Source organism: Krasilnikoviella flava (assembly GCF_900167525.1).
GTDB classification, from domain to species: Bacteria; Actinomycetota; Actinomycetes; order Actinomycetales; family Cellulomonadaceae; genus Isoptericola; species Isoptericola flavus.
In genome coordinates, this window is sequence record NZ_FUZQ01000002.1 from 621,052 (window position 1) to 677,363 (window position 56,312).

General features: G+C 73.8%; 55 protein-coding genes (2 of these 55 only partly in view). 43 read left to right on the plus strand and 12 right to left on the minus strand.

The window, feature by feature from the left end:
* Nucleotides 1-725, plus strand: the 3' portion of a protein-coding gene (gene ychF / locus B5Y66_RS07490; RefSeq protein WP_079572979.1) for a redox-regulated ATPase YchF. It extends 361 nt beyond the left edge of the window; the window shows 725 of its 1,086 coding nt (coding positions 362-1,086); its start codon lies off the left edge, out of view; it ends in the stop codon at nt 723-725.
* Between the two features lie 115 nt (nt 726-840).
* On the opposite strand, the gene B5Y66_RS07495 is transcribed toward ychF, so the two are convergent.
* The 3 genes from B5Y66_RS07495 to B5Y66_RS07505 all read right to left on the minus strand — a co-directional run bounded on the left by B5Y66_RS07495 (nt 841) and on the right by B5Y66_RS07505 (nt 3,872).
* Complete coding sequence (locus tag B5Y66_RS07495) at nt 841-1,587, minus strand: alpha/beta hydrolase (protein WP_281251991.1); 747 nt, start codon at nt 1,585-1,587, stop codon at nt 841-843.
* A 383-nt stretch (nt 1,588-1,970) separates the two neighbouring features.
* Nucleotides 1,971-3,203 carry a N(5)-(carboxyethyl)ornithine synthase gene (locus tag B5Y66_RS07500; protein ID WP_079572981.1) on the minus strand — a complete coding sequence of 411 codons (1,233 nt, stop codon included), beginning with the start codon at nt 3,201-3,203 and terminating at the stop codon, nt 1,971-1,973.
* Between the two features lie 78 nt (nt 3,204-3,281).
* Nucleotides 3,282-3,872, minus strand: a complete 591-nt coding sequence (locus B5Y66_RS07505; RefSeq protein WP_079572983.1) for an ArsR/SmtB family transcription factor — start codon at nt 3,870-3,872, stop codon at nt 3,282-3,284.
* 57 nt (nt 3,873-3,929) lie between these two features.
* On the opposite strand from B5Y66_RS07505, the gene B5Y66_RS07510 reads away from it, so the two are divergent.
* From B5Y66_RS07510 to B5Y66_RS07535, 7 genes are all read left to right on the plus strand, one after another.
* Nucleotides 3,930-4,496 carry a dienelactone hydrolase family protein gene (locus B5Y66_RS07510; RefSeq protein WP_079572985.1) on the plus strand — a complete coding sequence of 189 codons (567 nt, stop codon included), beginning with the start codon at nt 3,930-3,932 and terminating at the stop codon, nt 4,494-4,496.
* Nucleotides 4,497-4,613: 117 nt separating this feature from the next.
* Nucleotides 4,614-4,856 (plus strand): hypothetical protein, encoded by a 243-nt coding sequence (locus tag B5Y66_RS22680; RefSeq protein WP_217700748.1) that lies wholly within the window; start codon nt 4,614-4,616, stop codon nt 4,854-4,856.
* Entirely contained in the window at nt 4,853-5,278 is a 426-nt protein-coding gene (locus B5Y66_RS07515; RefSeq protein ID WP_217700749.1) for a globin domain-containing protein, read from the plus strand. The genes B5Y66_RS22680 and B5Y66_RS07515 overlap by 4 nt, the downstream gene beginning before the upstream one ends.
* Nucleotides 5,279-5,330: 52 nt before the next feature.
* The gene (locus tag B5Y66_RS07520) at nt 5,331-5,786 is read left to right on the plus strand and encodes an SRPBCC family protein (protein WP_079572989.1); all 456 of its coding nucleotides are present in this window, start codon (nt 5,331-5,333) and stop codon (nt 5,784-5,786) included.
* Between the two features lie 190 nt (nt 5,787-5,976).
* Nucleotides 5,977-6,744 (plus strand): phosphatase PAP2 family protein, encoded by a 768-nt coding sequence (locus tag B5Y66_RS07525; protein WP_079572991.1) that lies wholly within the window; start codon nt 5,977-5,979, stop codon nt 6,742-6,744.
* A 140-nt stretch (nt 6,745-6,884) separates the two neighbouring features.
* A complete protein-coding gene (locus tag B5Y66_RS07530; RefSeq protein ID WP_079572993.1) occupies nt 6,885-7,358 on the plus strand; it encodes a GNAT family N-acetyltransferase in 474 nt (157 codons plus the stop codon).
* The gene (locus B5Y66_RS07535) at nt 7,355-7,948 is read left to right on the plus strand and encodes a hypothetical protein (protein ID WP_079572995.1); all 594 of its coding nucleotides are present in this window, start codon (nt 7,355-7,357) and stop codon (nt 7,946-7,948) included. Before B5Y66_RS07530 ends, B5Y66_RS07535 begins: the two co-directional genes overlap by 4 nt.
* 9 nt (nt 7,949-7,957) lie before the next feature.
* On the opposite strand, the gene B5Y66_RS07540 is transcribed toward B5Y66_RS07535, so the two are convergent.
* Nucleotides 7,958-8,446, minus strand: coding sequence for an NUDIX domain-containing protein (locus B5Y66_RS07540; RefSeq protein WP_176168808.1), 489 nt, complete (start codon nt 8,444-8,446; stop codon nt 7,958-7,960).
* A 98-nt stretch (nt 8,447-8,544) separates the two neighbouring features.
* Between B5Y66_RS07540 and B5Y66_RS07545 the strand changes: the two genes are divergently transcribed.
* The 18 genes from B5Y66_RS07545 (at nt 8,545) to B5Y66_RS07630 (ending at nt 33,397) form a co-directional block, all read left to right on the plus strand.
* Nucleotides 8,545-9,354 (plus strand): GNAT family N-acetyltransferase, encoded by an 810-nt coding sequence (locus B5Y66_RS07545; protein ID WP_245806972.1) that lies wholly within the window; start codon nt 8,545-8,547, stop codon nt 9,352-9,354.
* 10 nt (nt 9,355-9,364) lie between these two features.
* On the plus strand, nt 9,365-9,580 hold the full coding sequence (locus B5Y66_RS07550; RefSeq protein ID WP_079572999.1) for a hypothetical protein: 216 nt from the start codon (nt 9,365-9,367) through the stop codon (nt 9,578-9,580).
* A gap of 40 nt (nt 9,581-9,620) precedes the next feature.
* Nucleotides 9,621-12,599 carry an ABC transporter permease gene (locus tag B5Y66_RS07555; protein WP_079573001.1) on the plus strand — a complete coding sequence of 993 codons (2,979 nt, stop codon included), beginning with the start codon at nt 9,621-9,623 and terminating at the stop codon, nt 12,597-12,599.
* Nucleotides 12,599-15,337 (plus strand): FtsX-like permease family protein, encoded by a 2,739-nt coding sequence (locus tag B5Y66_RS23115; protein WP_079573003.1) that lies wholly within the window; start codon nt 12,599-12,601, stop codon nt 15,335-15,337. The genes B5Y66_RS07555 and B5Y66_RS23115 overlap by 1 nt, the downstream gene beginning before the upstream one ends.
* Nucleotides 15,338-15,395: 58 nt before the next feature.
* On the plus strand, nt 15,396-16,370 hold the full coding sequence (locus tag B5Y66_RS07565) for an ABC transporter ATP-binding protein (protein WP_079573307.1): 975 nt from the start codon (nt 15,396-15,398) through the stop codon (nt 16,368-16,370).
* Complete coding sequence (locus B5Y66_RS07570; protein WP_079573005.1) at nt 16,367-17,092, plus strand: ABC transporter ATP-binding protein; 726 nt, start codon at nt 16,367-16,369, stop codon at nt 17,090-17,092. The genes B5Y66_RS07565 and B5Y66_RS07570 overlap by 4 nt, the downstream gene beginning before the upstream one ends.
* Before the next feature lie 212 nt (nt 17,093-17,304).
* Nucleotides 17,305-18,984, plus strand: a complete 1,680-nt coding sequence (locus B5Y66_RS07575) for a peptide ABC transporter substrate-binding protein (RefSeq protein ID WP_079573007.1) — start codon at nt 17,305-17,307, stop codon at nt 18,982-18,984.
* Between the two features lie 189 nt (nt 18,985-19,173).
* Nucleotides 19,174-20,100, plus strand: a complete 927-nt coding sequence (locus B5Y66_RS07580; RefSeq protein WP_079573008.1) for an ABC transporter permease — start codon at nt 19,174-19,176, stop codon at nt 20,098-20,100.
* Entirely contained in the window at nt 20,093-21,070 is a 978-nt protein-coding gene (locus tag B5Y66_RS07585) for an ABC transporter permease (RefSeq protein WP_079573010.1), read from the plus strand. The genes B5Y66_RS07580 and B5Y66_RS07585 overlap by 8 nt, the downstream gene beginning before the upstream one ends.
* Complete coding sequence (locus B5Y66_RS07590) at nt 21,067-22,848, plus strand: dipeptide ABC transporter ATP-binding protein (RefSeq protein ID WP_079573011.1); 1,782 nt, start codon at nt 21,067-21,069, stop codon at nt 22,846-22,848. The genes B5Y66_RS07585 and B5Y66_RS07590 overlap by 4 nt, the downstream gene beginning before the upstream one ends.
* A 105-nt stretch (nt 22,849-22,953) precedes the next feature.
* Nucleotides 22,954-24,681, plus strand: a complete 1,728-nt coding sequence (locus B5Y66_RS07595; RefSeq protein WP_079573013.1) for a BCCT family transporter — start codon at nt 22,954-22,956, stop codon at nt 24,679-24,681.
* A gap of 51 nt (nt 24,682-24,732) precedes the next feature.
* Nucleotides 24,733-26,643 (plus strand): translational GTPase TypA, encoded by a 1,911-nt coding sequence (typA, locus tag B5Y66_RS07600; protein WP_079573015.1) that lies wholly within the window; start codon nt 24,733-24,735, stop codon nt 26,641-26,643.
* 12 nt (nt 26,644-26,655) lie between these two features.
* Nucleotides 26,656-27,681 (plus strand): PIG-L family deacetylase, encoded by a 1,026-nt coding sequence (locus tag B5Y66_RS07605; protein ID WP_079573017.1) that lies wholly within the window; start codon nt 26,656-26,658, stop codon nt 27,679-27,681.
* Nucleotides 27,682-27,691: 10 nt separating this feature from the next.
* Nucleotides 27,692-28,111 (plus strand): DUF6113 family protein, encoded by a 420-nt coding sequence (locus B5Y66_RS07610; protein ID WP_245806973.1) that lies wholly within the window; start codon nt 27,692-27,694, stop codon nt 28,109-28,111.
* 215 nt (nt 28,112-28,326) lie between these two features.
* Nucleotides 28,327-30,477: a VanW family protein gene (locus B5Y66_RS07615; protein ID WP_079573019.1), complete on the plus strand. Its 2,151-nt coding sequence runs from the start codon at nt 28,327-28,329 to the stop codon at nt 30,475-30,477.
* Nucleotides 30,477-31,379 (plus strand): ACT domain-containing protein, encoded by a 903-nt coding sequence (locus B5Y66_RS07620; RefSeq protein WP_079573021.1) that lies wholly within the window; start codon nt 30,477-30,479, stop codon nt 31,377-31,379. Before B5Y66_RS07615 ends, B5Y66_RS07620 begins: the two co-directional genes overlap by 1 nt.
* A 24-nt stretch (nt 31,380-31,403) precedes the next feature.
* Nucleotides 31,404-32,378, plus strand: a complete 975-nt coding sequence (locus tag B5Y66_RS07625) for a prephenate dehydratase (protein WP_079573023.1) — start codon at nt 31,404-31,406, stop codon at nt 32,376-32,378.
* Complete coding sequence (locus B5Y66_RS07630; protein ID WP_079573311.1) at nt 32,375-33,397, plus strand: prephenate dehydrogenase; 1,023 nt, start codon at nt 32,375-32,377, stop codon at nt 33,395-33,397. The genes B5Y66_RS07625 and B5Y66_RS07630 overlap by 4 nt, the downstream gene beginning before the upstream one ends.
* Nucleotides 33,398-33,410: 13 nt before the next feature.
* On the opposite strand, the gene B5Y66_RS07635 is transcribed toward B5Y66_RS07630, so the two are convergent.
* Complete coding sequence (locus tag B5Y66_RS07635; protein ID WP_139820781.1) at nt 33,411-33,644, minus strand: putative acetyltransferase; 234 nt, start codon at nt 33,642-33,644, stop codon at nt 33,411-33,413.
* Nucleotides 33,645-33,828: 184 nt separating this feature from the next.
* On the opposite strand from B5Y66_RS07635, the gene fdxA reads away from it, so the two are divergent.
* The 3 genes from fdxA to B5Y66_RS07650 all read left to right on the plus strand — a co-directional run bounded on the left by fdxA (nt 33,829) and on the right by B5Y66_RS07650 (nt 36,837).
* Nucleotides 33,829-34,146 carry a ferredoxin gene (gene fdxA, locus B5Y66_RS07640; protein WP_079573027.1) on the plus strand — a complete coding sequence of 106 codons (318 nt, stop codon included), beginning with the start codon at nt 33,829-33,831 and terminating at the stop codon, nt 34,144-34,146.
* Nucleotides 34,146-35,321 carry a succinyldiaminopimelate transaminase gene (gene dapC, locus B5Y66_RS07645; protein ID WP_079573029.1) on the plus strand — a complete coding sequence of 392 codons (1,176 nt, stop codon included), beginning with the start codon at nt 34,146-34,148 and terminating at the stop codon, nt 35,319-35,321. The genes fdxA and dapC overlap by 1 nt, the downstream gene beginning before the upstream one ends.
* Before the next feature lie 193 nt (nt 35,322-35,514).
* Nucleotides 35,515-36,837, plus strand: coding sequence for a citrate synthase (locus B5Y66_RS07650; protein WP_079573031.1), 1,323 nt, complete (start codon nt 35,515-35,517; stop codon nt 36,835-36,837).
* Nucleotides 36,838-36,889: 52 nt separating this feature from the next.
* Here the strand turns inward: B5Y66_RS07650 and B5Y66_RS07655 are convergent, their stop codons facing one another.
* A complete protein-coding gene (locus B5Y66_RS07655) occupies nt 36,890-37,795 on the minus strand; it encodes a hypothetical protein (protein WP_079573033.1) in 906 nt (301 codons plus the stop codon).
* Nucleotides 37,796-37,797: 2 nt separating this feature from the next.
* Nucleotides 37,798-38,766: a 2,3,4,5-tetrahydropyridine-2,6-dicarboxylate N-succinyltransferase gene (dapD, locus tag B5Y66_RS07660; RefSeq protein WP_079573035.1), complete on the minus strand. Its 969-nt coding sequence runs from the start codon at nt 38,764-38,766 to the stop codon at nt 37,798-37,800.
* A gap of 31 nt (nt 38,767-38,797) precedes the next feature.
* On the opposite strand from dapD, the gene dapE reads away from it, so the two are divergent.
* The 4 genes from dapE (at nt 38,798) to B5Y66_RS07680 (ending at nt 42,190) form a co-directional block, all read left to right on the plus strand.
* Nucleotides 38,798-40,003, plus strand: coding sequence for a succinyl-diaminopimelate desuccinylase (gene dapE / locus B5Y66_RS07665; protein ID WP_079573037.1), 1,206 nt, complete (start codon nt 38,798-38,800; stop codon nt 40,001-40,003).
* Between the two features lie 9 nt (nt 40,004-40,012).
* Nucleotides 40,013-40,888: an LOG family protein gene (locus B5Y66_RS07670; protein WP_079573039.1), complete on the plus strand. Its 876-nt coding sequence runs from the start codon at nt 40,013-40,015 to the stop codon at nt 40,886-40,888.
* Nucleotides 40,885-41,859, plus strand: a complete 975-nt coding sequence (gene folP / locus B5Y66_RS07675) for a dihydropteroate synthase (protein ID WP_079573041.1) — start codon at nt 40,885-40,887, stop codon at nt 41,857-41,859. Before B5Y66_RS07670 ends, folP begins: the two co-directional genes overlap by 4 nt.
* A gap of 163 nt (nt 41,860-42,022) precedes the next feature.
* Nucleotides 42,023-42,190, plus strand: coding sequence for a DUF3117 domain-containing protein (locus tag B5Y66_RS07680; RefSeq protein WP_079573043.1), 168 nt, complete (start codon nt 42,023-42,025; stop codon nt 42,188-42,190).
* A 73-nt stretch (nt 42,191-42,263) separates the two neighbouring features.
* Here B5Y66_RS07680 and B5Y66_RS07685 read toward each other — a convergent pair whose 3' ends face one another.
* Nucleotides 42,264-42,836 carry an O-methyltransferase gene (locus B5Y66_RS07685; RefSeq protein WP_281251992.1) on the minus strand — a complete coding sequence of 191 codons (573 nt, stop codon included), beginning with the start codon at nt 42,834-42,836 and terminating at the stop codon, nt 42,264-42,266.
* Between the two features lie 191 nt (nt 42,837-43,027).
* Here B5Y66_RS07685 and sigE point away from each other — a divergent pair, with 191 nt between their 5' ends.
* From sigE to B5Y66_RS07720, 7 genes are all read left to right on the plus strand, one after another.
* Nucleotides 43,028-43,657, plus strand: a complete 630-nt coding sequence (gene sigE, locus B5Y66_RS07690) for an RNA polymerase sigma factor SigE (RefSeq protein ID WP_079573314.1) — start codon at nt 43,028-43,030, stop codon at nt 43,655-43,657.
* A gap of 35 nt (nt 43,658-43,692) precedes the next feature.
* Nucleotides 43,693-44,637 carry a zf-HC2 domain-containing protein gene (locus B5Y66_RS07695; protein ID WP_176168809.1) on the plus strand — a complete coding sequence of 315 codons (945 nt, stop codon included), beginning with the start codon at nt 43,693-43,695 and terminating at the stop codon, nt 44,635-44,637.
* Nucleotides 44,634-46,010, plus strand: coding sequence for a S1C family serine protease (locus tag B5Y66_RS07700; RefSeq protein WP_079573049.1), 1,377 nt, complete (start codon nt 44,634-44,636; stop codon nt 46,008-46,010). The genes B5Y66_RS07695 and B5Y66_RS07700 overlap by 4 nt, the downstream gene beginning before the upstream one ends.
* Nucleotides 46,011-46,072: 62 nt before the next feature.
* Nucleotides 46,073-46,459: a Sec-independent protein translocase family protein gene (locus B5Y66_RS07705; RefSeq protein ID WP_079573051.1), complete on the plus strand. Its 387-nt coding sequence runs from the start codon at nt 46,073-46,075 to the stop codon at nt 46,457-46,459.
* A 59-nt stretch (nt 46,460-46,518) separates the two neighbouring features.
* Nucleotides 46,519-47,586 (plus strand): tryptophan--tRNA ligase, encoded by a 1,068-nt coding sequence (gene trpS / locus B5Y66_RS07710; RefSeq protein ID WP_079573053.1) that lies wholly within the window; start codon nt 46,519-46,521, stop codon nt 47,584-47,586.
* Nucleotides 47,583-48,137, plus strand: coding sequence for a 2'-5' RNA ligase family protein (locus B5Y66_RS07715; RefSeq protein ID WP_079573055.1), 555 nt, complete (start codon nt 47,583-47,585; stop codon nt 48,135-48,137). The genes trpS and B5Y66_RS07715 overlap by 4 nt, the downstream gene beginning before the upstream one ends.
* 10 nt (nt 48,138-48,147) lie before the next feature.
* On the plus strand, nt 48,148-49,221 hold the full coding sequence (locus B5Y66_RS07720; protein WP_079573057.1) for a YihY/virulence factor BrkB family protein: 1,074 nt from the start codon (nt 48,148-48,150) through the stop codon (nt 49,219-49,221).
* Here the strand turns inward: B5Y66_RS07720 and B5Y66_RS07725 are convergent.
* Genes B5Y66_RS07725 through sdhC form a run of 4 tightly spaced genes read right to left on the minus strand, consistent with a single transcriptional unit; the run spans nt 49,205 to nt 52,680 of the window.
* A complete protein-coding gene (locus B5Y66_RS07725; protein WP_079573059.1) occupies nt 49,205-49,981 on the minus strand; it encodes a succinate dehydrogenase iron-sulfur subunit in 777 nt (258 codons plus the stop codon). The genes B5Y66_RS07720 and B5Y66_RS07725 overlap by 17 nt on opposite strands.
* Nucleotides 49,981-51,816, minus strand: a complete 1,836-nt coding sequence (gene sdhA, locus B5Y66_RS07730) for a succinate dehydrogenase flavoprotein subunit (RefSeq protein WP_079573061.1) — start codon at nt 51,814-51,816, stop codon at nt 49,981-49,983. Before sdhA ends, B5Y66_RS07725 begins: the two co-directional genes overlap by 1 nt.
* Nucleotides 51,817-51,832: 16 nt before the next feature.
* A complete protein-coding gene (locus tag B5Y66_RS07735; protein WP_079573063.1) occupies nt 51,833-52,297 on the minus strand; it encodes a succinate dehydrogenase hydrophobic membrane anchor subunit in 465 nt (154 codons plus the stop codon).
* Entirely contained in the window at nt 52,297-52,680 is a 384-nt protein-coding gene (sdhC, locus tag B5Y66_RS07740; protein WP_079573065.1) for a succinate dehydrogenase, cytochrome b556 subunit, read from the minus strand. Before sdhC ends, B5Y66_RS07735 begins: the two co-directional genes overlap by 1 nt.
* A 179-nt stretch (nt 52,681-52,859) precedes the next feature.
* On the opposite strand from sdhC, the gene B5Y66_RS07745 reads away from it, so the two are divergent.
* The 3 genes from B5Y66_RS07745 to B5Y66_RS07755 all read left to right on the plus strand — a co-directional run.
* Nucleotides 52,860-53,996 (plus strand): mannose-1-phosphate guanylyltransferase, encoded by a 1,137-nt coding sequence (locus B5Y66_RS07745; RefSeq protein ID WP_079573067.1) that lies wholly within the window; start codon nt 52,860-52,862, stop codon nt 53,994-53,996.
* Nucleotides 53,993-55,186, plus strand: a complete 1,194-nt coding sequence (locus B5Y66_RS07750; protein WP_079573070.1) for an amidohydrolase — start codon at nt 53,993-53,995, stop codon at nt 55,184-55,186. Before B5Y66_RS07745 ends, B5Y66_RS07750 begins: the two co-directional genes overlap by 4 nt.
* Before the next feature lie 169 nt (nt 55,187-55,355).
* On the plus strand, nt 55,356-56,312 hold the 5' portion of the coding sequence (locus tag B5Y66_RS07755) for a BMP family lipoprotein (protein ID WP_079573072.1). The gene runs 147 nt beyond the window's last position; the window shows 957 of its 1,104 coding nt (coding positions 1-957); its start codon is at nt 55,356-55,358; its stop codon lies off the right edge, out of view.

Genomic DNA, 56,312 nt, shown 5'->3' on the forward strand with positions numbered 1-56,312 from the left:
CCGAGGGCGACATCGAGACCATCTCCACCGAGCTGATCCTCGCCGACCTCCAGACGCTGGAGAAGGCGCTGCCGCGGATGGAGAAGGAGGTCAAGATCAAGCGGGGCGACGCCGCGCTGTTCGCGGCCGCCACCACCGCGCAGAAGATCCTCGAGGCCGGCACCACGCTGTTCCAGGGCGCGAAGGCCGAGGGGCTCGACCTCGCCGACATCGCCTCGCTGCAGCTGCTGACGGCCAAGCCGTTCATCTACGTCTTCAACACGGACGACGCGGGCCTCGCCGACCAGGGGATGCAGCAGCGGCTGCGCGACCTCGTCGCCCCCGCGGACGCCGTGTTCCTCGACGCGAAGTTCGAGGCCGAGCTCGTCGAGCTCGAGCCGGACGACGCGCGCGAGATGCTCGCCGACTCCGGACAGGACGAGGCGGGCCTCGACCAGCTCGCCCGCGTCGGGTTCCACACCCTCGGCCTGCAGACGTACCTCACCGCCGGTCCCAAGGAGTCCCGCGCCTGGACCATCCACAAGGGCTGGACCGCCCCGCAGGCCGCCGGCGTCATCCACACCGACTTCGAGCGCGGCTTCATCAAGGCCGAGGTCATCTCGTTCGACGACCTCGTCGAGGCCGGCTCCGTGCAGGCCGCCCGCGCCGCCGGCAAGGCGCGCATCGAGGGCAAGGACTACGTCATGCAGGACGGCGACGTCGTGGAGTTCCGCTTCAACGTGTAGCTGCTTGCCTGCTCGGGGCATCTGTGGCGCCGATGGTGCGCGCCGATGACCAGCGGCCCGAAAGCTTCGCACGGTGATTCTCGTGAGACAGGTGCGCCTCACGGGTCACGAGCATTCACGAAGCCCCCGGGCGGGGCACCTGCTGCAGCAGGGCCTGCACCTGATCGACCACCAGGTCGGGGCGGGAGACGAACGGGTGGTGCCCGGTCGGCAGCTCGACGGACCGCGTCGCTCGACCCGCGTGGATGCGCTGCAGCTCGACCGAGGTGCTGCGATCCTCCCCGCAGACGATGTACGTCGAATCGGCACCCCGCCAGCCGGCGGCACCGGTCGGCGTGACGAACGCGCCGGCCGCCTGCGGGGTCACCCGCTCCCATGCCTGACGCTGGGTCACCTCGTCCGTGTCCTGAAGGAATCGGGCTCCGAACGTGGCCGTGTCGTAGCCGGAGACGCTCAGCGTGCCGTCCCCGTTGTCGCCGATCGAGACCGGGTCGTCCTCACCGCTCATGATGGCGGCCTGCGACTGCCCGACGTCGGGCAGGTAGGACGACACGTAGAGCAGGTGCGCGACCGCGGGATGCCGGCCCGCCTCGGCGATGACGGTGCCTCCGTAGGAGTGACCGACCACGATCGCGGAGTCCACCGCGTCGAGCTCACGGCGAAGCGCCGCCGCGTCGGCGACCAGGCCGCCCGCCATCTGCTCGGGCGTGGTCTCGCCACACGACGGCAGCGCGAGGGCTCGGCTCCGGATCCCGGTACGTTCCCGGAGCAGGTCTGCGGCTCGCCGCCACCACCATTCCCCGTCGCGCACCAGAGCACCATGAACGAATATCAGCTCCACCGGGACACCTGAGATCTTCATCTCAGTGACCCTACGGATCCACGCACGGTGCAGGGGTCGAATCTGCTGACGGCGCATCGACGCGCCGAGGCATCCGGCTCTTCGTCGACCCGGTGGGGGCGTGACCGCCTACGCCGTCGCCCCGGACGGTTCGTCGGGAGACCAGGCGGGGTCGCGGAGGCCGGGGCAGTTCTCGGGGCTCGGGTAGCCCGGCGACCTGACCGGGGTGCGTCGCTCGCGGGCGATCCCGCAGAGTTCCACGCGCGGATGGCGGAGCTGTTCGGCGTGAGCTGATGATTGCGGAATTGCGCGTCGACGCGTCATTGCGATTCGGTTCGACGTGCGGACCGGTGCGTTCTGCGTGGCAATCTGAGGCCGTTCTACCTCGTCCTGCGCCGGCCCGCCTACGGCTGAGGTGCCAGCCGCTCCGCGTGCGGAGAGTGCGGATAGGTCTGCTCGCGGTCCTGGAAGCTCAGGATGCTCGGGTTGTTGACGACTCCGTCCTGGACCTCGATCGCGCGGGAGATGGTGAGGTTCTCCGCCCACGAGCCAGGCCCCTCCAGGACCGTGCGCAGGAACGGCAGGACCGCCTCGCTGATCTCCCACGTGGCCGAGTTCCACAGGTATGACGGGCTGTGGTCGACGGCGTAGTAGTTCACCCCGCGTCCCACCGTGAACATCGGCTCGTCGAACGTGGTGGGCCTCGCCCACTCGAAGCCCATCCCCTCGTCGCACGAGACGTCCACGACGAGGCTCCCCGGGGCGAATCTCGCCAGGTCCTCGGTGCGCAGGTAGGTCAGCGGCGAGGCGACGTCCTGCAGCGTGCAGTTGACGACGATGTCGTGCGACGCCAGGAACTCCGGGAGCAGGACGTCGCCGTCCTTCGTGGGCACCGTGCTGAGGTGGGTCGGGCCGCCGTCGGTGTGGAGCTGGGTGATGTGGGCGGTGTGGATGGGCGAGCCGACGGCGGAGGCACCGCGCTGCGTGAGGACCTGGATGTCGTGGATCCCGTGCGCCTTGAGCGCGGTGACGGCGCCTCGCGCCGTCGCGCCGAAGCCGATGACGACCGCGCTGCGCCGCGGCCCGTAGTCACCCGTCGACCCGACGAGGCTCATGGCGTGCAGCACCGAGCAGTAACCGGCGAGCTCGTTGTTCTTGTGGAACACGTGCAGGCTGAAGTCGCCCCTGCGGGTCCAGTGGTTCATCGCCTCGAAGGCGATGAGCGTGAGCCGACGGTCGATCGCCGTCTGCGTCATCCCGGCGTCCTGCACACAGTGCGGCCATCCCCACAGGACGCCGCCCTCGGGGATCGCGGCCACGTCCGCCGCTTGCGGCTTGGGCAGGAGCAGCACGTCGGCGGACCCGATCACCTCGGAGCGTTCCGCGACCATGCCCACGCGCGACTCGACGTACCCGGGTTCCAGCTGGAAACCGGCCGCGTAGCCGCGCTCGACGATCATCCGCGCGCGCACGTCCGGGTCGATCCGGTCCAGGTGACGGGGGTGGATCGGCAGCCGGTGCTCGTTCTCCATCGAGGACCCGGCGAGCAGCCCGAGGGTGAGCAGGCCGCCCCTCGGCGGCGCGCGGTGCGGCGCCGCGGCGGTGACAGCAGGAAAGGGTCGGACGGTGCCGGACATCCGGACTCCCATCATCGGGGAACCGGGGTTAGCTCCTGGCCCGAGTGTAGGCTCCGCGTCCCGCCGCCGGGGCGCCGCTCAACGGTCGTCGTGCGACGACGGCGGGAGCCGGGGGTGGTCCGCGACCGGGTAGACGCCGATCGCGAACCCGTGCACCAGGTCGCCGCGGCGCGGGAGGGTGTCGAACTCCTCCACCAGCGCCGCCATGCGCTGCCAGAACTCCTCCTTCTGGGCCTCGTCGATGCGCGCGTGCCGGAGGAACCCCCACAGCTGTCCCTCCAGGTACGCCGGACGGGACTCGCGGGCGGCGACCTCGAAGTCGTTGAAGTCCAGCGGCCGGCCGCTGCCGTCCTTCTTCCCGCCGTCCGAGCCCTCGAGCGAGATGTGGAACAGGCGGGCGGTGCGGCCGTAGAACGCCTCCTCGACGGCGCGCACCCGGCGCGTCCTGACCACCCGCAGGAGTCCCGCGTCGGCGAGCACCTTCACGTGGTGGGCGACGGTGCTCTTCGGCCGGTCGACCGCGGCGCTGAGCTCGGTGACGCTCGCCGCCCGTTCGTGGAGCAGCCCGAGGATCGTGGTGCGCAGCGGGTTGCCGAGCGCGCGGACCTGGGCGGGCCGCGTCAGGGCGATCCGGTCCTCGAGGTCGTAGTCGGGGGTCTTGCCGTCCATGACCGCAGATACTAACGTTCTAGAACGTTCGATGTTTCTGGATCATTGGAGACCCTCATGGCCGAGATCGTCCTGTTCCACCACTCGCAGGGGCTCACGCCCGGGGTGCGCGCGTTCGCCGACGACCTGACCGCCGCCGGGCACACCGTGCACGTCCCCGACCTGTTCGAGGGCCGCATGTTCGACGACGTCGAGTCCGGCGTCGCGCATGCTCGCGAGATCGGGTTCGACACGGTCCTCGACCGGGGCGTCGCCGCCGCGGAGGCGTTTCCGGCAGAGGTCGTGTACGCGGGCTTCTCGATGGGGGTGATGCCGGCGCAGAAGCTCACCCAGACCCGGCCTGGCGCGACGGGCGCGCTGTTCGTCGACGCGTGCCTCCCCGTCGAGGAGTTCGGCTCGTGGCCCGACGGTGTGCCGGTCCAGGTCCACGGCGGCGTGGACGACGAGTGGTTCGCGGAGGACCTCGAGTCCGCCCGCGCGCTGGTCGGCTCGACGCCGACGGCCGAGCTCTTCCTCTACTCCGGCACGGCGCACCTGTTCGCGGACTCGTCCCTGCAGGGCCACGACCCGGCCGCGGCCGGCCTCCTGCGCCAGCGCACGCTGGCGTTCCTCGCCTCGCTCTGAGATCGCTCCGTCCGTCCCCGTGCTCCGGCCGCGCTGTCCCGCGTCGCGCGAGCGTAGCCTCGACGAAGGGCCGGGCGACGAGGAACCGGCGGACGCGCGCCGGCGACGGAGGTGGCGATGACGAGCACGGGTGGAGTCCGCACGTCGGGAGCATGGAGCGGCGATCGGATCGGGCGGCTCAGCCTCCGGCTCGACGCGGTCTATTGCGCAGCCCTGGGGATCGTCGCGGCGGCCGCGGCAGCGACGTTCTCGGTTTTCGGCGCGACGGCGCTCGTCGTGGTGTCGCTGCTCGCCATCGCTGCCGACGTCGGCCTCTTCGCCGCGAGCCAGGGCCTCGCGCTGCGCCGGCTGGCCTCGTGAACGCGAGCCTGTACGAGGACGTCGGCGGCTTCGACGTGCTGCTGGCGGTGTGCCGTCGGTGGAACGCGCTGTGCCTGGCCGACCCGGTGGCGGCGCACCCGTTCGCGCACGGCACGCTGCACCCCCAGCACGACGAACGGCTCGCCGCGTACCTGGCCGAGGCGCTCGGCGGCCCGCGGCTGTACACCGGCGGGTACGGGGACGAGACGACGGTGCAGCGCGTGCACGCGGGCAACGGGGCGCACCCGGATCTCGACGAGGCGTGCGTCCGGCTGTTCCGGCAGGCGCTGGACGACGTCGGCGTGCCCCCGGCGGCCGGCGAGCGCGTCGGCGACCACTTCGAGCGGCAGACGGTCGCCATGCGCGTCTACGGAGGCAGCCGCGACGACGTGCCGTCGGGTCTCGCCCTCCCGTCCGCGTGACGCCTCGGCTCACCCTCGAGGGCCGGCGCCCGGCTGGGCCTACCATCGCCGGGTGCCGACGATCGTGCTGACCACCGAGATCCCGTCGTCCCCGGAGGCGTGCTTCGCGGCGAGCCTGTCCGTGGACGCGCACACCGCGTCGATGCGCCGGTCGGGGGAGCGGGCGGTCGGCGGTGTGACGTCGGGTGTGATGGGCCCCGGCGACACGGTGACGTGGCGGGCGCGGCACTTCGGCGTGCCGATCCGCATGACGTCGCGCATCAGCGCCCACGACGCGCCGCACCGCTTCGTCGACGAGCAGGTGGCCGGTCCGTTCCGCCGCTGGTGGCACGAGCACCGGTTCGAGGCGGTCGCAGACGGCACCCTGATGACGGACACGGTCGAGTTCACGTCGCCGGCCGGTCCGCTGGGCCGCCTGGTGGACCGGGTCGTGCTCACCGGCTACATGACGCGGCTCCTGCGGACGCGCAACCAGTGGCTCGTGGGGGCGCTCTCGCCGCGCGACTGACCGTGACGCGCCCGGCATCGGCGAACGTGCGGGACGCCACACCCGCACGCCCGGGCGTCACCCCTACCCGGTATCGGTGCAGGTCAGGGATGCGGGGCGGCGTCGCGCACCGCTTGCTCCCCCCGTCGTCGCGCTCGTGCGGGGTGGAACGACCAGGCGATGCCCAGGTGCGCTGCTTACCCTGGCCGCGATGTTGCTCCAGGCTCCCCCCGCGCCCGCGCGCGCCCTCGACGGCACGCGGCCCGGTCCCCGCGGGGGGCGTGGCGGCCGCCCCGACGAGCACCTCGCCCGGCTGACCTCCGCGCCGGCGCTCCTGGTGGGCCTCGTCGTCGTGACGCTGCTGGCGGCGGGCCCGCTGCAGGGGATGGACGAGGCCGCGCACGGGCACTGGGCGCGGGAGCTCACCCCGGGCCTGCAGCCGTTCATCCAGCACGTCCTGGACCCGATCGCCGGGCAGGCCGTGTGCCTGCCGGTCCTCGCGGTCGTCGCCGCCACCCTGTCGTGGCGGCACCGCACATGGCGCCCCCTGTGGTGCGCGGCCATGGCCGAGCTGGCGTTCTACGGGGGCGTGGGGCTGCTCAAGGTGGTGCTCGCGCGGCCGGCGCCCACCACCGACGACGCCGACCTGTTCGACGGCGGCCTGCGTCAGCTCGGCTGGAGCGGCATCAGCTTCCCGTCGGGGCACGCCGCGGAGGCGGTCCTGATCTACGGCACGGCGGTGTACCTGGTGGGCCGCTGGACGAACGCGTCGGCGCGCACGATGAGCCTGCTGCGGCTCGCCGTCGGCCTGGTCGCGCTCAACGCGGCGGCGGTCTCGTACTACCTCGGCTGGCACTGGATCAGCGACCTCGTGGGAGGGCTGCTCGTCGGCGGGCTGCTGCTGCGCCTGCTGGTCGAGGCGGACCGCCGTGGGTGGCGGTGGCGGTCCCGCCGAGCCGTCGTCGCCCGGCACCTCTGACCCCGCCGGTGAGCCGCGCCGGTCCAGCGCACGACCCCGACGGCGTGGGCGAGCGTGGGAGGCAGGGGCCGGCCGGGCTTCCGTGACATCCGTGGGTCGTCGGGAGGTGCTCGCGACCGTGCGGGGCGAGGATGGCACGCATGGCGGGATGGACGGTCGTGCGGGTCACCGACCCGGCGGAGCTGGTCGCGGCGTCGCACCTCTTCGACGGCCCCGTGTCGCCCGAGGGCGCGGCGGACACGCTGCGCCGCCCCGGCCACGTGGTGCTGCTGGCGCGCGCGGCCGACGGGCGCGACGTCGGGTTCGTGTCGGGCGTCGAGATGCGGCACCCGGACAAGGACCCCGAGATGTTCCTGTACGAGCTGGGCGTGGACGCGGCATGGCGGCGCCGCGGTGTGGCGTCCGCGCTGCTCGCGGCGCTGCGCGACGTCGCCCTGGCGCGCGGCTGCCGCGGCATGTGGACCGGCACCGAGGCGGACAACGCCGCGGCGCTCGCGACCTACCGCGCCGCGGGAGCCGAGATCGACGACGGGTCCGTCTTCGTCGTCTGGGACGACCTGGACGCGGGTCCGCGCGAGGCGACGAGCCGGACGGACGAGGGGGACGCAGGATGACGGGGACCGTGGCGACGCTACGGCGCGCGTGGGGCGAGTTCGTCGGCCCGGAGGCGACGCCGGTGAACCACGCGCTGACGGCGCTGACCACGCTGGTCGGGGCGGTGGCAGCGCCGGCCGCCGCCCGCGCGCGGGGCGCCGACTCGCGGCGGGCGGCGGCCGCTTTCCTGCTCGCCGTCGATCTCTCCGGCGGGGCGTACGTCAACAACACGCGCGCGTGCGCCCGCTGGTACGAACGTCCCGGCCAGGGGGACGGCGCGCACTACGCCTTCGCCTCGCTGCACGTGCACCCCGCGGCGGTCGCGTGGCTCGACGCCGGCACGGCGGGCCCGGGCGGGCGGCGGGTGCACCCCGCGGTGTGGGCCGCGGCGCAGTACGGGTACCTGATGGCGGCCACCGTCGTCGTGCGCCGGAACCCCGCGCGACGTCGCGTGCTCGGCGTCGCGCTCACGGCCGGCGGGCTCGCGCTCGACGCCGCCCTCGGGCCGTCGCGGGTCGCGCCGTGGTTCGCCTGGACCTACTACCCGAAGCTGGTGCTCGGCCACGCCTCGGCGGCGCTCTGGTCGGACGAGGACCTGGCGCCCGCCTGACCGGACGGGTCAGTCCCAGACGCCGCGGTCCCCGGCGACGAGGGTCTCGACCATCGTCACGTGCGGTCCGAAGAGCGGCTCGGGCAGCCCGTCGAGGGCGAACCAGCCCAGGGCCCGCGTCTCGCCGCCGTCGGCCGCGAGCGTCCCGGACACGACGCGGGCGACGAACATCGTGACGACCGCCTGGACGACGTCGCCGTTGGGGTAGGTGTGCGACCGGGCTCCGGAGAAGACGCCGAGGAGGCCGTGGGGCTCGACCACGAGTCCGGTCTCCTCGCGGGTCTCGCGCACGGCGGCCTCCGCGACCGTCTCGCCGAGCTCCAGCGCGCCCCCGGGCAGCCCCCACGGTCCGCCGGGCTCGCCGCGCTGCTGCAGCAGCACCCGCGTCGCTCCCGCGCCGTCCTGGTCGAGGACGGCGCAGCCGGCGCTCGGCATGAAGATCGGGTCGTGGCCGACCAGGGCCCGGAGGCGGTCGACGTAGCTCTCGGGCTGGCTCACGGCACCGACCCTAGTGGTGGCGGGGAAGGGCATGCCCGCCTCGAGTCTCCCGGTGAAAACCGTTGCCCCGCGTGCGGGGCTCTGGAAGGGTGGCCGCCGTGAACGTACCCTCCGCGGACGTGGACGTCCCGAGCCTCCTCGCCGCCTACGACGACCAGCTCCGGACCGATGCCGAGACGCCGAGCGCCGTCGCCGTGACCCGGCTCGGGCCGCTGCGGCTCGTGGCCTTCCTCGGCGGGCGCGGGTTCGTCACCTACCGCGACCTCGGCGGCGCGGACGCCGCGACGGTCCGCGGCTTCGTCGCCACCGCGCTCGCGCACTTCCGCGCGGACGACACGATCTCGAACGTCGAGTGGAAGACGCGCGGTCACGACGTCGCGCCCGGGCTGCACGAGGCCCTCGTCGACCACGGCTTCGAGCCCGACGACCCGGAGTCGATCATGATCGGGGAGACGCGGTCCCTCGTGGCCGACGTCCCGCTGCCCGAGGGCGTGACGCTGCGCCGCGTGACGGCGGAGGCGGACGTGCGGGCGATGTCCGCGATGGCGGACGAGGTCTTCGGCGACGACCCGCTGACGTCGGGGCACGCCGACCAGATCCTCCGGCGCCAGGAGCGGGACCCCGAGATGGAGCTGTGGGTGGCCGAGGCGGACGGCCGGGTGATCAGCGCCGGTCGCCTCGAGCCGGTGCCGAACACCCAGTTCGCCGGCCTCTGGGGCGGCTCCACGCGACCCGAGTGGCGAGGTCGCGGCATCTATCGCGCGCTGACCGCGGCGCGGGCACGCTCGGCCCTGGCACGCGGCAAGGTGTACCTGCACAGCGACTCGACCGAGTTCTCCCGACCGATCCTGGAGCGCTCCGGGCTGGTCAAGGTGTCGACCACGACGCCGTACGAGTGGCGGCGCTGAGGACGACGCCGTGGGACTCGAGGACGACCCGTTCGACCACCGGGTCACCAAGGACGGCACGGTCCTGGTGAGCCGCGGCGGCCGGCTGGTCGTCACGGTCGCGGGGGCGCGCGCCGCCCGGCTGGTCGCGCTGCTCGGTCGTGACCCGGCGATCGACCAGGAGCTGCTGGCCCGCGTGACGGGGAACTACCGGCGCGGCAACGAGAAGCGCGGGCACCGCCCGTGACCGCCCGGCGCCCTCCCTCCGCCGCCGTGAGGACGGTCCGATGAGCCGCGCCCGGCTGCTGGTGCGCCGCGCGGGCGCGCACCGCGGGCTGCTGGTCCTCGTCGCGCTGCTGGTCGCCACGGTCGCGGCGGCGCTGGGCACGACCGTCGGCACGGTGCACGCCGCCGAGGCGCGCGTCATCCACGACGGCCTGACGCGCGGCGGGGCGCCCGGCGTGGTCGCCGTGACCACCCGCCTCGCCCCGCCGCAGGACGCGGCCGCGCAGGACGCGGCGCTGCGCGGCCACGTCGACGCGCTCTTCGCACCCGCCCCGTACGACCTGGTCCGCGAGGAGATCCCCGACGACGACTCGGACGACCCGTTCGTGCGCTGGACGCTCACGCCGGACGTCGCCGCGACGGACACCGCGGACCTGGAGCTCCTCGCCTCCGGCTCGGACGCGCTCCTGGAGACGGTGCTCGCCGACGACGCCGTGGCCGTGCGCGGCGCGGAGGTGACGGGCGACCTGGGGGAGCGCGCGCAGGACGCCGCCGCGGCGACCGGCGCGTCGTCGGCCGTCGCGCTCGTCCCGATGCTGGTGCTCGCGCTGGCGGGCGTGGTCGCCGTCGCGCAGGTGGCTCGACTGCTCGCGGCCACCCGCGCGGGCGAGGTGCGGCTGCTGGTCTCGCGCGGCGCGTCGCCGCTCCAGCTCACGGCCGCCGCGGCGGCGGAGGCCGCCGTCGTCCTCCTGGCCGGGGCGCTCGTCGGCGTCGGCGCGGCGGCCGCCGTGCTCACGGCGCAGGGGGTGCCCGGCAGCTCGCTGACCGGCGCCCTCGCGCCGTCGGCCGGCGTGACGGCGGCGGTCGCCCTCCTGGTGCTCGTGGCCGTCGAGGGCATGCAGGCCCGCGCCGCGGCGGCCCTGCGGCTCGCGGACACGGCCGGCCGCGCCCGGCGGGCCGCCACCTGGGGCACCGTCGTGCTGGTGCTCGTCGCGGCCGGGGTCGCCTTGTGGCTGCTGCGCCGGTACGGCTCCCCGCTGGTCCCGACGCCCGACGGCGGCCAGACGGACCCGGCGGCCGCCGCGGCTCCCGCCCTCGTGCTCGCGGCCGCGGCCGCCGTCGCGGTGGCGCTGCTCGGCCCCCTGACGCGCGCCTGGGCGGCGACAGCCGCCCGGCGCTCCGGCACACGGGTCCTCGCGGCGCGGCAGGTGTCCCGCCGGCTGGCCGTCACCGCCGTGCCCGTGGTCCTGGTGGTGGTCGCCGCGGGGAGCGTGGTGCTCGCGTCGGCCTACGCCGGGACGGGGCAGGGGCTCCGCGCGACGACGGCGCACGTTGCCGCGGGCGGCGACGTGCGCGTCGTCGTGCCGGGCGCCTCGCCCGGGCCCGCCGCCGCGTACGAGGCGCTGCCGGGGGCGGCCGCCGCGGCGCCCGTGCGGGTGGCCGAGGGCACGGTGGACGGCGTCGCCGTGTCCACGACCGGGATCCCCACCGACCGGATCGCCCCGGTGGCGCGGGGACCCGCGGGCCCCCAGGGGGTCGACGAGATCGCGGGGGCGCTGCGCGGTCCCGGGCCGTACGCCGACAACCCCCGGCTGCCGGCCGGCACCACCGGCCTCGCGCTGCACGCCACCGGGCAGTACTACGTGGTCGACGAGAGCGTCGCGGCCGGGGTGGCCGGCGCGCCCGCCTCCTGGGCGTCCCTCGAGGAGGCGGCCGCGCCGACGCCGTCCGATCGGGCGAGGCTCCTGGCGCTCGAGGGCTCGACGATCGGGCTCACGCTCTGGCTCGCCGACCCGGACGGGCAGCTGGTCGGCGTCGACGTCGAGGACCTCGACGTCGACCTCGACGGCGGGCCCGACGGCGGCACCGCCGAGGCGCGCCCGATCGGGCCGGACGAGGGCTCGGTCGGGCTCCGGGCCGACGTGCCGCCGGCCCCCCGCGCGGCCGACGGCGCGCCGGGCGCCTGGACCGTCGTCGCCCTGGACACCCGCCTGCCCGGTTCGCCCGGACGGGTCACGACGCTGCGGCTCGCCGTGGACGGGATGGACGCCACCACGGACGACGGCGCGACGTCGGCGGTGGACGTCGGGGGCGTCGACTGGACGCCCGCCCGCGACGACCCCGCGGCGGACGCGGTCTTCGATGCCCGTCAGGGCACGGGGCTGAGCCTCGCGACCCAGGTCGAGTACGACGCGATGCCCGCGCCGTTCCGCGTCATGGTGGCAGGCACCGGGCGCGACGACCTCCCCGCCGTCCTGTCCCGGGACCTGGCGGCCATGCTCGACGTCACGACGGGCGGGTCGACGGACCTCCCGTTGGACGCGGGCCCGCCGCTGTCGGTGCGGGTGGTCGACGTCGTGGACGTCGTGCCGGGCTCGCGGCACCCGGAGGCCGCGATGGTCGGGCTCGGCGAGCTGCAGGCGGCGTCCCTGCGTCTGTCCACGGTCGTCCCCGGCGCCGAGGAGATGTGGGTGCGCGCGGCCCCGGACGCGGGCCCGGCCGGCGTCGACCGGCTGGCCACGGAAGCCGACCAGGCTGTCGCTCAGGCCGCGGGCCGGGAACCGGCCCGGGTGACGACGTCGTCCGGGACGGGGAGCGTCGACGCCGCGGGGCCGGTGCGCCAGGCGTTCGGCGTCGCCGCGCTCGCCTCCGTGCTGCTCGCGCTCGTGGGAGTGGGGGCCGTGAGCGTCGCGACGGTGCGCGAGCGGCGCGGCGAGGTCGCGGTGCTGCGCGCCGTCGGTGTGCCCCCGCGGGCGCAGGGGACGAGCCGCGCGCTGGAGCTGGTCGTGGTCGCCGGCGCCGCGCTCGTCACCGGGCTCCTGGCGGGGTGGGGGCTGGCGGCCGCGGTCGCCCCGGGTCTGGCGGCGGCCACGCTCACCGGGTTCGCCGTCGTCCCGACGGCGGTCACCGCGTTCGCCCCGTGGGCGGGCCTCGCGCCCGGCCTCCTGCTGGCCGTGGGGCTGGCGGCCGTCGTGCTCGCGGTGCGGGCCGCCGTGACCGCGCAGGCTCGCGAGGGCTCCTATCGGGAGGAGGTTCGCTGATGCTCTGGCTGCTGCTGCGCCGGCACCTGCGCACCGCGTGGGGAACCGCGCTCGTCCTCGCCCTGGTGACCGTGCTCGCGGCCGGGGCCGCGACCGCTGCCACGCGGGCGATCGCCGAGATGCGCTCGGAGCAGGTCACCTACGCCACCGAGCAGCTGTCGCCCCAGCGTCGGGACGTCTCCTCCCGCGCGGCGGTGGTGCCCGGCGGGGGCGTGTCGGCGACGGACGCCGCACCGACCGAGCCGGCGACCGCACCGACCGTCCCGCCGGAGCCCCGGTGGGCCGAGTTCCTCGACGGCATGGTGAGGCTGCGCGACGACCGGCCGCAGCCGCTGCGCGACGTGCTCGGCGAGCCGTCGTTCGCCGTCTCCTCGAGGGAGACCACGACCGAGCAGGTGCCCGGTTCCGGCATCCAGATCCCGCAGGTCGTGATGCGGGCGACGGCGCGGATGACGGAGGACCTGCGGCTGGTCGAGGGCGAGTGGCCCGTCGCGACGCCGGTCCTCACCGGCTTCAACGGTCCCGAGGGCGACGAGCCCGTGCAGGTCGTCCTGTCCCGCTCGGCCGCCGAGACGCTCGGGTGGGAGCTGGGCGGCACGTACGCCGTGGACGTGTGGAAGTTCCCCCCGCTGCGCGTGGTCGGGCTCACCGAGCCCGTCGACCCGGACGCGAGCGCCTGGTACCACCAGCCGTTCGGGCGCGACGCCCAGCTGGGTACCACCCCGAGCGGCGCCACGATCGCGACGGCCGCCGTGTACGTCTACCCCGCGATGATCGGCTCCCTCGCCTTCCGGGGGGCGAAGACGGAGCTCTGGTACCCCGTCGCCGTCGAGGGCATCGAGTCCGACGAGGTCGCCGCCCTCGCCGACCAGGTCCGTGGCCTCACGCACGAGACGCTCGACGTGCTCCCGGGCGACCCGGTGACGCTCCAGGGGCGCACCAGCCTCTCGGACGTGCTCGACGGGCTGATGCGCGAGCGCGTGACGACCGACGCGGTCCTCGCGGTGCTCGTCGTCGGACCGCTCGGGGCGCTCGGCGCGGTCATGGTGCTGGCCGCGCGGCTCGTCGTCGAGCGGCGCCGGTCGGCGCTCGCGGTGCTGCTCGCCCGCGGCGCGACCGGGACCCGGCTGCGGATGCTCACGGCGGCCGAGGGACTCGTCGTCACCCTGCCCGCGGCCGTCGTCGGCGTGCTCCTCGGCCTGCTGGTCCGGCCGGGCGCGGTGACGGGGACGCAGGTGGTGTGGGCCGCCGCGGCGGCGCTGGCGCCGGCCGCGGCGGCCGCCGCCGTGACGGTGCCGCGCGCCCTGCGCGGCCAGCGGCGCGACCTCGCTCCGGGCGCGGGCGGGCGCCGGCGCCGGACGGCGGAGCTCGCGGTGATCGGCCTCGCCGCGCTCGCGGTCGTGCTCCTGGCGCGTCGCGGCGTCGTGGGCGGGGCCGGCTACGGCGGGGTCGACCCCCTGGTCGCGGCGACCCCGTTGCTCGTGGCCGTCGCGGCGGCGCTCGTCGCCGTGCGCGTGGTCCCGCTGGTGGCGCGCGGCCTGGAGCGGCTGCTGTCCCGGCGCCGCGACCTCGTGCCGTTCCTGGGGGCGGCCCGGGCCACCCGCGCCCCGGCCGGCGGTGTCGTGCCCGCGCTCGCCCTGGTGCTCGCCGTCTCCGTAGGGGCGTCGTCGGCCGTGCTGCTGTCCACCGTGGACGCCGGCGTCGCGCGCCAGGCGCACGTCCAGCTGGGCGCCGACCTGCGGGTGTCGGGACCCGCGCTGTCCCCGGAGGACGTGGCGGCGCTGCGCCGGGTGGACGGCGTCGCCGGGGTGGCGACGACTGCCCGGGTGCTCGAGACGGGCCGGCTGACGGGGCCCGACGGACGCTCCCGCCCCGTGCAGGTGCTGGCCGTCGACGCGGCGGGCCTCGCGACGGTGCAGGACGGCGTGCCCGAGGCGCCGCCCGGAGTCGCGGCGCTGGCCCGCCCGGCCGCCGACGGCGCGCTGCCGCTCCTGGCCCTCCGGGTGCCGGACGTCGCGGCGGGGACGGCAGGTCTCGTCCTCGACCTGCAGGACGAGACCGCCGACGTCGTGGTGGCGGGGGCGACGGACCAGGTGCCGGGCGTGAGCGACGCCCCGGCGACGGTCGTGCTCGATGCGGGCATCCTCGCCGGGCCGCTCGACATGGCGACCGAACCGCACACGGCCCTGGTGGCGCTGGAGGACGGCGCCGACCCGGCGCAGGTCACCGCGGCCCTGCGCGCCGTGGTGCCCCGGGCCACGGTCGACGACCGGACGACGGTGGCCGCCGCGCTGCTCGACTCGCCGGCCGCGCGGGGGATCGCGACCGGTGCCAGGGTCTCCGTCGCGCTGTCGGGGGGCCTGGTCGCGCTCACCGTCGCGCTGACGCTCGTGCTGGCCGCCCCGGACCGCGAGCGCCTGCTCGCCGTGCTGCGCTCGATGGGGCTGCGACGGGGGGAGACGCGCGGTCTGGTCGCCTGGGAGGTGGCGCCGTGGGCGCTCGGCGCGCTGGTCGTCGGAGGGCTGGTCGGGGCCGCGGTGCCGGCCCTGCTGCGCGCTCGCGTGGACCTGACGTCGCTGACCGGCGGCGGACCGCAGCCCGCGCTTGCGGTCGACCCGGTGCTGGTCGTCGCGGGGGTGGCCGGGTTCGTCGTGACGGTGGTGGTCGGCGCGGGTCTGGCCGCGGTCGTCGGGCGCCGGGGCGCCACGCCGGAGCGGTTGCGGGAGGCGGCGGAATGAGGGAGGACGACAGGTGGGCGACGACGGGGACGACCGGGGACGACGTGGTGGTGACGAGATGGTGGTGACCCAGGAGGAGGCCTGGCCTGCGGCGGACGCCGCCGGGACGGGGCGTGACGAGATCCGATGCCGCGGGCTGGTGCGCATCTTCGCGACGGACGGCGTCGAGGTGCAGGCGCTGCAGGGCCTGGACCTCGCCGTGGACCGCGGGGACCTGGTCGCGGTCGTGGGCGCGTCCGGCTCCGGCAAGTCCACGCTGCTCAACATCCTGTCCGGCATGGACCTGCCCACCGCGGGCTCCGCCGTCGTCGCGGGCACGGACCTGCTGACGATGTCGCGGCGCGACCGCGTGCACTATCAACGGTCCACGGTCGGGTTCGTGTGGCAGCAGACGGGACGGAACCTGCTGCCCTACCTGACGGCGGCCGAGAACGTCCGCGTGCCCCTCGAGATCGCGCGCGCGGGGACGCGGGCCGGGCGTGCGGCGCGCGTGGCCGAGCTCCTGGAGCTGCTCGACGTCGGGCACGTCGCCGACCGGGTCCCGCGGCAGATGTCCGGCGGGCAGCAGCAGCGGGTCGCCATCGCGGTCGCGGTGGCCGGATCGCCTCGTGTGCTGCTGGCCGACGAGCCCACGGGCGAGCTGGACGAGGCGACGAGCGTCGAGGTCCTGGAGGCGCTGCGCGGGGTGAACGCCGCGACCGGGGTGACGACGCTGATCGTCACGCACGACCCGACGGTCTCGGAGCACGTCGCCCGGACGGTGCAGATCCGCGACGGCCGCACGTCGACGGAGGTCCTGCGCCGCACGGAGATCGACGAGCACGGGGCGCAACGGCACGTCGCCGAGGAGTTCGCGGTGCTCGACCGGGTGGGTCGCCTGCAGCTGCCGCAGGACTTCGTCGGCGCCCTGGACCTGCGCGACCGCGTGCGCCTGGCGCTGGAGCCCGACCACGTCCAGGTGCGCCCGGACGGCCGGTCGCAGGACGCGCTGCCGGGCCATGACGGTGGGCGCGGGACGGGGGAGCGGCGATGAGCGTCACGGCGACGGCGGTGCTGCGCGCCGAGGGAGTCTCGCGCGTCTACGGCAGCGGCGCGGGCGAGGTGCGTGCCCTGGTGGACGTGTCGGTCGAGGTGGGTGCGGGGGAGCTGGTCGTCGTCGTCGGGCCGTCCGGTTCCGGCAAGTCGACGCTGCTGCACCTGCTGGGCGGGCTGGACCGGCCGACGACGGGCACGGTGCACCTGGGCGCCGACCCGGCGGCGGACGGGGGACCCGGCGCCGTCGAGCGCGAGCTCGGCGGCCTGGGCGAGGACGAGCTGCACGCGGTGCGTCGCACGGAGATCGGCTTCGTGTTCCAGTCGTTCGGGCTGGTCCCGGTGCTGTCGGCCGCCGAGAACGTGGAGGTGCCGCTGCGCCTGGCGCGCGTCGACGCCGCCGCGCGAGCCGCCCGGGTGGCGGAGGCACTCGAGGCGGTCGGTCTCACGGACCACGCCGAGCAGCGGCCCTCGGAGCTGTCGGGCGGGCAGCAGCAGCGGGTGGGCGTGGCGCGAGCACTGGTCGCGCGCCCGCGCGTGCTGCTCGCGGACGAGCCGACGGGGCAGCTCGACTCGGCGACGGCGGCGCGCGTCATGGCGCTCCTGCGCGACCTGGTCCACTCGCGCGGGGTGGCGGCCGTGGTCGCGACCCACGACCCGGAGCTCGTGGCCATGGCCGACCGCGTGCTGGTGGTGCGCGAGGGCCGGTTGGTGACGGTCTGACGGCGTTCGGGCCAGGATGCCGGTGGTGCCCCGGAGGTTGCGGCCAGATACCGGATTGGTCACGGTTCCGGGCTCAAACCGGACCAAGGGTATGACCGGGCCCCGAACCGTGACTAGGCTCACCCGCGCACAGTGCAGTGCGCGGGCACACGCGCCTGCACCTCACCGAGGGGTCGTTTCCCGCCGGTGAGCGACTCAACTCAGGAGGACACGTGACACCTCGACGACGACTTGCAGGCATCGGGGCCTTCACCCTCGCCTCGGCCCTGCTGCTGTCCGCGTGCGGTGGCGGCTCGGGCAACGACCCCGAGGCCAGCGAGAGCGGCCCGAGCAGCGGGATCATCACCGTGATGAACGGTGAGCCGCAGAACCCGCTCATCCCCACGATGACGAACGAGACCAACGGCTCGCTCGCCATCACCAACGTCTTCGCCGGTCTCGTCTACTACGACGCCGATGGCCAGCCGCAGAACGACATGGCGGAGTCCATCGAGTCCGACGACAACGAGACCTGGACGATCACCATCAAGGACGGCTGGGAGTTCACCGACGGCACGCCCGTCACCGCCCAGAGCTACGTCGACGCCTGGAACTACGGTGCCTACGGGCCCAACGCCCAGAACCTCAGCTACTTCTTCGAGCCCGTCGAGGGCTTCGCGGACGTGAACTTCGCCGAGGACCAGCTGGACAAGGACGGCAACCCGAAGGAGGGCGAGAAGCCCGCCTCGGAGACGATGAGCGGCCTGAAGGTCGTCAGCGACACCGAGTTCACGGTCAAGCTCAGCCAGCCCGAGTCGGACTTCCCGATCCGCCTGGGGTACTCGGCCTTCATGCCGCTCCCCGAGGCGTTCTTCGACAACCCGGACGCGTTCGCCGACAAGCCGATCGGCAACGGCCCGTACCTGGTCGAGAACTGGGTGCACAACGAGGTCATCGAGCTGCGCCCGAACGCGGACTACCAGGGCGAGCGCAAGGCGCAGAACGGCGGCGCCGACCTGATCGCCTACACCGAGGAGGACACGGCGTACAACGACCTCCTCGGCGGTCAGCTCGACATCGTCAAGAACGTGCCGTCGTCGGCGTTCTCCACGTTCGAGGACGAGCTGGGCGACCGCGCGATCAACCAGGCCTCGGCCGTCATCCAGGTCGTCAACGTCCCGGAGTACGTCAAGGAGTTCCAGGGCGACGCGGGCGTGCTGCGTCGCGAGGCCATCTCCATGGCGATCGACCGTGACCAGATCACCGAGACGATCTACAACGGCACCCGCACCTCGGCGAAGGACTTCACCTCGCCGGTCATCGACGGCTGGTCGGACAAGGTCCCGGGCAACGAGGTCCTCACGTACGACCCCGAGAAGGCCAAGTCCCTCTGGGACGAGGCCGAGGGCATGGACCCGGTCGGCGGCGACTTCACGCTGCAGATCGCCTCGAACGCCGACTCCGACCACCAGACCTGGGTGGACGCCGTCTGCAACAACGTCCGTAGCGCGCTCGGCATCGGGTGCGAGTTCGACCCGTACGCCACCTTCGACGAGTTCCTCGACGCCCGTGACAACGAGCAGATCAAGGGTCTCTTCCGTGGCGGCTGGCAGGCCGACTACCCGGCTCTGAGCAACTTCCTCGGGCCGATCTACGGCACGGGCGCGGGCTCGAACGACATGGGCTACTCGAACAAGGAGTTCGACGCCAAGCTGAAGGAGGGCAACGGCGCGACCGACCCGGACGCCGCGATCCAGGCGTACCAGGAGGCCCAGACCATCCTCTTCGGTGACATGCCGGGTATCCCGCTGTGGTACCAGAACGCCACCGGCGGCTTCAGCGAGGACGTCGAGAACGTCGTCTTCGGCTGGGACAGCGACCCGATCCTGTACCAGGTCACCAAGCAGGGCTGACGCCCGATTCGGTGATGGCCGGTCGCGTCCGGTAGGTTCGCGGCCGGCCATCACACGTTCGGTGGGCGGGGTGTGCCGACGAGGCACGCCCTGCCCCCGATCCTGTCCTGGCAACCGTCCTGGCAACGAGGCCGGGTAACTTGAACCCGTGGCCCTGGGAACCCCGGGGCGAACGAGGAGACAACACACATGCTCTGGTATCTCGGACGCAGGCTCCTACAGGTGATCCCTGTGTTCCTGGGGGCGACGCTCCTGCTCTACGCGCTCGTGTTCCTGCGGCCCGGAGACCCCGTCGCCGGCCTGGGCGGGGAGCGCGGCCTCCCCGAGGCCGTGCAGGCCCAGATTCGCGAGCAGTACAACCTGAACGAACCGTTCATCGTGCAGTACCTGCTCTTCCTCAAGGGCGTCTTCACGCTCGACTTCGGCATCGACTTCCGTGGTCAGGAGATCATCGACGTCATCGGCGCGGCGCTGCCCGTCACGTTCCAGCTCGCGATCATGGCGCTCGTCATCGAGGCCGTCTTCGGCGTCCTCTTCGGCCTCATCGCCGGGATGCGCAAGGGCGGCTGGTTCGACGGCACCGTGCTGGTGATCAGCCTGCTGGTGATCTCCGTGCCGACCTTCGTCATCGGCTTCGTGCTGCAGTTCGTCATGGGCGTCAAGCTCGGCTGGTTCCCCGTGACCGTCGGCCGCGACCCGAACTTCTACAGCCTCCTGCTACCGGCGATCGTGCTGGCAGCGACGTCGTTCGCGTACGTGCTCCGCCTGACCCGCACCTCGGTCGCGGAGAACCTCAGCGCCGACTACGTCCGGACCGCGCGGGCCAAGGGTCTCCGTCGCTCGCAGGTCACCGGCCGCCACGTGCTGCGCAACTCCCTCATCCCCGTCGTCACGTTCCTGGGCGCCGACCTCGGCAACCTCATGGGCGGCGCCATCGTGACGGAGGGCATCTTCAACATCAACGGCGTCGGGGGGACGCTCTACCAGGCGATCATCCGCGGCGAGAACGTCACCGTCGTCTCGCTCACGACCGTGCTGGTCATCGTCTACATCCTGGCGAACCTGCTCGTCGACCTCCTCTACGCCGCCCTCGACCCGAGGATCCGTTATGCCTGAGAACCGTTACGAGACCGTGCCCGGCGGGCGGCGACCGCGCCCCGGGCAGGAGCACTTCGCCGCCGAGGTCGACGAGGGCGGCCTGGGAGCCGTCGACGCGGTCAAGTCGGACGCGGCACCCACCAGCCTGTGGCGGGACGCGTGGCTCCAGATGCGCCGCCGCCCGATGTTCTGGGTCGCGGCCACGATCATCCTGCTGGTCATCACGGTGGCGGCGTTCCCGAGCTGGTTCACGTCCGTCCACCCGCGGTTCGACTGCGAGCTGGCCAAGTCGCTCGCCGGGCCCGAGCCCGGGCACCCCTTCGGCTTCGACAAGCAGGGCTGCGACATCTACGCGCGGACCATCTACGGCGCCCGCGCGTCCGTGCTCGTGGGCGTGATGTCCACGGCGATGGTCGTGATCATCGGGACGATCATGGGCGCCGTCGCCGGCTACTACTCCGGCTGGTTCGACGTCGTCCTGTCGCGCATCACCGACATCTTCTTCGCGATCCCGCTGGTGCTGGCCGCCATCGTCATCATGTCGATCACGACGAACCGGACCAGCTTCACCGTGGCCCTGGTGCTCGCCTCCTTCGGGTGGACGTCGATCGCGCGCATCACCCGCGGCACCGTGCTGTCCGTGAAGAACAACGAGTTCGTCACGGCCGCCCGCTCGCTCGGCATGGGGCGCGGCCGGATCCTGGTGAGGCACGTGATGCCCAACTCGTCGGCGCCGATCATCGTGTACGCCACGGTCGCGCTGGGCACGTTCATCGTCGCGGAGGCGACGCTGAGCTTCCTCGGCATCGGCCTGCCGCCCAGCACCGTGTCGTGGGGCGGGGACATCGCGCAGGCCCAGCGGGCGATCCGCCAGGCCCCGGAGATCCTCTTCTACCCGGCCGCGGGCCTGGCCCTCACGGTGCTCGGCTTCATCATGATGGGCGACGTCGTGCGCGACGCCCTCGACCCGAAGGCACGGACGCGATGACGACACAGTTCCCAGTGACGAACGGCGACCTGCCCGTCGGTGAGGGCGACGGCCGCAGCTACGAGGCGGGCACCGACAAGCCCCTGCTCGAGATCAGCGACCTCCAGGTGTCGTTCACCACCTCCGAGGGCGTGGTGCACGCCGTCCGCGGCGCCGACATCACCGTGTACCCGGGCCAGTCCGTCGCGATCGTCGGCGAGTCCGGCTCCGGCAAGTCGACCACGGCGCACGCCGTGATCGACCTGCTGCCGGGCACGGGCAAGGTGACCGGCGGCAGCATCAAGTTCGACGGCCGCGAGATCGTGGGCCTGCCCCGCGCCGAGATCGAGGCGATGCGAGGCCGCGACATCGGCCTGGTCCCGCAGGACCCGATGTCCAACCTCAACCCGGTGTGGCGCATCGGCACGCAGATCGAGGAGGCCCTCAAGGCCAACGGCTTCGACGGCGGCAAGCGGGAGCGCAAGGAGCGCGTCGCGAGCCTGCTCGCCGAGGCCGGCCTGCCCGACGCCGAGCGCAGGGCGCGGCAGTACCCGCACGAGTTCTCGGGCGGCATGCGGCAGCGCTCGCTCATCGCGATCGGGCTCGCCTCGCGGCCGAAGCTCCTCATCGCGGACGAGCCGACGTCGGCCCTCGACGTCACGGTGCAGCGACAGATCCTCGACCACCTCGAGGTGCTCACGCAGGAGCTCGGCACCGCCGTCCTGTTCATCACGCACGACCTGGGGCTGGCCGCCGAGCGCGCCGAGCACCTCGTGGTGATGTTCAAGGGACGGGTGGTCGAGTCCGGCCCGGCCCGGCAGATCCTCGCGAACCCGCAGCACCCGTACACCCGGCGCCTCGTCGCCTCGGCGCCCTCGCTCGCGTCCCGCCGCATCCAGGTGGCGCACGAGCAGGGTCAGGAGTCCGACGAGCTGCTGGCGCCCGACCTCGACGCGACGGTGCCCCGCGCCGGCGTGGCCAAGGCGGCGCAGGCGGACATCGTCGTGGCGAAGAACCTCACCAAGGTCTTCAACATCCGTGGCGGCCGGCCGGGGGCGTCGACGGACTTCAAGGCCGTCGACGACGTGAGCTTCACCCTCAAGCGCGGGCACACGCTCGCGCTGGTGGGGGAGTCGGGCTCCGGCAAGTCCACGGCGGCCAACATGGTGCTCGGTCTGCTCGACGCGACGTCGGGCGTGGTCGAGTTCGACGGCACGGACATCGCGTCGCTCTCCGCCAAGGAGGCGTTCGCCTTCCGGCGGCGCATCCAGCCGGTGTTCCAGAACCCGTACGGCTCGCTCGATCCGACGTTCTCCATCTTCCGGTCGATCGAGGAGCCGCTGGCTCTGCACAAGGTCGGCGGCAAGAAGGAGCGCGAGAAGCGGGTCCGCGAGCTCCTCGACATGGTGGCGCTGCCCCAGTCGGCGATGCGGCGCTTCCCGAACGAGCTCTCCGGCGGCCAGCGCCAGCGCATCGCCATCGCGCGGGCGCTCGCGCTCCAGCCCGAGGTGATCGTGCTCGACGAGGCCGTGTCGGCCCTCGACGTGCTCGTCCAGGCGCAGATCCTCGAGCTCCTCGGGAACCTGCAGGACGAGCTCGGGCTGTCGTACCTGTTCATCACGCACGACCTCGCGGTGGTGCGGCAGATCGCCGACTCGGTGGTCGTGATGCAGACGGGCAAGGTCGTCGAGCAGGCCACCACCGACGAGGTGTTCGACAACCCGCGCCAGCAGTACACCCGCGACCTGCTCGCCGCCATCCCCGGCGCCGGGCTGGAGGGTGCCGCGATCGCGGGCTGACGCCCGGACGTACCCCGACGGGGGCCGGCGCGCGACGAGGTCGCGCGCCGGCCCCCGTCGTTCCTCCGTTTGCCGTCGGCGGGGCACGGCGTCAGGGTGAGGGGCATGTCACGGTCGTCCACGCTGGCTCGCGGGGTCTTCTATCCGGCTGCGGGCATCATCGTGCTCTTCGTGCTGTTCGCCGTCTTCGCCACGGACGCCACGACGACCGTGATGAACACGCTCCAGACCGAGGTCATCGGCGCCTTCGGCTGGTACTACGTGCTCCTCGTGGCGGCGTTCGTGATCTTCGCCGTCTGGATGGGGCTGAGCCGGTTCGGCGACATCGTGCTCGGCCCGGACGACGAGAAGCCGGACTTCAAGCTGCCGGTGTGGTTCTCGATGCTGTTCGCCACCGGCATGGGGATCGGGCTGGTCTACTACGGCGTCTCCGAGCCGCTGTCCCACTTCGTCAGCCCGAAGCCGGGCGTCACCGGGGACGACGCCATGCTCGCCCAGGCGGCGATCTCCCAGACGTACGTGCACTGGGGCTTCCACGCCTGGGCGATCTACGTGGTGGCCGGCCTCGCGCTGGCGTACGCGATCCACCGCAAGGGGCGGCCGGTGTCGATCCGCTGGGCGCTGGAGCCGTTGCTCGGCGACCGGGTGAAGGGGTGGCTGGGCAACGTCATCGACGTGGTGGCGATCATCGGCACGGTCTTCGGCGTGGCGACGTCGCTCGGGCTAGGCGTGCTGCAGGTGGCGCACGGGCTCGGCTACCTGGACGTCGTGGAGCCCAGCGTGGGCCTCGAGATCGGCCTGATCGCCGCGATCACGGCGCTCGCCGCGATGTCCGTGGCGTCGGGGCTGTCGAAGGGCATCAAGTGGTTGTCGAACGGCAACATGGTGCTCGCGGGCGTGGTGCTCGCCGTCGTCCTGGTCCTGGGCCCCACGCTGTTCCTCCTGCGCAGCTGGGTGCAGTCGTTCGGGTACTACTTCGCGAACGTCGTCCAGATGACGTTCGACACCCTGGCGTTCCGCGGGGACGAGGGACTGGCGTGGGAGTCGAGCTGGACGATCTTCTACTGGGGCTGGTGGATCTCCTGGGCGCCCTTCGTGGGCGTCTTCATCGCGCGGATCTCGCGCGGCCGCACCGTGCGCGAGTTCGTGCTCGGCACGCTCGCGGTACCGATGGCCGTCGCGACGATCTGGTTCAGCGTGTTCGGCGGTGCCGGCCTGCACCAGGAGATGACGCAGCCCGGCAGCATGCTGGACCCCGCGACCGGCGAGGTGAACACGGACACGGCGATGTTCCAGCTCTTCGCGACCCTGCCGGGCGGCGGCACGTGGCTCGCGGTCGCCGGCATCGTGCTGGTGGTCATCTTCTTCGTCACGTCGTCGGACTCCGGGTCGTTCGTCGTCGACATGCTGGCGAACGGCGGCAACCCGAACCCCCCGCTGTGGAGCCGGCTGTTCTGGGCGCTGCTCCAGGGGCTCGTCGCAGCTGCGCTGCTGCTGGCCGGCGGGCTGCAGGCGCTCCAGACGGCGGCGATCCTCATCGCCCTGCCCTTCTCCGTGGTGCTCGTCGGGATGGCGGTCTCGATCGTCAAGGAGCTCAGCGCGGAGCACCGCGAGATCGTGCGTGCGGAGCGGCGGGCGGCGCGACAGCAGCTGACGGAGCACGTCACGGAGCGGGTGGCGACCACGCTGGCGGGCCGGTGGGAGAACGTGCTGCCGCCCGCGCCGGGCGCCCTGCGGCTGCGCGTGCCGCGACGCCGGGAGGCCAAGGGGCCGCCCGGTCCGGGGCCCGATTCGGGCGCGGACGAGGAGCCTGGACCGGGGCAGGTAAGATAGAAGCGGCCCGATTGACGGGCCGCCCCCCTCCCCAGGAAATGAGACCCGTAGATGTCTGTGCGCTCCGACCTGCGCAACGTGGCGATCGTCGCCCACGTCGACCACGGCAAGACGACCCTCGTGGACGCCATGCTGCGCCAGGCAGGCGCGTTCTCCGCGCACCAGCACGTGGACGACCGCGTGATGGATTCCGGCGACCTGGAGCGCGAGAAGGGCATCACGATCCTCGCCAAGAACACCGCGGTCCGGTACGCCGGCCCGTCGGCGGCGGAGTCCGGTGAGCCCGACGGCATCACCATCAATGTCATCGACACCCCGGGCCACGCCGACTTCGGTGGCGAGGTCGAGCGCGGCCTGTCGATGGTGGACGGCGTCGTGCTGCTCGTCGACGCGTCCGAGGGGCCGCTGCCCCAGACGCGCTTCGTGCTGCGCAAGGCGCTGGCCGCGAAGCTGCCCGTGATCGTCGTCGTGAACAAGGTCGACCGTCCCGACGCCCGGATCACCGAGGTCGTGGGGGAGACCACCGACCTGCTGCTCGGCCTCGCGAGCGACCTGTCCGACGAGGTGCCCGACCTCGACCTGGACGCCATCCTCGACGTGCCGGTCGTGTACGCCTCGGCCAAGGCCGGCCGGGCGTCGATCGACCAGCCCGCCGACGGGGCGCTGCCCGCGAACGAGGACCTCGAGCCGCTGTTCGGCACGATCCTCCAGAAGATCCCGGCGCCGACCTACGAGCCGGACATGCCGCTGCAGGCCCACGTCACCAACCTCGACGCGTCGCCGTTCCTCGGCCGCCTCGCGCTGCTGCGCATCTTCAACGGGACGCTCCGCAAGGGGCAGACGGTCGCCTGGGCCCGCCACGACGGCACGCTGTCCAGCGTCCGGATCACCGAGCTGCTCGAGACGAAGGCCCTCGACCGCGTCCCGACCGAGTCCGCCGGCCCCGGCGAGATCGTCGCGGTCGCGGGCATCGCGGACATCATGATCGGCGAGACCCTCACGGACGTCGACGACCCGCGCCCGCTGCCGCTCATCACGGTGGACGACCCGGCGATCTCGATGACCGTCGGCATCAACACCTCGCCGCTGGCCGGCAAGGGCGGCAAGGGCCACAAGGTCACCGCGCGCCAGGTCAAGGACCGCCTCGACGCGGAGCTCATCGGCAACGTGTCGCTCAAGGTGCTCCCGACCGAGCGCCCGGACGCGTGGGAGGTGCAGGGCCGTGGCGAGCTGGCCCTCGCGATCCTCGTCGAGCAGATGCGCCGCGAGGGCTTCGAGCTCACGGTCGGCAAGCCGCAGGTCGTCACCAAGCAGGTCGACGGCAAGCGCCACGAGCCGATGGAGCGCATGACCATCGACGTGCCGGAGGAGTACCTCGGCGCCGTCACGCAGCTCCTCGCCCAGCGCAAGGGCCGCATGGAGACGATGAGCAACCACGGCACCGGCTGGGTGCGCATGGAGTTCATGGTCCCGGCGCGCGGGCTCATCGGCTTCCGCACGCGCTTCCTCACGGACACGCGCGGCACGGGGATCGCGGCGTCCATCTCCGAGGGGTACGAGCCGTGGCACGGCCCCATCGAGACCCGCATCAACGGTTCGCTCGTCGCGGACCGTGCCGGTGTCGTGACACCGTTCGCGATGATCAACCTGCAGGAGCGCGGCACCTTCTTCGTCGACCCCACGCAGGAGGTCTACGAGGGCATGATCGTCGGCGAGAACGCGCGCAACGAGGACATGGACGTCAACATCACCAAGGAGAAGAAGCTGACGAACATGCGTGCCGCCTCGAGCGACACGTTCGAGAACCTCACGCCGCCGAAGCACCTGACGCTCGAGGAGTCCCTCGAGTTCGCGCGCGAGGACGAGTGCGTCGAGGTGACGCCGCAGGTCGTGCGGATCCGCAAGGTCGAGCTCGACGCCACGTCGCGCGCCCGGACGGTGGCGCGGGCCAAGCGCGGCTGAGGTCGCCGGACCGTGACCCGACCCGCGTCGCCGGGGCTCGCCGACGGGTTGCTCGCGGTGCACGCGCACCCGGACGACGAGACGCTCGCGACGGGTGCGCTGCTCGCCTCGAGGGCGGCCGCCGGGCGGCCGGTCACCGTGGTGACCTGCACGCGCGGCGAGCGCGGCGAGGTCATCGACACGCCGTCGCACCCCACGGGGCTCGCACGCCTCGAGGGCGACGGCCCCGCGCTCGCCGCGCACCGCGAGACGGAGCTGGCGGCGGCCGTGGCGGCGCTCGGCGGCTCCCCGGGCGTCGTCGGTCACGCCTTCCTCGACACGGTCGGCGTGCCGGGCGCGGACACAGGGCCGCGGTTCGAGGACTCCGGGATGGCGTGGGTCGCGCCGGGGATCGCCGGTCCGGCGGACGACGCCCCGACGACGGCGTTCGCGCGCGTCCCGCTCGAGGACGCCGCGGCGCGCCTGGCGGCGCTGGTGCGCACCCTGCGCCCCGCCGTCGTCGCGACCTACGAGGAGCGGGGCGGGTACGGGCACCCGGACCACGTGCGCGTGCACGGCGTCGTGGTGCGGGCCCTGAGCCTCGCCGCGGACCCCGGCGCACCGCTGCCGGGCGAGCCCTGGGGCGGGGCCGAGCTCTGGCAGGCGGTGGCGCCCTCGGCCGCGCTGCGCGCCGGCCGCCGCGCGCTGGCCGCCGCACCCGAGGCTGCGGCCCTCGCCGCCCGCGCCGGGCTGACGTTCCCGGACGCGGACGAGCCGCTTCCCCCGCTCGCGACGCACGACGCCGCGCTGGCCGGCGACGACCCGGCCGACGTCGCCGTCCGGACGGTCGACGTCGCGCCGGTGCTCGACCGGGTGCTCGCCGCGATGGGGGCGCACGCCACCCAGGTGCAGCACGCGACCCGGGCGTCGGCGGCGTCCGGGGGCGAGGAGCTGCTCGGCTGGTACGCCCTGAGCAACGAGGTGCTCGCCCCCGTCCTGGCGCGCGAGCACTATCTCGTGTCACGGCCCGTCGTGCCCCGCCCCGAGGCGCGCCGGTAGGCTCGCCGCGATGACCATGCCCGAGCACGCGACCTCCTCCTCGGCCCCCACCGCCCCGGCCGGTGGCGGCCGGTGGTGGCGCTCCGCCGTGCGCACGGTGCTCGCCGTCGCGCTCGGGGCCGTCGTCGGCGTCCTCGGCACGGTCGCGCACCGCACGCAGTGGCAGGACCTTCCGGTCGGCATCGTCCTGGCGCTCGCGATCACGCTGTCCACGGCGGTGCTCTGCCGCGCGTGGTCGGGCATGGGCCCGCTGCTGGCGGCCGGTGCCGGGTGGGTGGTGGCGGTGCAGGTGCTGGCCGTCGCGGGCCCGGGCGGGGACGTGCTGGTGCCCGCGCAGCCCGTGGGCCTGGTGTGGACCTACGGCGGCCTCGCGATGTTCCTGGTCGCGGCGTTCCTGCCCCGGTCGTGGTTCAGCGACCGGCCGCGCTGAGGGCGCTCCCGGCGGGCGTCTGTGAGCGTCCCGTGCCCGCTGCCGGGCCCTGCGTGACGAACCTGTGCGAACCGCCGTCCGATATGGCGCTTTCACCCGGACTTGCGCGGAGCCGGCCGGTGCCGCCCGAGTAGGATCCCCCAGGCGGGTCCGCCCCGCGTCACCTGTCCTTCCGGGGCGTCGTCCCCGCACCCACCACCCCTGACGGAGCATGCATGGGTCACCCGACCGAGCGCGATCCGGACCCCACCGGGTCCGCCGCCGAGCCCGCGCGCCCCGAGGCCGACGCGACGGCCGGGCCGGACACCGCCGAGCAGGTGACCGCCGACGCGACCGCCGGAGCGAGCGCGCAGCAGCCGTCGGCCGAGCCTGCGGACCCGGCCGACGAGCCGGACGTGCCCTACGAGCCGCGGGTGCGGCTGTACGAGCAGCGCGTCATCGCCACGGTGCCGGCGCCGTCGTCGGGGCCGGCGACGCAGGCGCTGCCCGCCGTGGTGGCGTCGGCGCCCAACGGTGCGCCCTTCGGCGCGCCCGGCGAGGCGCCCCTCGTCGATCCCGTCGTGCCGCCGCCCGCGGAGCCTGGCTCGCCGCTGGACGGGCTGGCCGGGGACGGCGCTCCCAGCCGCGCGCCGAAGGTCGCGCTGTGGGCCGGCGTCGGGCTCGTCGTCGTCGCGGGCCTGTACGCGGGCGCGCAGTGGGCCGTCGCGGGCACGGTGCCGAAGGGCACGAGCGTCGCGGGCGTCGAGATCGGCGGGATGGACGCCGGGCCCGCCGTCGCGGCGCTCGACGACGGTCTGGGGCCGCGCGCGACCGAGCCGGTCGCCGTGCAGGCGGGCGAGGCCTCCAGCACGATCGACCCGGCCGAGGCCGGACTGTCGTTCGACGCGCAGGCGACGGTCGACGGGCTGACCGGGTTCTCCCTGAACCCGGCGCACCTGTGGGAGCACCTGGTGGGTGGCGACGAGGTGCCGCCCGTCGTCGACGTCTCGCGCCCGACCCTCACGGAGGCGGTCTCCGGCCTGGAGGAGTCGCTCCAGGTCGAGCCGGTGGACGGCACGGTCGGGTTCAAGGGCGGCAAGGCCGTGGCCACCGAGGCCGTCGAGGGCTCCAGCGTGCTGGTGGACGACGCGGTGGACACCGTGGCGGCGGCCTGGCTCGTCACCACGGGCCCGGTCGACCTGCCGACCGAGGTCGTGGAGCCGGCGGTCACGCAGGCGGAGACCGACGCCGCGCTGGAGCAGGCCGAGCAGGTGGTGAGCGCCCCCGTCACGGTGGACGTCGGCGAGCAGTCCGCGGAGCTGACGCCGAGGGCCCTCGCCAAGGCGACGTCCTTCAAGAACGCCGACGGCGAGCTCAAGGTGCGGTTCGACGGCGAGAAGCTGGTCTCCGACGTGGTGGACGACACCGACGACCTCCTCACCGAGCCGGACGACGCGCACTTCGTCTTCTCCGGCGGCAAGCCGGTCGTGGAGGGTGGGGAGCAGGGCACGACCCTCGACCCGGACGACACGGCGGCGGCGGTCGGCGACGCCGCGCTCTCCGCGGACGACCGTTCGACAGAGCTGAAGCTGGTCGAGCGCGAGCCGGAGCGCACCAAGGAGGCCCTCGAGGACATGGGGGTCAAGGAGGTCGTCTCGGAGTTCTCGACCCCGCTGACGAGCGAGCCGATCCGCACCAGGAACCTCGAGCGCGGCGCGCAGCTCGTCACCGGCACCCTCGTGGCGCCGGGGGAGACGTTCTCGCTGCTCGACACCCTGTCGCCGATCGACGAGTCGAACGGCTTCGTCGCGGCGGGGGTCGTGAGCAACGGCGTGCACACGGACGCCGTGGGTGGCGGCCTGTCGCAGATGGCCACCACCACGTACAACGCCGGGTACTTCGCCGGGTTCGACGACGCCGGGCACCAGCCGCACAGCTACTGGTTCGACCGGTACCCGGCGGGGCGCGAGGCGACCATCTACGTGGGCGCCATCGACATGAAGTTCACCAACGACACCCCGTACGGCGCCGTGCTGCAGTCGTGGGTCTCGGGCGGGCGGCTGCACGTCCAGGTCTGGTCGACCGACTACTACGACGTCGAGACGCGTGCCGGCGACAAGCAGAACGTGGTCCCGGCCACGGCGGTGCACAAGACGGGGGGCGACTGCGTGGCGTACCCCGGCGGCAGCGACGGGTTCACGATCACCAACTACCGCCAGGTCTCCCACGACGGCAAGCAGGTCAAGGACGAGTCGAAGACCTGGACCTACAAGCCGGACAACCCCGTCGTGTGCGACCAGCCGAAGGCCGACCGCGACGACGAACGCCAGCCCAAGGACGCCGGCGACGACGACGCCGGCGACGACGGGAAGGCCAAGGAGGACTGATGCTCGGACGCTCGGAACGCGAGTCCCCGGCGCACGCCGCGCAGGCGGCCCACGACGCGGGGTGGTCGGGCGTCGCCGCCAGTTCGGCGGTGGCCACGGCCGTGGCGGACGAGTCGACCGAGCTGCTGGACCTCGGCACGACGTCGGACACGCTCGCCACCGTCGCGACGATCGACGACCTCGCGGCGGTGGTGCACCTGGGTCACCCGGAGCAGCCGTCACCGGCGCTCGAGGAGGCGCTGCTCGCCGGCGATCCGTCGCTCATCGTCACCGCGGCCGTCGCCGTCGCGCCGCAGTGGGTGTGGGTGGCCCCGCCGGGCGCCTCGGGCGGCCAGGTGGTCATCGACGAGGCGGGCATGCGGGACTGCCAGGACCTGCTGCGCGGCATGGGCGTGAGCCCTCGGCTCGTCCCGACGCGGACGTCGGTCGACGAGCGCGTCGCGCTGGCGGGCCAGGCGGGCTCGATCGTGGTCGAGCGGTCCCGGGTGCCCGCCGGGTGGGTCGAGGTCCCCGGCAGCGGGCGCCTCGCCGGCCGGCTGCCGGTCTGGTACGGGCTGTTGGAGGCACGCGCCGCCTGGCCGCGGTTCGACGCGCCCGCGCAGGTGTGGCTCGCCGTCGGGCCGTCGGACGACCACCGTGGGTCGCTGCAGCACACGCTGGCCGTGCTCTCGGCGGCGGGCGTGGACCTGCAGCACCTGCGCAGCCACCCGTCCGCCGGTGGGCCGCACGTGTTCTTCACGTCGTTCCGCTGCCCGTCGGTCGACGTGCTGGACGGGCTCGTGGCCGAGCTCGACGGGCGCGGCGTCGCGCACCGCACGCTCGCGGTGCTGCCCGGCGCCGGCTTCGTGCCGGGCCCCGTGCCGCTGGCGCCGCGGTGGGCCGACCGCCCGGCCGGTGCGTGAGGGCGAGGGGATGAGGACGACGGCATGAAGATCGCGTACCTCGGGCCGGAAGGCACGTTCACCCACGAGGCCGTGCGCCGGTGGGCACGTGACGCCGGCAGCCCTCCCGACGTGGAGCAGGCGCCCCTGGCCACGGTCCGGGACGTGCACGACGCCGTCGCGTCGGGTGCCGCGGACCGCGGGGTGGTGGCGATCGAGAGCTCCGTCGAGGGCTACGTCGTGCCGTCGCTCGACGCGCTGGTCGGCAGCCCCGACGTCGTGGCGGTCGACGAGGTGGTGCTCGACATCTCGTTCGACGCGTTCGTCCGCCCGGGGCACGCCGACGGTGCAGGCGCCGCGGGACTGCGGGAGGCGACGGCCCACCCGCACGGCCTGGCGCAGTGCACGCGGTTCGTCGCCGAGCGCCACCTGCTGCCCGTGCCGGCGTCGTCGAACGCCGCGGCGTGCCGCGACCTGGCCGACCACCAGGTCGCCTTCGGGCCCCGGCTGTGCGGCGAGCTGTACGGGCTGGAGACCCTCGCGACCGGGGTGGAGGACTTCACCGGGGCGCGCACCCGGTTCGTCGTGCTGAGCCGCCGCGACGACGCGGTCGCCGCGTGGGCGCCGGTGCGCACCGCGTCCGCGGGTGCCGGCCGCGACGGGTGGCGCACCATGCTCGCGGTGACCCCGGTGGTGACAGGGCCGGGCGTGCTGGCGCGCGTCACGGCGGAGTTCGCCGAGCGCGGCGTCAACATGTCGAGCCTCGTGGAGCGGCCGCTGAAGGTGCGCGAGCGCCAGTACGTCTTCGTCGTGACGCTCGACGGCGCCCCCTGGGAGCCGCAGGTGCGCGACCTGTTCGCCGCGCTGCTCGGCGCGGGGGACTCGCTCAAGGTGCTCGGCGCGTTCCCCGTGGCGCCCGGCGGGCCCGGCCTGGACGGTGTGCTGCCCGACCACGTGCCGACGGGCAGCGTCCTCGGCCAGGACGACGACGCGACGCTCGCGCGGGGCCTGCTGTGGTGAGCCGTGCGACGGACGCGGGGCGGGTCGCCGTCGTCGGCCTGGGTCTGGTCGGCGGCTCGCTCACGCGGCTGCTGGCCGCCCGCGGCGCGGACGTCGTCGCGACCGACACCCACCCGGGCGCCCGGTCCGACGCCCGCGCCGTCGGGCTGCGCGTCACGGACGACCTGGCCGCACTGTGCGCCACGGAGCCGGACCTGGTGGTGCTGGCCGTCCCGCTGCGCGCGGTGCGCGCCACGGCCGCCGAGCTCGCGCCGCTGCTGGCCGGCAGTGACGCGACCCTGAGCGACGTCGGCTCGGTCAAGGGGCCCGTCCGCGCCGCCGTCGGGGCGGCGGGCCTGGCCGACCGCTACGTGGGGGCCCACCCCATGGCCGGCACCGAGCACAGCGGCTTCGCCGCGTCCGACGCGGCGCTGCTGGACGGTGCGCCGTGGGCGGTCACCGTGGCCGCGCCGGGCACGGCCGCGCCCGGCGAGCCGGCGCGGCTGGCGAGGGTGCTGCGGCTGGTCACCGGTCCGTTGGGCGGCACGGCCGCCGTCGTGACCGACGACCGGCACGACGAGGCGGCGGCCCTGGTCAGCCACGTACCGCACGTGCTGGCCACCCAGCTCCTCAACGCGGTGGCGGGCGCCCCGGTCCGTGACCTGGCCCTCGGCCTCGCGGCGGGCAGCTTCCGCGACGGCACCCGGGTCGCGCTCACCGACCCCGCCCGCACGGAGGCGATGGTCACGGAGAACGCGGCGTGGGTCGCGCCCGCGCTGCGCAAGGCGGTGCGCGACCTCGAGGTGGTCATCGGCGCCCTGGAGACCAACGGCTCGCTGCACGACGTCTTCCACGCGGCGGACGAGGTCCGCGAGCTGCGCGCCGGGGCGCGCGCCCGCTCCGGCGGGCCGGACGAGGACCTGCCGGTCGGCGGCGCCTGGACGGCCGGTCTCGTCGACGACCTCGTCGCGCGCTGCACCGCGGGCGCCGTCGTCGTGCGCGCCGACGACGACGTGGTCCGGGTCCGCGCGCCGCGCTGAGTGGGTAGCCCGCTCAGTCCTCGCCGGGCCGCCCCCGCCGCGGGCGCCGCGGGGGGATCGGCTTGACGGCCTCGACGTCGCCGGCGGCCACGGTGACCTCCGGCAGGCCGGGCGTCCGGTCGGGGCGCACGCGCAGCCCGGCGTCGTCGACGGCTGTGAGGCTCCCCACGACGTCGGCCCACCGGGCGCCGCTCTCCGCCGCCTCCTCGGCAGACAGCCGCCGCCGCACGACGACGCGCGTGCCCACCGGCACACGGAGCCAGGGAGGCGGGGGTACGGCAGGTGGGACGGCTGACGGCGGAGGCACCACGTCAGCGATACTAGAGTTGGCTGCGCGGGCCTCGCGCCCGCGCCCGTGTCGCCGAAGAAGCATCGAGACCCGCAGCCCGCCCGTCGGGCCCGCGTCCTCGTCACCTGGAAGGTAGCCCGCAGTGACCTACGTGATCGCTCAGCCGTGCGTCGACGTCAAGGACAAGGCGTGCATCGAGGAGTGTCCCGTGGACTGCATCTACGAGGGCTCGCGGTCGCTGTACATCCACCCGGACGAGTGTGTCGACTGCGGTGCGTGCGAGCCGGTGTGCCCGGTCGAGGCCATCTACTACGAGGACGACGTCCCCGAGCAGTGGAAGGACTACTACCGCGCGAACGTCGAGTTCTTCGACGACCTCGGCTCGCCCGGCGGCGCCGCGAAGATGGGGCTCATCGAGAAGGACGACCCCATGATCTCCGCCCTGCCGCCGCAGGCCTGATGGGCTTCGCGGACCTCGACGGCCTGCCCTATCCCTGGGACACGCTCGAGGACGTGCGGGCGACCGCCCGCGCCCACCCCGGCGGCGTCGTCGACCTGTCGATCGGCACGCCCGTCGACCCGACCCCGCGGGTCGTCCGCGAGGCGCTCTCCGCGGCGTCGGACGCCCACGGCTACCCGCTGACGCATGGCACCCCCGGGCTCCGGGAGGCCGTGGTGGCCTGGTTCGCCCGCCGCCGCGGGGTGCCTGGTCTCGACCCGGCCGCCGTGCTGCCCACCGTCGGCTCCAAGGAGCTGGTCGGCCTGCTGCCGTCGCTGCTGCGCCTGGGGCCGGGCGACGTCGTCGTGCACCCCGCGGTCGCGTACCCGACGTACGACGTGGGGGCGCGCCTGGCCGGCGCGATGCCGCTGGCCACGGACGACGTCGATGCCTGGGCCGGCCGTCGCGACGTGCGGCTCGTGTGGGTCAACTCGCCGGGCAACCCGACGGGGGAGGTCGCCGACGTCGCGCACCTGCGCCGTGTCGTGGAGGCGGCCCGGGAGATCGGCGCCGTCGTCGTCGGCGACGAGTGCTACGCGGAGCTGCCGTGGGCCGACGCCTGGGTGGGTCCGGACGGCGTCTCGCGGGTGCCGAGCCTGCTCGACCCGCGCGTCACGGGCGGCGACCCGGCGGGGCTGCTCGTGGCCTACTCGCTGTCCAAGCAGTCCAACATGGCCGGGTACCGCGCCGCGTTCGTCGCCGGCGACCCCGCGCTGGTGGCGGGGCTGCTGGCCACGCGCAAGCACCTCGGCATGATCGTGCCCGCGCCCGTCCAGGCCGCGATGACCGCGGCGCTGGGTGACGACACCCACGTCACGGCGCAGCGGGAGGTCTACCGCCGCCGCCGCGACGCGCTGTCCGGCGCGCTCGAGGCGGCGGGGTTCGTCGTGGACGGGTCCGAGGCCGGCCTCTACCTGTGGGGGCGCCCCGCGGAGGGAGCGCCGGAGGGCGCCACCGGGCCGGGGCCGCAGGTCGGGGCGTCGTCGCGCGACCTCGCGGCGTGGTTCGCCCGCCGGGGGATCCTGGTCGGGCCGGGGGAGTTCTACGGCGTCGCGGGCCGGCGGCACGTCCGAGTGGCGCTCACCGCACCCGACGATTCCGTGGCGGAGGCTGTGGCGCGCATCACCACCGCGTGACGGCCTGGATGGCTGCCGCAGGGCAGGGGATTGGATCACCTTGGTGTTCGGATGTAGGTTCGACCGCAGGCCGAGGTAGCCCTGGAGGATGCCACGGCCGGCGTGCCCCGGGCCGCCCCCGTCCCAGAGTCACGAGTCACGCGCCCACCGGTCCCGTCGTCGGGAGTCGGCCGGCCCGTCACGGAAGGAAGTCATGACGTCCACCACGCCTGCCGCAGGCACCACGGGCGACGCCGCCACGGTGGAGCTCGTCGTCGACGGCACCGCCCGCCAGCTGCCCGTCGTCCCGGCCACGGAGGGCAACGACGGCATCGTCGTGTCGTCCCTGCTCAGGGACACCGGCCTCGTCACGGTCGACCCCGGCTTCACCAACACCGCGTCCTGCCAGTCGGAGATCACGTACATCGACGGCGACCAGGGGATCCTGCGCTACCGCGGGTACCCGATCGAGCAGCTCGCGGACTCGTCCACCTTCCTCGAGGTGGCCTACCTGCTCATCCACGGCGAGCTGCCCTCGCCGACGGAGCTCGCCGCGTTCGAGGAGCGGGTCAACCGCCACACGCTGGTGCCCGAGGGCTTCCGCGCCTTCCTGTCGTCGTTCCCGCGCGGCGGCCACCCGATGTCGATCCTGGCCTCGGCGGTCAATGCGCTCGCGACGTACTACCCCGAGTCGCTGGACCCGCACGACCCGGAGGCCGTCGAGCTCGCCACCGTGCTGATCCTCGCCAAGATCCGCACCATCACGTCGTACCTGCACCGCGCGACGCGCGACGAGCCGCTCATGTACCCGGACTACGCCCGCGGGTACGTGGACGACTTCCTGCGCATGACGTTCTCCCGGCCGTACGAGCAGTGGGAGTCCGACCCGGTGCTCGTGTCCGCCATGGACAAGCTCCTCATCCTGCACGCCGACCACGAGCAGAACTGCTCCACGTCCACCGTGCGCATCGTCGGCTCGTCGAACGCGACCCTGTACGCGTCCGTCGCCGCCGGCATCAACGCGCTCTCGGGCCCGTCGCACGGCGGCGCCAACGAGGCCGTGCTGACCATGCTCGAGAGCATCCGCAGCGGCGACGACTCCGTCGAGACCTTCATGAAGAAGGTCAAGAACAAGGAGGCCGGCGTCCGCCTCATGGGCTTCGGGCACCGTGTCTACAAGAGCTACGACCCGCGCGCCGCGATCGTCAAGAAGCACGCGGACGCCGTGCTCGACCAGCTCGGCGCCAAGGACGAGCTGCTCGACATCGCGCGCGGGCTCGAGGAGATCGCGCTGTCGGACGACTACTTCGTCGAGCGCAAGCTCTACCCGAACGTCGACTTCTACACGGGTCTGATCTACAAGGCCATGGGCTTCTCCCCGGCCATGTTCACGCCGCTGTTCGCGCTCGGCCGGATGCCCGGCTGGATCGCCCAGTGGCGCGAGATGATGAACGACCCGCAGACCAAGATCGGCCGCCCACGGCAGGTCTACACCGGCCCGACCGAGCGGGACTACGTGCCGCTCGCGCAGCGCTGAGGCACCAGCTCCACCACCACCGCCGCCGACCGTCGGCCCGCGGCCAGGGCGATCACTGCAGGACGATCGCGACCTGGCCCTCGGGCCGGCGGTCGGCGTCGTCGTCCACGACGGACCACGTGCCGTGCTCCCGCGACCACGTCCGCGCGCCCGCGCGCACCTCCTCGGCCCCGGTCACGGAGGCCGTCGCCACCGCCCAGTGGGCCACGGCCCAGGTGGCGAGCTCGCCCGCGAGCGGCAGGGCGGTCGCGTCGACGACGACGGCGTTCGTGGCCTCGTCGCCGGCGTCGGCACGCAGGGCGTCGCCGGGCAGCCCGAGATCGCGCGCCGCACGCTCGACCAGCACGTCGCGGGCGGTGGACCCGGCGGGGGCGGCTTCCGACTCCGACGGCGGGAGCTCGCAGGTGATCGCCCCGGGGGAATGGCCGGTGAGCGCCGACGCCCACGCCCGCGACCGCGTCTCGTGCTGGGCGTACGCCTCCGGGAAGGCGGAGCGCTGCACGGCCTGCGCGGCCACGGTGACCTCTAGTTCCTCGTAGCCCTCGACCTCGACGAGACCGTCGTAGAACTTCCCCGTCGAGTAGACCGGGTCCATGATCTCGTCCACGGTGCCCCAGCCCTGCGACGGCCGCTGCTGGAACAGCCCGACGGAGTCCCGGTCGCCGTAGTCGATGTTGATCAGCCGCGACTCCTGCAGGGCGGTCGCGAGCCCGATGGTGGCCGCCCGGCCGGGCAGCCCGCGCTGCACCGTCGTCCCGACGACGAGAGCCGCGTTCTGGGCCTGGTCCGGCGTGAGGTACCACGACGTGCCGTCGAGCTCCGCGGCGCACCGCTGGACCGAGGGCGTGTCGACCCGGTCGAGGAACCAGACGACGCCGGCCGTGGCGCCGGCGCCGACGACGAGGACCGCGGCGAGGGCCGCGCCGGTCGCCCGCCGTCGGCGTCGGCGTCCGGACATCCTCAGTTGGCGTGCAGCGCGGCGTTGAGCTCGATGCCCACGCCGCCCCGCTCCAGCACCTCGACCGTGCCGGTGCGCGAGTTGCGCCGGAACAGCAGGTTGTCGCGACCGGCCAGGTCGCGGGCCTTGACCACCAGCGGGTCGCCGTCCGCGCCCATCTCGCCGAGCACCGTGACCTTGGTGCCGGCGGTGAGGTACAGGCCGGCCTCCACCACGCAGTCGTCGCCCAGCGGGATGCCGAGGCCGGCGTTCGCGCCGAGCAGCGACCGCTCGCCCACGCGGATGACCTCCTTGCCGCCCCCGGACAGCGTGCCCATGATCGAGGCCCCGCCGCCCACGTCCGACCCGTCGCCGACGACGACGCCGGCGGAGATCCGGCCCTCGACCATCGACGCGCCGAGCGTGCCGGCGTTGAAGTTCACGAAGCCCTCGTGCATGACGGTGGTGCCGGACGCGAGGTGCGCGCCGAGGCGCACGCGGTCGGCGTCGGCGATGCGCACGCCGGCGGGCAGCACGTAGTCGACCATGCGGGGGAACTTGTCGATCCCGTACACGGTGACGGCGCGCCCGGTGTCGGCGCGCAGGCGCAGGCGGGTGGCCTCGAAGCCCTCCACGGCGCACGGGCCGTGCGACGTCCACGCCACGTTGGTCAGCACGCCGAACAGGCCGTCCAGGTTGAGGCCGTGCGGCTGGACCAGCCGGTGCGAGAGCAGGTGCAGGCGCAGGTAGGCGTCGGCGGTGTCCTGCGGGGCGGCGTCCAGGTCGATCACCGTGCGCACGACGACGACGTCCACCCGCCGCGCGTCGTCCCGCTCCGTGAGGGCGTCGAGCTCGGCCGGGATGTCGACGTCGGACTCCGGCGGCGCGCCCAGGACGGGGGCGGGGTACCAGACGTCGAGCGTGGTGCCGTCGTCGGCGACCGTGGCGAGACCGAGGCCCCAGGCGGGGCGGGAGGTGGCAGGCGTCGTCATGCGGACCAGCGTAGTCGGGGTGTCTGCCACGATGGTGCGCGTGACCACGGAACGCACAGCCCCTTCGCCGGACCCCCTCCTCGGTGCCCTCCTCGACCCCGCGACGATCGCGTCGTCCGACCTCGTGGACCTGCTCGCGGCGGTGTGCGACGTCCCGTCGGTCTCCGGTGACGAGGCGGCGCTCGCGGACGCCGTCGAGCGCGTGCTGCGGGCGCAGCCGCACCTGGAGGTGCTGCGCGACGGCGACTCCCTCGTCGCCCGCACGCGCCTGGGTCGCGACCGGCGGGTGGTGCTCGCCGGGCACCTCGACACGGTGCCGCTGACGGACCCGCCGAACCTCCCGACGCGACTCGAGACCGCCCCCGACGGCACGGTCGAGATGTGGGGCCGCGGCACGGTGGACATGAAGGGCGGCGTGGCGATCATGCTGGCGCTCGCCGTCGAGCTGGGTCGCCCGGGCCGCGAGCCCGCCCACGACCTCACGTACGTGTTCTACGACCACGAGGAGGTCGAGGCGTCGCTCAGCGGGCTGGGCCGCCTCGTGCGCCACCACCCCGAGGCGCTCGCGGGGGACTTCGCGATCCTCGGCGAGTCCAGCAACAACGGCATCGAGGGCGGCTGCAACGGGACGCTGCGCATCGAGGTGCGCACCCACGGCGTGGCCGCGCACTCGGCGCGCGCCTGGTCCGGGGTGAACGCGATCCACGCGGCCGCGCCGGTGCTCGCGCGCCTCGCCGCGTACGAGGCGCGGGAGGTCGAGGTCGACGGGCTGGTCTACCGCGAGAGCCTGGGCGCCGTCGGCATCCGCGGGGGGATCGCGGGCAACGTCGTGCCCGACGCGTGCACGGTCACCGTGAACTACCGCTTCGCGCCGTCGCAGGGCGTGGCGGAGGCGGAGGCCCACGTGCGCGAGCTCTTCGAGGGCTTCGAGGTGGTCGTCACGGACGCGGCGCCGGGCGCGCGCCCCGGGCTCGACGACCCGCTGGTGGCCGACTTCGCCGCAGCGGTGCACGCCGCCACCGGCACCGAGCCGCGGCCCAAGTACGGCTGGACCGACGTGGCGCGGTTCGCCGAGCTCGGTGTCCCGGCGGTGAACTTCGGGCCGGGGGACCCGGTGCTGGCGCACAAGGACGACGAGCGCCTGCCCGTCGCGCGGCTCGCGACCGGCCGCGACGCCCTGCGGGCCTGGCTGCTCGGCGCGGCAGGGTCGCGGGCCGCGCAGGCACCGGACGCTTAGGCTCGTGGCATGACGCGAACGACGACGACCCCCGGAGGTCCAGGAGCAGGCGACCGTGGCGACGACGGGGTGCCGGAGAAGGGCCGCGGCTACCGCAAGGGGCCGGTGCTGCTGCGGGGCAAGGAGATCCCCGCCCAGACCACCGACCAGCGGCTCCTCGCCGCCGGCGGCGACTCCGACTGGGTGCACTCCGACCCGTGGCGCGTGATGCGCATCCAGTCCGAGTTCGTCGAGGGCTTCGGCGCCCTCGCCGAGGTGGGGCCCGCCGTGTCCGTCTTCGGCTCGGCGCGCACGCGGGGCGACCATCCCGACTACGCGCAGGCCGTCGAGGTGGGCCGGCTGCTGGCGGATGCCGGGTACGCGGTCATGACCGGCGGCGGCCCGGGGATCATGGAGGCGGCGAACAACGGTGCGCACCAGGCGGGCGGTACCTCGATCGGGCTCGGCATCGAGCTGCCCTTCGAGCAGGGCATGAACGAGTTCGTGAACCTGGGCGTGAACTTCCGCTACTTCTTCGCCCGCAAGACGATGTTCGTCAAGTACGCGCAGGGCTTCATCGTCCTGCCGGGAGGCTTCGGCACGTTCGACGAGCTGTTCGAGGCCCTCACCCTCGTGCAGACGCACAAGGTGACGGAGTTCCCGATCGTCCTGGTCGGCTCCGACTACTGGGGCGGCCTGCTCGAGTGGCTGCGCACCGCGGTGGCGGACCGCGGCATGATCGGCCGCGCCGACCTCGACCTGCTCCACATCACCGACTCGCCGGCCGAGGCCGTGGCGTACGTCATCGAGCGCGGCCGCGCGCTCGCCGCCTCGGAGCGGGAGGCGCTGGACGAGCTCGTGGAGGACCAGCAGGACGCGGCGGGCACGGCGGCCGACGGCTCGTGACGGACCTCGACCCGTCCGCGCCCGGGGTGCCTCCGGCGGGGACGTCCCTGGTGCTGCGTGGGCGCGAGGTCGGCCGCGGGACGGATGGCGTGCTGCGTCCCGTGGTCATGGCGATCGTCAACCGCACCACCGACTCGTTCTACGCCCCGGCGCGCCGGCCGGACGAGGGCGCGGCGCTCGCCGCGGCGCACCAGGCGTGGTCCGACGGCGCGCAGATCCTCGACGTCGGCGGGGTGCGGGCAGGCGTCGGCCCGGAGGTCGACGAGGCCGAGGAGATCGGCCGGGTGGTCCCGTTCGTCGCGCGGGTGCGCGAGGAACTGCCGGACCTGCTGGTGTCCGTCGACACGTGGCGCGCCCGCGTCGCCCGGGAGGTCGTCGCCGCGGGGGCGGACCTGGTGAACGACACGTGGGCGGGGCACGACCCCGAGCTGGTCGAGGTGGCCGGGGCGGCCGGCGTCGGCGTCGTGTGCTCCCACACGGGCGGCGCCGTGCCGCGCACCGACCCCTACCGCGTCGAGTACCCGCCCGGTGACCTGCCCGGTGCGGGCGGGTCGCAGCCCGCCGACCCGCGCGACGGCGTCCTGGACGACGTCGTCGCGACGCTGCGGGCGTCCGCCGCGCGGGCCGTCGCGTGCGGCGTGCCGCCGCGGTCGGTGCTGGTGGACCCCACGCACGACTTCGGCAAGAACACGTGGCAGTCGTTGCACCTGCTGCGCCGCACCCAGGCGCTCGCCGGGCTGGGGCATCCCTTGCTCATGGCGCTGAGCCGCAAGGACTTCGTGGGGGAGACGCTGGGGCTCGGCCCCGACGACCGGCTCGAGGGAACCCTCGCCGCGACGGCTCTGGCCGCCTGGCAGGGGGCGAGCGTCTTCCGGGCGCACGACGTCGTCGCCACCCGGCGGGTGCTCGACCTGGTCGCCGCCGTCCGCGACGAGGCCCCGCCACGCGCCGCCCTGCGTGGTCTGGCCTGATGCTCCCCGGTCTCGCCTGTCGGCCGCTGACGTCCGGGGTGTGGAAGTTGGGGGCGGGTTCTGAACTAGAATGGTGGAGCGCGCCTCGACCCGCTCCCGCCGACCGGTGGGCCGCGGGCGGAGGCGAGGCCGAGGAACCGGACAACGGAATGGAGAGCCACAGATGGCTGCGATGAAGCCGCGGACGGGCGACGGGCCGCTGGAGGTCACCAAGGAAGGACGCGGCATCGTCATGCGGGTCCCGCTCGAGGGTGGCGGCCGTCTGGTCGTGGAGCTGAACGCCACCGAGGCGACCGAGCTGGGCGAGGCACTCCAGGCCGTCGTCTCCTGACGACGGACGACGAAAGACACGCGACGAGCGCGGGGCAGGCGCCCCGCGCTCGTCGCGTGTCAGGGCGGGTCGCTCAGCGCCGCACCGCGAGCAGCAGCCCGTCCCCGGAGGGCGCCAGGGCGGACAGCACGCGCTCGTCGGCACGCAGCGACCGGCCGACGTCGCGCACGACGGTGGTCACCTCGTCGCGTCGCGCCGGGTCGGGCACGCGCCCGCCGTGCAGGGCGCCGTCGACCGCGAGCACACCACCCGGCCGCAGCAGCCGCAGCCCGGCCTCCACGTACTCGGGGTAGGCGTGCGGGTCGGACCCCACGAGCACGAGGTCGTAGGCGCCGTCGGTGAGCCGGGGCAGCACGTCGGCCGGACGACCGGGGATGGTCCGGGTGCGGGCCGGCGGGATCCCCGCCTCGGCGAACGCGCGCTTGGCGGCGCGCTGGTGCTCCAGCTCGGCGTCGATCGTCGTGAGGACGCCGTCGGCCGGCATCCCGCGCAGCAGCCAGAGGGCGGCGACGCCGGTTCCGGTGCCGACCTCGACGACGGCCCGCGCGCCGAGCGACGCGGCCACGACCTGCAGCAGGGCCCCCGTCCCGGGGGAGGAGGCCTGGCAGCCGAGCTCGGCCGCGCGCTCTCGGGCACGCAGCAGCACCTCGTCCTCGGGGACGAAGGCCTCGCTGTAGGCCCAGGCTGCGGTGCGACCGCTGCGGGCGTCGACGTCGGTGCTGATGGCGGTCCTCCACGGCGGGGTCGCCGGCGGGCGGCCGGCGCGGGTGATGCTGCGGTGATCGTACGCGGGAACGTCGCGGCGTGCCCGGACGTTGCCGTGGGACGATGGTGATGATGACGACCCACCCTGTTCCCGCGCCGGACGCGCCCGAGGCCCGTGTCGAGGCGGCCCCGAGCGTGCCCGACGCCGCCGCCTGGACGCCCCCGTCGTGGGACGCGATCGTGCGCGAGCACTCGGCGCGCGTGTACCGCCTGGCCTACCGGCTCAGCGGGAACCGCCAGGACGCCGAGGACCTCACGCAGGAGACGTTCCTGCGCGTCTTCCGCTCCTTGTCCAGCTACACGCCCGGCACGTTCGAGGGCTGGCTGCACCGCATCACGACCAACCTCTTCCTCGACCAGGTACGGCGGCGCAAGCGCATCCGCATGGAGGCGATGGGCGACGACGCCGCGCGCGTCGCCGCTCCGGAGGATCACGGGCGCCCCGAGCGCGGCTTCGAGCACGCCAACCTCGACCACGACGTGCAGGCCGCCCTGGACGCCCTGCGCCCTGAGTACCGCGCGGCTGTCGTGCTGTGCGACATCGAGGGTCTGAGCTACGAGGAGATCGCCGTCACGCTGGGGATCAAGCTCGGCACGGTCCGCTCCCGCATCCACCGGGCTCGCGCGCAGCTCCGTGACGCGCTGGAGCACCGTCGCGCGGAGGTGACGGCGCGGGGCGCGAGCGACGGGGCTGCGTCGTGACGGGATACGCCGGGGGAGGCCACCTCGGTCCCTGGGTGAGCGACCTCGCCGACGGCCAGCTGGACGCCGCGTCGACCGAGCGTGCGCTGGCCCATGTCGCGGGCTGCGCCCGGTGCGCGGCCGAGCTCGACGCCGCGCGGGACGCGCACCGCGCACTCGCCGCGGCGTGCGACGTCGCGCCCGACCCCGAGCTCACGAACCGTCTCCTCGCGCTGTCGGCCTCCATCCCCTCGACGACGGGGGACCCGCTGCGCGACCGCGGGCGCTCCGCGGGCTGGGAGCGTCCGCAGGCGTGGGAGCCGACGCTCTCCGGCGACCTCGGCGCCCGGCGGTGGCAGCGCACCCGGCGGCTCGTCGCCGCGGGGGCCGGTGGCGTCGGCGTGCTCGGCGTGGCGCTGTTCGTCCTGGGGCAGGCCCCGGTGGTGAGCCCGGACCCGTCGCGCGTCGCGGCGCTCGCCCTGCTGGCCGACGCGGAGCCGGGGGCCCCGGACGTGGCCGCCGGCCGTGCGGCTACCGACGACGCCCTCGCCTGGCTGGCCGACCACGGCTGGTCCGTGCCCGCCGCGCTGCCCGACGGGTACGCCGTCACCGCGCTGCGCACCGACGGCTGCGACGACGCCGACGGGGCGGACGCCGCCGGGGTGGAGCTGGACCTGTCCGGACCGGACGGCACCGCCGTCGCCTGCCTGCGCCAGGGACGGCTCGCCGACCTGGAGACCGCGGTCGCCGAGCCCGCGCGCGGGTCGTCCGGCGGGTTCGTCGTCGGCGACCACGACGTGCGGGTGCTCTCCGCCGACCCGTGGCACGTGGCCTGGCAGTCGGGCGACACGGTGGTCGACGTGGCCACCGACGTCGAGCCGGAGGCGCTCGCCGAGCTGGTGGCGGCGTTCCCGGGGAGCGCCGCGGGCGACGACGCCGGTGTGCTGCACGTGATCTCCCGGGGTTGGACCACGATGACAGGAGCCCTCTGGCGCCGATGACTGAACCGTCCCGTCCCGCCGACGACCTGTTCGCGCCGCCCGAGCCGCCGGCGCGCGCACCCGAGCCGGAACCGTTCGCCGCGGCCTCGCCCGCGCCGCTGTTCCCGGCCACGCTGTCCGCGCCGCAGTCCGACGACGCGACGCCCGCGCCGTCAGTGCCGTCCGTGCCACCCGGGTCGGGTATCCCGCCGGCGGCCCCGTCGACCGCGGCGGCGCACGCGCCGCGGCGACGGCGTCCCGGGGCGGCTGCGGTCGTGGCGCTCGCACTGGTGGCGGGCGCCGTGGGCGGGTTCGCCGGAGACCGGGTGTCGGACGCGCTCGGCGACGGGCGACCCGAGGACGCGGCGCTCCCGACGTCGGGCGCGGAAGACCGTGGCGCCGGCGAGCGAGGGACGACGGCCGGTGCCTCCGCCGGCGCGGACCGGCCCGACGGTTCGGTGGCGGCCCTCGCCGCCGACGTGCTGCCGAGCGTGGTCTCGATCCAGGTGGAAGGGGCCGACGGGGTCTCGAGCGGCTCGGGCTTCGTGCTGCGCGAGGACGGGTACATCCTCACGAACAACCACGTGGTCGCCCCGGCCACGGCGTCCGGCGGCTCGGCCGTGGTGACGTTCGCCGACGGCCGGAAGCGGGACGCGGAGGTGGTGGGCCGCACCGCGGACTACGACCTCGCCGTCGTGAAGGTGGACGCCGACGGGCTGGAGCCCCTGGTCCTCGGCGACTCGGACGCCGTGGTGGTCGGCGACCCGGTGCTCGCCGTCGGCGCGCCGCTGGGCCTGGAGTCCACCGTGACGACCGGCATCGTCAGCGCGCTGCACCGCCCGGTCCAGGCCGGGGACGAGTCCGGGGGCGGAGCGGCCACGGCGTTCATCGACGCGATCCAGACGGACGCCGCGATCAACCCGGGGAACTCCGGGGGGCCGCTGATCGACGTGGACGGCGAGGTGGTCGGGATCAACTCGGCCATCGCGCAGCCCCCGGGGGCGATGTCCGCGACCGGCAGCATCGGGCTGGGCTTCGCGATCCCCGCCTCCCAGGCGCGGCACACGGCCGAGCAGCTCATCGAGTCGGGGCACGCGACGTACCCGGTGATCGGGGCGCTGCTCGACACGTCGTACTCGGGTGAGGGCGTGCAGGTCTCGTCGGCTCCGCAGCAGGGCCAGCCGGCCGTGACGCCGGACGGTCCGGCCGACCGGGCCGGCATCCGCCCCGGCGACGTCATCCTGGCGATCGACGGACGACCCGTGACGGTCAGCGACGCCCTCATCGTGGCGATCCGCGCCCGTCAGCCGGGCGACGCGGTGACCCTGCGGGTGCGGACCGACGGCGAGGAGCGGGACGTGCGCGTCGTGCTCCAGGAGCGAGAGAGCGGGTGATCGCGCCGTCCGGTTTTCCGGACGGAGTCCGCGGGCCCGCCCGCGACCGCTAGGCTGCTGCCGTGTTCGACATCAACGGCGGTGAGCTCCTCATCATCGTGGTGCTCGCCGTCCTGCTCATCGGGCCCGAGCGCCTCCCCGGGTATGCGGCCCAGCTGGCCTCGCTCGTGAAGCGCGGCAAGCGCATGCTGCAGGACACCAAGGCGCGCGTGGATACGGAGCTCGGGCCGGAGTTCAAGGACGTCGACTGGTCCAAGCTCGACCCGCGCCAGTACGACCCGCGCCGCATCGTGCGCGAGGCCCTGATGGACGACGACGAGGAGCCCGCGCCCGCGCGGAGCACCGCCGCGGCGGCTGCTGCGGGAGGGGCCGCGACCCCTGCCGCCACGAGCACCTCCGACCAGCCGCGCGTCGCGGTGCCCGCCCCGTTCGACGACGAGGCGACCTGACGCAGCGCGTCTCCGAGACGGTTTCCGACCCGCCCCGGCAACCTGCCACAATGGACGCCATGCCCGACGTCGCCACCTCACCATCCCCGCAGCGCGGAGCGTCCGCGTCGGGGCTCCCGCGCATCTTCTCCGGCATGCAGCCGACCGACGGGTCGCTGCACCTCGGGAACTACCTGGGCGCCCTGGCCCAGTGGGTGGCGCTCCAGGAGGGGCACGAGGCGCTGTACTGCGTCGTCGACCTGCACGCCCTGACGGTGAACCCGGACCCGGCGGCGCTGCGAGAGCGCACCCGTCGCACGGCCGCTCAGTACCTCGCCGGCGGCATCGACCCGGAGCGCTCGATCCTGTTCGTGCAGTCGCACGTGGCCGAGCACGCGGAGCTGGCCTGGCTGCTGAGCTGCCAGACGGGCTTCGGCGAGGCCGGCCGCATGACGCAGTTCAAGGACAAGTCCGCCAAGCAGGGCTCCGAGGGCACGACGGTGGGCCTCTTCACGTACCCGGTGCTGATGGCCGCGGACATCCTGCTCTACGACACGGCGCTCGTGCCCGTGGGCGAGGACCAGCGCCAGCACCTGGAGCTCACCCGTGACCTGGCGGAGCGGCTCAACGCCCGGTTCGGCGAGGGCACCGCCGTCGTCCCCGAGGCGCACATCGTCAAGGCCGTGGCGAAGATCCAGGACCTGCAGGAGCCCACCGCCAAGATGAGCAAGTCGAACGCCGGCGGCAAGGGCGTCGTCTGGCTGCTCGAGGACCCGAAGAAGGCCGTCAAGGCGATCAAGGCGGCCGTCACCGACGCCGACGAGACGTACGGCGTGCGCTACGACCCCGCGGCCAAGCCCGGCATCTCCAACTTGCTCACGATCTTCTCGGCCGTCACCGGCCGCGGGGTCGACGAGATCGCCGCCGAGTACGACGGCCGCGGCTACGGGTACCTCAAGGTGGACCTGGCCGACGCCGTCGTCGCGTTCCTCGAGCCGTTCCAGGCGCGCGCACAGACCTACCTGTCCGACCCGGCGCAGCTCGACAAGGTGCTGGCCGACGGCGCGGAGCGCGCGCGGGACATCGCCCGCCCGGTGCTCGACCGCGTCTACGACCGCTTCGGCCTGCTGCCCCGAGGCGCTCGGTGAACCTCCCCGACCGTGGCCCGGCCCAGGTGCGCATCGGCGTCGCCATCGCGGTGCCTGAGCCGTACGGGAGCCGTCTCCAGGAAGCGCGAGCCCGCCTCGGCGACCCGCTGGCGCACGCCATCCCGCCGCACATCACCGTGATCGGACCGACGGTGGTCGACGGGTCGCTCCTCGACGCGGTGGCCGAGCACCTGGAGAAGGTGGCGTCGGAGACCGCCGCGTTCCGCGTGCACCTGCGCGGGGCCGGCACGTTCCGACCGATCTCGCCGGTGGTGTTCGTGTCCCTCGCCGAGGGCATCGCGGAGTGCGAGCAGCTTGAGACCGCCGCCCGGTCCGGGGTGCTGGCCCAGGAGCTGCGCTTCAACTACCACCCGCACGTCACGGTCGCGCACGAGGTCACCGAGGCCGACCTGGACCGCGCCTTCGTGGAGATGGCGGACTTCGACGGCGTCTTCGAGGTCGACCGCCTGTGGCAGTACGAGCACGGCGACGACGGGGTGTGGCGCCCGCAGCGTTCGTTCCGGCTCGCGGGGGAGCACTCCGCTCCCTAGGGTCGCGTCTGTGAACGACCGACTCGAGCGTGTCAGGGAGCGGTCCCTGACCGTCTACGAGTGGTTCAAGAGCCTGCGGCCGGTGCGGTCCTGGTACTGGTATGTCGACCGCCGCGGCGCCCTGCTGTGCGGCGGCATCGCCTACACGGCGATCTTCTCGCTCTTCGCGGCGCTGACGATCGGGTTCACGGTCTTCTCGCGCACGCTCTCCGGGCGGCAGGAGCTGCAGGACGAGGTCTTCAAGCAGATCAACACGTGGCTCCCGGGACTCGTGGGCGAGGGCGAGAAGTACGTCATCCAGCCGTCCCAGCTGGTGCTGCCCAGCGTGATCACCTGGTACAGCGTGACGGCCACCGTGGTGTTCCTCTGGACCGCCATCGGGTTCATGCGCGCCCTGCGGATCTCGGTGCGGTCGATGTTCGACCAGCCCGTCGTGGGCGTCAGCCCCGTGCTGTCGAGGATCTGGGAGCTGCTCGGCTTCGTCATCCTCGGCGGGATGATCGTGGCGTCCGCCGCGGCAAGCATCGTCTCGCAGGCCGTGAGCGGCAGGGTCGAGGACCTGTTCGGCGGGTCGTTCGTGGTTGCCCAGATCACCGCGATCGGCACGGCTGCCGTCGGGATCCTGCTCGACGCGCTCCTGGTGTATCTGATCGTGCGTGTCGTCGCCCGGGTCCGACCGCGCCGGACGCGGGACTTCGTGCTCGGCTGTCTCGCCGCCGGGGTGGTCGCGGGGGCGCTGCGCTGGCTGGGCACCTCCGTCGTGGCGGCGGGAGCCTCGCGCAACGCGCTGCTGGCGGCGTTCGCGGGCCTCGTGACCGTGCTGGTGCTGGTGAACTTCGTGGCCCGGGTGCTGCTGCTCGTGTGCGCGTGGGTCTACGACCCGCCCCGGCTGGACGAGATCGCGCACGCGGAGGCGGAGGTCGCGGCCATGCGGGACGCGGCGGAGATCGAGCGTGTCGTGCGGCGGGGGCAGGGCTCCGGAAAGCCGTGGAGCCCCGTCGTACGCGGGGTACGACGGGGCTCCTATGCCATGCGGATGTCCAGCGTCCGCAAGGTGGGGCGCGGGGTCAGAACGCGCGCGTGATCATCGCGCGCTTGACCTCCTGGATCGCCTTGGTGACCTCGATGCCGCGCGGGCAGGCCTCGGTGCAGTTGAAGGTCGTGCGGCAGCGCCACACGCCCTCCTTGTCGTTGAGGATCTCGAGGCGCTGCGTGGCGCCCTCGTCGCGGCTGTCGAAGATGAACCGGTGCGCGTTGACGATCGCGGCGGGGCCGAAGTACTGCCCGTCGGTCCAGAACACGGGGCACGACGACGTGCACGCGGCGCACAGGATGCACTTGGTGGTGTCGTCGAAGCGCTCGCGGTCCTCGGCGGACTGCAGGCGCTCGCGCGTCGGTTCGTTCCCCGAGGTGATGAGGAACGGCATGATCTCGCGGTAGGAGGCGAAGAACGGCTCCATGTCGACCACGAGGTCCTTGACCACGGGCAGGCCCTTGATGGGCTCGACGGTGATCGGCTTGTCCGGGTTGACGTCCTTGAGGAGCGTCTTGCAGGCGAGCCGGTTGCGGCCGTTGATCCGCATCGCGTCGGAGCCGCACACACCATGGGCGCAGGATCGGCGGAAGGTCAGCGACCCGTCCTGCTCCCACTTGATCATGTGCAGGGCGTCCAGGACGCGGTCGGTGCCGTGCGCGGTGACCGTGAATTCGTCCCAGGTCGACTCCTCGCCGTGCTCCGACTCCGGGTTGTAGCGCCGGATGCGCAGCGTGACCTCGAACGAGGGGACGGCGCCCACCTCGGGCTTCGGCGACTCGGTCGCGGGGTTCTCGAGAACAGCAGTCATCAGTACTTCCGCTCCATCGGCTCGTAGCGCGTCTGGGTGACGGGCTTGGACCCGAGGACGACCTTGTAGTCCCCGAAGTCCTCGACGTGGTCGAAGTAGCCCGCGACGTGCCCGTCGGCGGCGTCGGAAGCCGACGTCGGGCGGCGGTACGCCATCGTGTGCAGCATGTAGTTGGAGTCGTCCCGGTCCGGGTAGTCCTCGCGGTAGTGCCCGCCGCGCGACTCCTTGCGGTTGATCGCCGCGACGACGGTGACCTCGGCGATGTCGAGCAGGAATCCGAGCTCGATGGCCTCGAGGAGGTCGGTGTTGAACAGCTTGCCCTTGTCCTGCACCGAGACGTTCCGGTAGCGCTTCTGCAGCTCGCGGATCGTCGCGAGCGCCTCGTTCAGCGAGTCGCCGGTGCGGAACACCTGGGCGTTCGCGTCCATGGTCTCCTGCAGCGCCTTGCGGACGTCGGCGACGCGCTCGCCGTCGGGACGGTCGCGCATCTCGGCGAGCTGCGCCTCGACGCGGACGGTCGGGTTCTCGGGGAGGTCCCGGTGCGGGCCCGCCGCCTTCGCGTACGCGGCGGCCGAGCGGCCGGCGCGCTTGCCGAAGACGTTGATGTCCAGCAGCGAGTTGGTGCCGAGGCGGTTGGAGCCGTGCACGGAGACGCACGCGACCTCGCCGGCCGCGTACAGGCCCTTGACGACGTTGTGGCTGTCGCGCAGCACCTCGCCCTGGATGTTGGTCGGCACGCCGCCCATCGCGTAGTGCGCCGTGGGGTACACGGGCACCGGCTCGGTGTACGGCTCGATGCCGAGGTAGGTGCGCGCGAACTCGGTGATGTCCGGGAGCTTCGCGTCGATGTGCGCGGGCTCCAGATGCGTGAGGTCGAGCAGCACGTAGTCCTTGTTCGGGCCGGCGCCGCGGCCCTCGCGCACCTCGTTGGCCATCGAGCGGGCGACGATGTCGCGCGGCGCGAGGTCCTTGATGGTGGGGGCGTAGCGCTCCATGAAGCGCTCGCCCTCGGAGTTGCGCAGGATGCCGCCCTCGCCGCGCGCCGCCTCCGACAGGAGGATGCCGAGGCCGGCGAGACCTGTCGGGTGGAACTGGAAGAACTCCATGTCCTCCAGCGGCAGGCCGCGGCGGTACGCCAGCGCCATGCCGTCGCCCGTGAGCGTGTGCGCGTTCGAGGTGGTCTTGAAGATCTTGCCGGCGCCGCCGGTCGCGAAGATGATCGCCTTCGCCTGGAACACGTGGATCTCACCGCTGGCCAGGTCGTAGGCCACGACGCCGGTCGCGTTGACCTCGGCGCCGTCCTCGATCTGCTCGGTGGTGAGGTCGTGGTCCGTCAGCAGGTCCAGCACGTAGAACTCGTTGTAGAACTCGACGTTCTGCTTCACGCAGTTCTGGTAGAGCGTCTGCAGGATCATGTGGCCGGTGCGGTCCGCGGCGTAGCAGGCGCGTCGCACGGCGGCCTGGCCGTGCTCGCGGGTGTGGCCGCCGAACCGGCGCTGGTCGATCCGGCCCTCGGGCGTGCGGTTGAACGGCAGGCCCATCTTCTCCAGGTCGAGGACCGAGTCGATGGCCTCCTTGGCGAGGATCTCCGCCGCGTCCTGGTCGACCAGGTAGTCACCGCCCTTGACGGTGTCGAACGTGTGCCACTCCCAGTTGTCCTCCTCGACGTTCGCGAGGGCCGCCGCCATGCCGCCCTGGGCGGCACCGGTGTGGGAGCGGGTGGGGTAGAGCTTCGAGATCACCGCGGTGCGGGCCTCGCCGGAGGCCTCGAGCGCCGCGCGCATGCCGGCGCCGCCTGCGCCGACGATGACGACGTCGTACTGATGTGTCTGCATCGGGGGGTGCCAGTCCTTAGTTCGGGAAGCAGATCGACGGCAGGAGCTCGGCCGGGGCGCCCGGCGGGCAGGGGTTGAACGTGAAGATCACGAGGGTGCCGAGGATGACGACGATCGCGGACGCCAGGTACAGGAGCGACTTGAGCACGCCGCGCGTGGAGTCGCGCTGGGCGTAGTCGTTGACCACGGTGCGCACGCCGTTGGTGCCGTGGAACATCGCGAGCCAGAGCATCAGCAGGTCCCAGACCTGCCAGAACGGGCTGGACCACTTGCCGCCGACGAAGGCGAAGTCGATCGCGTGCACGCCCTCGCCCACCATGAGGTTGACGAACAGGTGCCCGAAGACGAGCACGAGCAGCACGACGCCGGACGCCCGCATGAACACCCAGCTGTACAGCTCGAAGTTGCCACGGGTCGTCTTGCGGCGGGCGTAGGGGGACCGGGGGGCCGCGATCGCGGACGGGGTCTGGGCCTGGGCCATCAGTGCCCACCTCCGAAGACGTTCATCAGGTGCCGCGGCAGGAAGCCGGCCATGGTCACGACGAACAGGCCGACGACGATCCAGAGCATGGCCTTCTGGTACTTCGGGCCCTTGGCCCAGAAGTCGACCAGGATCACGCGGACGCCGTTGAACGCGTGGAAGACGATCGCGGCGACCAGGCCGGCCTCCCCGAGTCCCATGATCGGCGTCTGGTACGTGCCGATGACGGCGTTGTAGGCCTCGGGCGAGACCCGGACGAGCGCCGTGTCCAGGATGTGCACGAGGAGGAAGAAGAAGATGAGCACGCCGGTCACGCGATGCGCGACCCAGGACCACATGCCTTCACGGCCGCGGTAGAGCGTGCCAGCAGGTGCTGTAGGCACGGGGGGAGCCTCCGTTGGCGGATTCTGTGGGGATTCCGTTCACGGTCACTGTAGTGACATCCCGTCGTCTGATGGCACACGAGGTCCGGCAAACCGGGACGGGCCGGGGTGTTTCGTGACCTATTCCACAGGGTTGACGTCGTCGGCGGCCCGGCCGTCAGCACGCCTATGCTGCGGACATGAGCATCGCGGCGCCCCCCTCCCGATCACCGGTCCCCGGGTTCTACGCCGTGATCCCCGCCGGGGGCGCCGGCACCCGCCTGTGGCCCCTGTCCCGCGCGGGTGCGCCGAAGTTCCTGCACGACCTCACGGGCGCCGGGCGCACGCTGCTGCAGGGCACGGTGGACCGCCTGCGGCCGCTCGCGGGCGACGAGGGGGTCGTCCTCGTGACCGGCGAGCAGCACGTCGCCGCCGCGCGGGAGCAGCTGCCGGGCCTCGGCGGCGACGCCGTGCTCGCGGAGCCGTCCCCGCGCGACTCGATGGCCGCCATCGGGCTGGCGGCCGCGGTGCTCGAGCAGCGGCACGGGGACGTCGTCGTCGGCTCCTTCGCGGCGGACCAGGTGGTGTCGGGAGCCGCGGCGTTCGACGCGGCGGTGCGCGAGGCGGTCGCTGCCGCCCGCGCCGGGTACGTCGCGACCATCGGCATCGCCGCGTCCCGCCCGTCAGTGGCGTTCGGCTACGTGCGCAGCGGCGACCCGCTGGGCGTCGAGGGTGCCCCGAGCGCGCTGCACGCGCGGGGCTTCACCGAGAAGCCCGACGCCGCGACCGCCCGCGAGTACGTGGCGTCGGGCGAGTACCGCTGGAACGCCGGCATCTTCGTCGCCCGCAGCTCCGTGCTTCTCGGGCACCTGGCCGCGCAGCGCCCGGCCCTGCACGCCGGGCTGCGGGAGATCGCCGCGGCCTGGGACACCCCGGACCGCGCCGCGGTGGTCGCGCGGGTGTGGCCCGGCCTGGAGAAGATCGCGATCGACCACGCCGTCGCGGAACCTGTGGCGGCGGAGGGCGGCGTCGCCGTCGTCCCCGGCACCTTCGGCTGGGACGACGTCGGCGACTTCAACTCGCTCGCCGCGCTCCTGCCCTCGGACGACGACGGCGGCTCCAAGGTGCTGGGCGACCCTGCCGACGTGGTGCGGGTGCAGTCCGCGGGGTCGGTCGTCGTGCCCGGCGGGGACCGGGTGGTGGCGCTCCTCGGCATCGACGACGTGGTCGTGGTGGACACCCCCGACGCCCTGCTCGTGACCACCCGCGCCCGTGCGCAGCAGGTCAAGGACATGGTCGACGCGATGCGCGCGCACGGCCGCGAGGACGTCCTGTGAGCGCCCGCGAGGCCGCGGGCGCGCGGCTCGACGAGATCGTCGCGGGGCTCGAGGCCGAGCTCGTCGAGATCCGCCGCGACGTGCACGCGCACCCCGAGCTCGGCCGGCAGGAGGTGCGCACCACGGGCCTCGTCGCCGACCGGCTGCGTGCCGCCGGCCTCGAGCCGCGGCTGCTCGAGGGCACGGGCCTGGTGTGCGACGTCGGCCCCGCGCGGTCGCCCGACGGGCTGGGCCGGGTCGCGCTGCGCGCGGACATCGACGCCCTGCCGCTCGACGACTCGTGCGGGCTGCCGTTCCGCTCGGTGGTGCCGGGCGTCGCGCACGCCTGCGGCCACGACGTGCACACGACCGTCGTCCTGGGCGCCGGCCTGGCGCTCGCCGCGCTGCACGACGAGGGGCTGCTCGAGCGCGGCGTCCGCCTGGTGTTCCAGCCGGCCGAGGAGATCATGCCCGGCGGCGCGCACGACGTCGTCGCCCAGGGCGCGCTCGACGGCGTCGACCGCATCGCTGCGGTGCACTGCGAGCCCAAGCTGGACGTCGGGCAGATCGGCACCCGCATCGGGCCGATCACCTCGGCCTCCGACAGCGTCACGGTCACCCTGTCGTCCTCGGGCGGCCACACCTCCCGCCCGCACCTCACGGGCGACGTCGTGTACGCCCTGGGCCAGGTCATCACCCAGGTGCCGGCCGTGCTGGGCCGCCGGCTGGACCCGCGCTCGGGGGTGAACCTCACGTGGGGGGCCGTGCACGCGGGCAACGTGCACAACGCGATCCCGGCCACGGGCACGGTCGCCGGCACGCTGCGCTGCCTCGACGTGCGTGCGTGGGAGCGGGCCGGGCAGGTGCTGCACGACGCGGTGGAGCAGGTCGTGGCGCCGTACGAGGTGGACGTCACCGTGCGGCACGCGCGCGGCGTCCCGCCGGTGGACAACGACGCGGCCGTGACGGCCGCGCTCGAGGCCGCGGGCACGGCGGTGCTCGGCCCCGACGGCGTGGTGCTCACGGAGCAGTCGCTCGGTGGCGAGGACTTCGCCTGGTACCTCACCAAGGTGCCAGGGGCGATGGCCCGTCTCGGCACCGGGACCCCGGGGGCGCGGCGCTACGACATCCACCAGGGCGACCTCGTCGTGGACGAGCGGTCGATCGCCGTCGGTGCCCGATTGCTGGGACGTTTCGCGCTGCAACCGTGAGACGCCGGAAAGTGTCCGGTGTGTTGCGGCGGCCGGGCGTCGATACCGCTTCGATAACGACTCCTGCGGGTTCGTCGCCAGCGGTTCTCGGCGCGGGTGCCGGTGGCTAGGCTTCCGTCGGTGACGGGCCGGACGATCCTGGCCCGACGAACGATCGACAGGAGCGACTGTGAAGAGAGCGATCCAGCTCACCGCCCTCGCCGGCGTCGCCGCGCTCGCGCTGGCGGCCTGCGCCGAGGCCCCCGAGGAGTCCGGCAGCGGCAGCAGCGGCAGCACCGCCTCTGCGGTGGAGGGCTTCAAGCCCTGCATCGTGTCGGACCAGGGTGGGTTCGACGACAAGAGCTTCAACCAGCTGAGCTTCGAGGGGGCGACCGCGGGTTCGGACGAGTTCGGCGTGAAGCTGACGTCCGTCCAGTCGCAGTCGGAGAGCGACTTCAAGCCGAACGTCGAGTCGCTCGTCGGGCAGAACTGCAGCCCGATCGTCTCGGTCGGCTTCGCGTTGTCGGCCGCGACGATCGAGTCCGCGACGGCGAACCCGGAGACCGAGTACATCATCATCGACGACGCGGCGGACGCGGACTTCGACGGCAAGACGGACGCTGAGAACATCAAGCCGCTGCTGTACGACACGGCGCAGGCCGCGTTCCTGGCGGGCTACCTCTCGGCGGGGTACTCCGAGACGGGGAAGGTCGGCACCTTCGGCGGCCAGCCGTACCCGACCGTGACCATCTTCATGGACGGTTTCAAGCAGGGCGTCGAGTACTACAACGAGACCAAGGACGCCAAGGTCGAGGTCGTCGGCTTCTCGGGCGGCGAGGAGGGCTCGTTCACGGGCGGCTTCGAGGCCAACGAGACCGCGAAGACCACGGCGCAGAACATCATCGACCAGGGCGTCGACGTGCTCCTACCGGTGGGTGGGCCGATCTACCAGTCCGCGATCGCCGCGATCCAGGACTCGGGCAAGGACATCGCCCTCATCGGTGCGGACGCGGACCTCTTCGAGTCCGACCCGTCCACTCAGGACTACGTGCTCACGTCGGTCCTCAAGGCGATGGACCTGTCCACCGAGGAGGCGGTCGTGGCCGCGGGCAAGGGCGAGTTCGACGCGACGCCCTACGTCGGCACC

Coding starts and splice junctions, on each gene's coding strand:
- B5Y66_RS07735 (WP_079573063.1), bottom strand. CDS start 52,297: ATGGCCCAGGCCCAGACCCCGTCCGCGATCGCGGCCCCCCGGTCCCCC.
- trpS (WP_079573053.1), top strand. CDS start 46,519: ATGCCCGACGTCGCCACCTCACCATCCCCGCAGCGCGGAGCGTCCGCG.
- B5Y66_RS07535 (WP_079572995.1), top strand. CDS start 7,355: ATGACGGGGACCGTGGCGACGCTACGGCGCGCGTGGGGCGAGTTCGTC.
- B5Y66_RS07725 (WP_079573059.1), bottom strand. CDS start 49,981: ATGACTGCTGTTCTCGAGAACCCCGCGACCGAGTCGCCGAAGCCCGAG.
- B5Y66_RS07500 (WP_079572981.1), bottom strand. CDS start 3,203: ATGTCCGGCACCGTCCGACCCTTTCCTGCTGTCACCGCCGCGGCGCCG.
- B5Y66_RS07505 (WP_079572983.1), bottom strand. CDS start 3,872: ATGGACGGCAAGACCCCCGACTACGACCTCGAGGACCGGATCGCCCTG.
- B5Y66_RS07745 (WP_079573067.1), top strand. CDS start 52,860: ATGAGCATCGCGGCGCCCCCCTCCCGATCACCGGTCCCCGGGTTCTAC.
- B5Y66_RS07650 (WP_079573031.1), top strand. CDS start 35,515: ATGACGTCCACCACGCCTGCCGCAGGCACCACGGGCGACGCCGCCACG.
- typA (WP_079573015.1), top strand. CDS start 24,733: ATGTCTGTGCGCTCCGACCTGCGCAACGTGGCGATCGTCGCCCACGTC.
- B5Y66_RS07620 (WP_079573021.1), top strand. CDS start 30,477: ATGCTCGGACGCTCGGAACGCGAGTCCCCGGCGCACGCCGCGCAGGCG.
- B5Y66_RS07585 (WP_079573010.1), top strand. CDS start 20,093: ATGCCTGAGAACCGTTACGAGACCGTGCCCGGCGGGCGGCGACCGCGC.
- B5Y66_RS07625 (WP_079573023.1), top strand. CDS start 31,404: ATGAAGATCGCGTACCTCGGGCCGGAAGGCACGTTCACCCACGAGGCC.
- B5Y66_RS07590 (WP_079573011.1), top strand. CDS start 21,067: ATGACGACACAGTTCCCAGTGACGAACGGCGACCTGCCCGTCGGTGAG.
- B5Y66_RS07610 (WP_245806973.1), top strand. CDS start 27,692: ATGACCATGCCCGAGCACGCGACCTCCTCCTCGGCCCCCACCGCCCCG.
- sigE (WP_079573314.1), top strand. CDS start 43,028: ATGACGACCCACCCTGTTCCCGCGCCGGACGCGCCCGAGGCCCGTGTC.
- B5Y66_RS07565 (WP_079573307.1), top strand. CDS start 15,396: ATGGTGGTGACCCAGGAGGAGGCCTGGCCTGCGGCGGACGCCGCCGGG.
- B5Y66_RS07495 (WP_281251991.1), bottom strand. CDS start 1,587: ATGAAGATCTCAGGTGTCCCGGTGGAGCTGATATTCGTTCATGGTGCT.
- dapD (WP_079573035.1), bottom strand. CDS start 38,766: ATGACGACGCCTGCCACCTCCCGCCCCGCCTGGGGCCTCGGTCTCGCC.
- dapC (WP_079573029.1), top strand. CDS start 34,146: ATGGGCTTCGCGGACCTCGACGGCCTGCCCTATCCCTGGGACACGCTC.
- B5Y66_RS07595 (WP_079573013.1), top strand. CDS start 22,954: ATGTCACGGTCGTCCACGCTGGCTCGCGGGGTCTTCTATCCGGCTGCG.
- B5Y66_RS23115 (WP_079573003.1), top strand. CDS start 12,599: ATGCTCTGGCTGCTGCTGCGCCGGCACCTGCGCACCGCGTGGGGAACC.
- B5Y66_RS07700 (WP_079573049.1), top strand. CDS start 44,634: ATGACTGAACCGTCCCGTCCCGCCGACGACCTGTTCGCGCCGCCCGAG.
- B5Y66_RS07530 (WP_079572993.1), top strand. CDS start 6,885: ATGGCGGGATGGACGGTCGTGCGGGTCACCGACCCGGCGGAGCTGGTC.
- dapE (WP_079573037.1), top strand. CDS start 38,798: ATGGTGCGCGTGACCACGGAACGCACAGCCCCTTCGCCGGACCCCCTC.
- B5Y66_RS07680 (WP_079573043.1), top strand. CDS start 42,023: ATGGCTGCGATGAAGCCGCGGACGGGCGACGGGCCGCTGGAGGTCACC.
- B5Y66_RS07555 (WP_079573001.1), top strand. CDS start 9,621: ATGAGCCGCGCCCGGCTGCTGGTGCGCCGCGCGGGCGCGCACCGCGGG.
- B5Y66_RS07615 (WP_079573019.1), top strand. CDS start 28,327: ATGGGTCACCCGACCGAGCGCGATCCGGACCCCACCGGGTCCGCCGCC.
- B5Y66_RS07570 (WP_079573005.1), top strand. CDS start 16,367: ATGAGCGTCACGGCGACGGCGGTGCTGCGCGCCGAGGGAGTCTCGCGC.
- B5Y66_RS07525 (WP_079572991.1), top strand. CDS start 5,977: ATGTTGCTCCAGGCTCCCCCCGCGCCCGCGCGCGCCCTCGACGGCACG.
- B5Y66_RS07510 (WP_079572985.1), top strand. CDS start 3,930: ATGGCCGAGATCGTCCTGTTCCACCACTCGCAGGGGCTCACGCCCGGG.
- B5Y66_RS22680 (WP_217700748.1), top strand. CDS start 4,614: ATGACGAGCACGGGTGGAGTCCGCACGTCGGGAGCATGGAGCGGCGAT.
- B5Y66_RS07580 (WP_079573008.1), top strand. CDS start 19,174: ATGCTCTGGTATCTCGGACGCAGGCTCCTACAGGTGATCCCTGTGTTC.
- B5Y66_RS07655 (WP_079573033.1), bottom strand. CDS start 37,795: ATGTCCGGACGCCGACGCCGACGGCGGGCGACCGGCGCGGCCCTCGCC.
- B5Y66_RS07670 (WP_079573039.1), top strand. CDS start 40,013: ATGACGCGAACGACGACGACCCCCGGAGGTCCAGGAGCAGGCGACCGT.
- sdhA (WP_079573061.1), bottom strand. CDS start 51,816: ATGCAGACACATCAGTACGACGTCGTCATCGTCGGCGCAGGCGGCGCC.